The sequence below is a fragment of the Veillonella parvula genome (assembly GCF_945949885.1).
Classification (GTDB): domain Bacteria; phylum Bacillota; class Negativicutes; order Veillonellales; family Veillonellaceae; genus Veillonella; species Veillonella parvula_B.
This window is the reverse complement of sequence record NZ_CAMFFZ010000018.1, coordinates 1-45,724: the sequence shown is the minus strand read 5'-3', so window position 1 is coordinate 45,724 and position 45,724 is coordinate 1. Positions and strand designations below refer to the sequence as shown.

31 protein-coding genes and 1 riboswitch are annotated in these 45,724 nt (G+C 37.0%); of the genes, 28 read left to right on the top strand and 3 right to left on the bottom strand.

Annotated elements, in window-relative coordinates; genetic code table 11:
• Positions 1–169 precede the first annotated feature (169 nt).
• The 14 genes from Q7O55_RS06605 to trmFO all read left to right on the top strand — a co-directional run bounded on the left by Q7O55_RS06605 (position 170) and on the right by trmFO (position 22,913).
• A complete protein-coding gene (locus tag Q7O55_RS06605) occupies positions 170–2,035 on the top strand; it encodes a ShlB/FhaC/HecB family hemolysin secretion/activation protein (RefSeq protein WP_369691713.1) in 1,866 nt (621 codons plus the stop codon).
• 36 nt (positions 2,036–2,071) lie between these two features.
• On the top strand, positions 2,072–8,911 hold the full coding sequence (locus Q7O55_RS06600; protein WP_303929324.1) for a hemagglutinin repeat-containing protein: 6,840 nt from the start codon (positions 2,072–2,074) through the stop codon (positions 8,909–8,911).
• Positions 8,912–8,934: 23 nt separating this feature from the next.
• Positions 8,935–9,516 carry a hypothetical protein gene (locus Q7O55_RS06595; RefSeq protein WP_303929323.1) on the top strand — a complete coding sequence of 194 codons (582 nt, stop codon included), beginning with the start codon at positions 8,935–8,937 and terminating at the stop codon, positions 9,514–9,516.
• 355 nt (positions 9,517–9,871) lie between these two features.
• A complete protein-coding gene (glyQ, locus tag Q7O55_RS06590) occupies positions 9,872–10,747 on the top strand; it encodes a glycine--tRNA ligase subunit alpha (RefSeq protein WP_303929322.1) in 876 nt (291 codons plus the stop codon).
• 1 nt (position 10,748) lies between these two features.
• Positions 10,749–12,800 carry a glycine--tRNA ligase subunit beta gene (gene glyS / locus Q7O55_RS06585; RefSeq protein WP_303929321.1) on the top strand — a complete coding sequence of 684 codons (2,052 nt, stop codon included), beginning with the start codon at positions 10,749–10,751 and terminating at the stop codon, positions 12,798–12,800.
• A 166-nt stretch (positions 12,801–12,966) separates the two neighbouring features.
• Complete coding sequence (locus Q7O55_RS06580; protein ID WP_004697491.1) at positions 12,967–13,353, top strand: MarR family winged helix-turn-helix transcriptional regulator; 387 nt, start codon at positions 12,967–12,969, stop codon at positions 13,351–13,353.
• A 142-nt stretch (positions 13,354–13,495) separates the two neighbouring features.
• Complete coding sequence (gene rplS / locus Q7O55_RS06575; protein WP_004695921.1) at positions 13,496–13,837, top strand: 50S ribosomal protein L19; 342 nt, start codon at positions 13,496–13,498, stop codon at positions 13,835–13,837.
• A gap of 67 nt (positions 13,838–13,904) precedes the next feature.
• Positions 13,905–14,810, top strand: a complete 906-nt coding sequence (gene ylqF, locus Q7O55_RS06570) for a ribosome biogenesis GTPase YlqF (RefSeq protein ID WP_303929328.1) — start codon at positions 13,905–13,907, stop codon at positions 14,808–14,810.
• A complete protein-coding gene (locus tag Q7O55_RS06565) occupies positions 14,803–15,600 on the top strand; it encodes a ribonuclease HII (protein WP_303929320.1) in 798 nt (265 codons plus the stop codon). Before ylqF ends, Q7O55_RS06565 begins: the two co-directional genes overlap by 8 nt.
• Positions 15,601–15,794: 194 nt before the next feature.
• The gene (locus tag Q7O55_RS06560) at positions 15,795–16,193 is read left to right on the top strand and encodes a YraN family protein (RefSeq protein ID WP_295815886.1); all 399 of its coding nucleotides are present in this window, start codon (positions 15,795–15,797) and stop codon (positions 16,191–16,193) included.
• Between the two features lie 11 nt (positions 16,194–16,204).
• Positions 16,205–17,911: a YifB family Mg chelatase-like AAA ATPase gene (locus tag Q7O55_RS06555; protein WP_303929319.1), complete on the top strand. Its 1,707-nt coding sequence runs from the start codon at positions 16,205–16,207 to the stop codon at positions 17,909–17,911.
• Positions 17,912–18,015: 104 nt separating this feature from the next.
• Positions 18,016–19,242: a DNA-processing protein DprA gene (gene dprA / locus Q7O55_RS06550; RefSeq protein ID WP_303929318.1), complete on the top strand. Its 1,227-nt coding sequence runs from the start codon at positions 18,016–18,018 to the stop codon at positions 19,240–19,242.
• Positions 19,232–21,607 (top strand): type I DNA topoisomerase, encoded by a 2,376-nt coding sequence (gene topA / locus Q7O55_RS06545; protein WP_303929317.1) that lies wholly within the window; start codon positions 19,232–19,234, stop codon positions 21,605–21,607. The genes dprA and topA overlap by 11 nt, the downstream gene beginning before the upstream one ends.
• Positions 21,597–22,913: a methylenetetrahydrofolate--tRNA-(uracil(54)-C(5))-methyltransferase (FADH(2)-oxidizing) TrmFO gene (gene trmFO, locus Q7O55_RS06540; RefSeq protein WP_303929316.1), complete on the top strand. Its 1,317-nt coding sequence runs from the start codon at positions 21,597–21,599 to the stop codon at positions 22,911–22,913. The genes topA and trmFO overlap by 11 nt, the downstream gene beginning before the upstream one ends.
• A gap of 153 nt (positions 22,914–23,066) precedes the next feature.
• On the opposite strand, the gene lgt is transcribed toward trmFO, so the two are convergent.
• On the bottom strand, positions 23,067–23,891 hold the full coding sequence (gene lgt / locus Q7O55_RS06535) for a prolipoprotein diacylglyceryl transferase (protein WP_303929314.1): 825 nt from the start codon (positions 23,889–23,891) through the stop codon (positions 23,067–23,069).
• A gap of 156 nt (positions 23,892–24,047) precedes the next feature.
• Here lgt and Q7O55_RS06530 point away from each other — a divergent pair, with 156 nt between their 5' ends.
• The 3 genes from Q7O55_RS06530 (at position 24,048) to Q7O55_RS06520 (ending at position 28,852) form a co-directional block, all read left to right on the top strand.
• Positions 24,048–25,730 carry a glycosyl hydrolase family 18 protein gene (locus tag Q7O55_RS06530; RefSeq protein WP_303929313.1) on the top strand — a complete coding sequence of 561 codons (1,683 nt, stop codon included), beginning with the start codon at positions 24,048–24,050 and terminating at the stop codon, positions 25,728–25,730.
• Positions 25,731–25,820: 90 nt separating this feature from the next.
• Positions 25,821–28,289, top strand: a complete 2,469-nt coding sequence (gene leuS, locus Q7O55_RS06525; RefSeq protein ID WP_303929312.1) for a leucine--tRNA ligase — start codon at positions 25,821–25,823, stop codon at positions 28,287–28,289.
• 83 nt (positions 28,290–28,372) lie between these two features.
• On the top strand, positions 28,373–28,852 hold the full coding sequence (locus Q7O55_RS06520) for a dCMP deaminase family protein (protein ID WP_303929310.1): 480 nt from the start codon (positions 28,373–28,375) through the stop codon (positions 28,850–28,852).
• A 78-nt stretch (positions 28,853–28,930) separates the two neighbouring features.
• Here Q7O55_RS06520 and Q7O55_RS06515 read toward each other — a convergent pair whose 3' ends face one another.
• Positions 28,931–30,160 (bottom strand): aminopeptidase, encoded by a 1,230-nt coding sequence (locus Q7O55_RS06515; protein ID WP_303929309.1) that lies wholly within the window; start codon positions 30,158–30,160, stop codon positions 28,931–28,933.
• A gap of 111 nt (positions 30,161–30,271) precedes the next feature.
• Here Q7O55_RS06515 and Q7O55_RS06510 point away from each other — a divergent pair, with 111 nt between their 5' ends.
• The 6 genes from Q7O55_RS06510 (at position 30,272) to Q7O55_RS06485 (ending at position 38,632) form a co-directional block, all read left to right on the top strand.
• Positions 30,272–30,841, top strand: coding sequence for a ComEA family DNA-binding protein (locus Q7O55_RS06510; RefSeq protein WP_303929308.1), 570 nt, complete (start codon positions 30,272–30,274; stop codon positions 30,839–30,841).
• Positions 30,798–33,020: a ComEC/Rec2 family competence protein gene (locus tag Q7O55_RS06505; protein ID WP_303929326.1), complete on the top strand. Its 2,223-nt coding sequence runs from the start codon at positions 30,798–30,800 to the stop codon at positions 33,018–33,020. The genes Q7O55_RS06510 and Q7O55_RS06505 overlap by 44 nt, the downstream gene beginning before the upstream one ends.
• 11 nt (positions 33,021–33,031) lie before the next feature.
• Entirely contained in the window at positions 33,032–34,009 is a 978-nt protein-coding gene (gene holA / locus Q7O55_RS06500; RefSeq protein ID WP_303929307.1) for a DNA polymerase III subunit delta, read from the top strand.
• A gap of 2 nt (positions 34,010–34,011) precedes the next feature.
• A complete protein-coding gene (locus tag Q7O55_RS06495) occupies positions 34,012–37,791 on the top strand; it encodes a PolC-type DNA polymerase III (protein WP_303929306.1) in 3,780 nt (1,259 codons plus the stop codon).
• Between the two features lie 127 nt (positions 37,792–37,918).
• A complete protein-coding gene (locus tag Q7O55_RS06490; protein WP_008713956.1) occupies positions 37,919–38,128 on the top strand; it encodes a hypothetical protein in 210 nt (69 codons plus the stop codon).
• Positions 38,129–38,173: 45 nt separating this feature from the next.
• Complete coding sequence (locus Q7O55_RS06485; RefSeq protein ID WP_303929305.1) at positions 38,174–38,632, top strand: hypothetical protein; 459 nt, start codon at positions 38,174–38,176, stop codon at positions 38,630–38,632.
• Positions 38,633–38,728: 96 nt separating this feature from the next.
• On the opposite strand, the gene poxB is transcribed toward Q7O55_RS06485, so the two are convergent.
• Positions 38,729–40,474 (bottom strand): ubiquinone-dependent pyruvate dehydrogenase, encoded by a 1,746-nt coding sequence (gene poxB / locus Q7O55_RS06480; RefSeq protein ID WP_303929304.1) that lies wholly within the window; start codon positions 40,472–40,474, stop codon positions 38,729–38,731.
• 293 nt (positions 40,475–40,767) lie between these two features.
• Positions 40,768–40,883, top strand: a riboswitch (FMN riboswitch).
• A 67-nt stretch (positions 40,884–40,950) separates the two neighbouring features.
• Between poxB and ribD the strand changes: the two genes are divergently transcribed.
• The 5 genes from ribD to hslO all read left to right on the top strand — a co-directional run bounded on the left by ribD (position 40,951) and on the right by hslO (position 45,628).
• Positions 40,951–42,165, top strand: a complete 1,215-nt coding sequence (gene ribD / locus Q7O55_RS06475; RefSeq protein WP_303929303.1) for a bifunctional diaminohydroxyphosphoribosylaminopyrimidine deaminase/5-amino-6-(5-phosphoribosylamino)uracil reductase RibD — start codon at positions 40,951–40,953, stop codon at positions 42,163–42,165.
• Positions 42,146–42,802: a riboflavin synthase gene (locus tag Q7O55_RS06470; RefSeq protein ID WP_303929302.1), complete on the top strand. Its 657-nt coding sequence runs from the start codon at positions 42,146–42,148 to the stop codon at positions 42,800–42,802. The genes ribD and Q7O55_RS06470 overlap by 20 nt, the downstream gene beginning before the upstream one ends.
• 15 nt (positions 42,803–42,817) lie before the next feature.
• Positions 42,818–44,020 (top strand): bifunctional 3,4-dihydroxy-2-butanone-4-phosphate synthase/GTP cyclohydrolase II, encoded by a 1,203-nt coding sequence (locus tag Q7O55_RS06465; protein WP_303929301.1) that lies wholly within the window; start codon positions 42,818–42,820, stop codon positions 44,018–44,020.
• 69 nt (positions 44,021–44,089) lie between these two features.
• On the top strand, positions 44,090–44,551 hold the full coding sequence (gene ribE, locus Q7O55_RS06460) for a 6,7-dimethyl-8-ribityllumazine synthase (protein ID WP_303929300.1): 462 nt from the start codon (positions 44,090–44,092) through the stop codon (positions 44,549–44,551).
• Between the two features lie 198 nt (positions 44,552–44,749).
• The gene (hslO, locus tag Q7O55_RS06455) at positions 44,750–45,628 is read left to right on the top strand and encodes an Hsp33 family molecular chaperone HslO (protein WP_303929299.1); all 879 of its coding nucleotides are present in this window, start codon (positions 44,750–44,752) and stop codon (positions 45,626–45,628) included.
• The last annotated feature ends 96 nt before the right edge of the window (positions 45,629–45,724 follow it).

Here is a 45,724-nt window from a genome sequence, read left to right as displayed (position 1 = left end):
CTCATTCCCAAAAAGTAGCTTAATTATATCTGTCCAAGAAAATGGGTGCAGATCATGAATTGATTATCTTTAGTAGGTGGTTTTACAGTTTAAACTCTCTATTGACTATTAAAATAAAAACATAATAATATATAAAAATAGGCTTATATTTTATTACAAAAGGAGAAATATGAAAAAGAGAGAGTTATTATTCTGTCTAAGTTTAGTGTGTATGGTACCAATACATATTTTGGGTGCTAAACCTATTGATACTCAAGAACAACTAGATAGAGCGAGAGAACAACAACTAGCGAGAGAGGCGCGGCTTGGAGAGGGACGAATTACAGTACAAACAGGTGGAATAGATTTTCCATCTGGTTCTTTAACATCACAAGATGGTTATACAGTACCGGCACAACAGCTAGTACATGTAGAGCCATCTTTTTTTGTATCTCACATCCGTGTTGTTGAAGAACCTATTAGTCAGTCTGCAGAATTAACATATAGTAATATGATGGATACTACTATGGATCAGACGATATTTGTGGATAATAGTTCTGCAGCAAGTGTACGATTAATTAAAGGTCCATTATATTATGAAACACAAAAAAAGAAGATACAATTAGATGTGCCTAACGAGTTTACATTTCTACGAAAAACAATTAAACCATTTATGAATCGTAAACTTACAGTTGAAGATGTAAATAAATTATCTACTAGATTAAATAATGCACTTATTGAGCATGGTTATGTTACTTCTAGAATTGGTATTCCACCTCAATCTTTGGCTTCAGGTAATTTACAATTCAATTTACAACTAGGTCGAGTAGAGTCTGTACTATATAAAACGTATGTACAACCATTGCCATGGGAAAATGCATTTCCTATTCGTGAAGGGGATATCTTAAATATTCGTAATATAGAACAAGGTATAGAGCAAATGAAGCGTCTAGGCTCTCAAAATGTGTCTGTTGAGCTTGAACCTGGTTCAAAACCATTGGCTACCAATATTGTACTTGAAACTACTAAAAAACCACCTATTCATGGCATGGTATCTATAGATGATTCTGGACTAAAAGAAACGGGAAAGCTACAGTGGACTGCAGCAGTTGGTATTGATCGAGTCTTTAATGCTAATGATTCCTTGAACTTAAGTGTTAATCGAGATGCAGTTCAAGACGGTGAGCATAAAGGTACCAGAAATCATAGTATTTCGTATTCCATTCCTAGAGGAAAGGATACCTTTAGTATCTCCTATAGTGATATGAAATATCACCAAACGATTAATTCTATGGCTACTCCGTTTATTAGTTCTAGCCATGCTAAGACAGTTAGAGGTTCTTGGAATCATGTGTTCCATCGAGATCGAACGACTAAACGTAGCTGGGATATTGTTATTAGCAAACGTAATGCCAAAAATTATATAAATGATGTAGAGGTTGCTGTACAACGTGCAAATACAGCCTCTGTAGAACTTGGTATATCAGAACGAAGATATATCAAACAAAATACCTTATATTCTAGAGCGGCTATTAAACAAGGTGTTGGTTGGTTTGGTTCACAACCTGAATATGGTAATGGATCACCAAGTACTCGATTTACACAACTATTATTAGATGTGGATTATCAAATACCTCGGACATGGGGGCATAGACCAGCAAGTATTACTACATCATTCCATGGACAATGGACATTAGGGGATAAACGTTTATTCTCTAGAGATATGATTAGCCTTGGCAATCGATATACAGTACAAGGGTTTGATGGTGAGAATACATTAATGGCTGAAAGCGGTTGGTATATGCGTAATGAAGTCGCTAGCTATATTCCTAAATGGCGATCAAGTATTTATGCTAATGTAGATTTTGGCGCTGTATATGGTCCAAGTACAGATGTATTAATAGGTAAATTTATCGCTGGTACTAGTTTAGGGATGAAAGGGCAGTTTAAATCTGGATTGTTCTATGATGTATTTGTTGGTGTCCCATTATATAAACCAAGTGGTTATAGAACAGACTCTGTAACTACAGGGTTCCAAGCTGGTATTCGATTCTAAATAGTTTGAGTATATGTATTAATAGAGAGAGTAATTATGAAAGAAAAACGATTACAATATAAAATAGCAGTATGGCTTACTATGGGTTTAATGATCGTTGATCCTTTAGTCGTACCGTTTGTATATGCAGAAAATCCTATAGAGGTAGATCGAAATGCGCCACATGAAAGACAAGCCACGGTTGGACAAGCTGCTAATGGCGTTACATTAGTAAATGTTGCAGGACCTTCTGCTGGTGGAGTATCTAGAAATGATTATACTAACTTTAATGTACCGCAAAATGGTGTAATACTTAATAATTCCTACCAAATGGCTAATACAAAATTAGGAGGATATGTACCTGGTAACGCTAATATGATGCGCGGTTCTGCGAATGTTATTGTTAATGAGGTTACATCACATAATCCAACTGAGATGAAAGGATTTATTGAGGTAGCAGGTCGTAAAGCTTCAGTAGTGGTAGCCAATCCAAATGGTATTACTGTAGATGGTGGTGGATTTATCAATACAGATCGAGCAGTATTAACTACAGGTAAACCTGAATATGACTCAGCAGGAAATCTAAACTCATATCGTGTAGAGCGAGGAACTGTTGCTATTAACAGAAACGGTCTAAATGCCAAAGATGCTAACTCGCTACAAATTTTAACAGAAGCGACAAATGTAAATGCCGGAGTGTGGGCTAATACAATTGAAACCCGTACTGGCAAAAATACAATAGATGCTAATACATTAGACACGCAAAAAATAGGTGATTCTAGCAATGTTGGTTTAGATGTTTCTGCTATTGGTGGTATGTATGCTAATTCTATTACCATGAAAGGTACCAATACTGGCCTTGGTGTAAATGTTAAAGGTGTAGTAAGTTCTACACAAGCCTCTAGTATTACTAGTGATGGTCAAATTATAGTTGATGGTGGTGTTACGAGTAATGGCAACACTACGTTAGCTGGTCAAAGCATTGCCATTCATAATAATGGTGTGGTTCAAGGTGATGTATCTACGAAGATAAATAGTAAAGAAAGAGTCAATAATAGTGGGCTTATTAACTCTGGAAAAACTACTGCTATAAAAGCTAAATCCGTAGATAATCATGAAGGTGGACGCATTTATGGTGATACTGTAGCTATTGATGCAAATACAGTTATAAACCATACAAATTCTGAAATAGAAGAACGCTACCATAAAGCTGGTAAGGATTTAGAAAAGGCTAAAAATGAGCTTGATGCTGAATGGAATGCTGATATCACAAAATATAAAACTAAAACAGAGTTAGAAGCACATCGTCAACGTATTAAAGAGTTAACAAAGACTTATGATGAAGCACAGGAGAATGTTACTGCTATTAAAAAAGAATTAGATACGCATAAGTCTGGTGTCATTGCAGGTCGTAATCACGTTGATATTCATACAGACACAATAAATAATACAGGTAAAGGTTTCATCTATAGTGGTGGCACTATGGACCTTACTGCTAAACAAGGTATACATAATACGGGAGCGACTATTAAAGCCGTTAAGGATATTGAACTAGATACACCTGTAGTAAATAATAAAAATGTTGCATTAGGTGTAAAGCGTGTTTCAGATGGTATTACTAAAAATCCTGATAAGTTAAAAGTTACTGACCCACACCATAAGTTAGAAGGCCAAGTCTTTGATAAGTCAGAATTCCCTTATGCTGATGATTCCAGTGGTTATGGAACACCTCATGTAAAACCTGTTAAGACTGCTGAAGATGAAGCCTATAACAAAGAGATGGATAAGGATGAAAATCGTGTACATAAATTTACGATTATTCGAACTGAAACAGAACATACCCATAAAGAGGTTACTAATGATGACCCTGGTGTTATAAGTAGTGGCGGTGATGTTGTAACAACAGGTATTCTCCATAATGATAATAGTAAAGTGATTTCTGGGGGGACGGTTCAAACTAAGGGCCGAATAGAAAATATATCTGATTCGATCAGTGATAAAAGCTTTATTACTGGAACCACCCAAGAGAGTAAAACAATAAGAAAACGGAAAAGTCATGGTATAAGACATAAACGTCGCAGAGTTTGGGATCAAGAAGTCTATATGACTCCAACTACTAATGAAGCAAATGTAAAGCCAATTGGTACAGTTCAAGAGCATGCTGAAGATACATTGTCTAAAGCTACTATTGCAAAGGTTAATGATAGTTTAGATCCTTATGGTTTAGGTGGTGGCAAGGGTAAAGAAAGTCATACTATAGATGGTTTATCCTTACCAACAGAGGCACTATATCAAATTCATCCAGATATTACAGCTAATGCTTTGATAGAGACTGATTCTGCTTTTACCAATAGAAAGAATTTTCTATCTTCTCAATATATGATTGATGCCTTAGCAAATGATCCAGAACGAAGATTAAAACGTTTAGGTGATGGATTCTATGAGCAACAACTTATTAATGAGCAAATTGTATCAGTTACGGGCAAACAATACTTAGAAGGATATACAGATAATGAGGCTGAATATAAAGCGTTATTAGAGGCCGGTATAGCCTTTGGTAAAGCTTTTAAATTAGCTCCAGGAATTGCTTTATCAAAAGAACAAATGGAATCTATAACAACTGATATGGTATGGTTAGAAACTAAAACAGTTGTAGTAGATGGAAAAGCTCAACAAGTTCTATACCCTAAAGTATATTTAGCGAAACAACCTGCAAAATCTGTTGATGCAATGGGTGGAATCATAAGTGGTAAAGCCATTGTTAGCAATACTAATACAGATATTTTAAATCAAGGCATTATGGCTGCAGATACAATTGTATTAGGAGCTCATGATGTACAAAATACAGGCCATATAGATGGACGTAAAGTGACTATTAAGGCATCTCAAGATGTAATAAACACAGGCAATATTCATGGTGATAAACAGGTTATTATTAATGCAGGGCGTGATATAAATGTAGGTACCCATGTAGATAAATTAGAACACTATGATATTATCGGTCGCCAAGGTACTATAGGTGTAGGAGAAAAAGGCGATTTAGTTTTATCTGCTAAACGAGATGTTAATCTTAAAAGTGCTATTGTTCATGCTGGAGAAAATTCTAAAACAACGATTGAGGCTGGTCAGAATATTAATTTAACAACTGAGGCATTATCTGCTAAAAAGGATATGACTGTTAATAGTGATAATTATAATCGTACTGACCGCCGTACAGAATTAGGTACTGCTATTTTAAGTGATAGCAATGTTACTTTACGAGCAGGAAATGATGTAAATATTCGTAATGGTATTGTTAATAGTGAACATGGTGTCACATCTGTTGAAGCAGGAAATGATGTTACTATCACTAATGGGAAAAGTTATAGCCGTGATGAATATGGTCTAAAATACAAAGAAAAGAGTTTACTATCTCGCACAACTAATATCGTACGTACAGATCACGAACATACAGGTGTGTTATCTTCTACAATTGGTGGCGATACGATTAATGTGAAAGCTAATCGTAATGTTTCGGTAACAGGTTCCAATATTTTAGGAACAAAAGATGTATCAGTATCTGCAGGTAATGACGTGCGTACAGATTCAGGTGAAGAAACTCAACGTGATGATGTATATCAATATAGTAAAAAATCTGGCTTAATGGGCGCTGGTATAGGATTTACTATTGGTAGTAAAAAAGTGACTGATACAACAGATGGAAGGTATATAAATCAAGTTTCAAGTAACATTGCTTCCTCAGATGGTGAGATTAATGTTAAGGCTGGTAATGCCATTCATAGTACTACGACAAACTATTTTAGCAATCAACCTGCAGACTTATCTGCTAAAGATGTAACTGTTGATGGAAAGCATAATACTGCACATGTAGTTCAAAGTCATGAGGAGAAGCGTTCTGGTCTTACTGTAAGTGTTGGTGGTCAGATTGTTAATGAATTAAATAATGCTCAGCAACTGGGGAAACGTGCTAACTCTAGAAAAAATAGCAACTTATCTACATTAGAGTATCTTGAAGCTGCCAATTCTTTAAAACATGCTTATAATGATGGGACTTCTTATAAAAATGCTAAGATAGAAAAACTTGTAGAAAAAGAAAAAGATATACTTGCTAAGGCGGATGAACTCAATAAAGCATATCAGGCAGAACATCCTGACGAGAAAAATGCTATGCATCCAGATGTAAGAACTGCAATTAATAATGTAAATAATAGAGCTAAAAAAGATCGTTTACTCAATATACAAGTTGGTATTGGTTCGAGCAAATTTAAACAGCTTAGTGAACTTAAGCAAGAGAATTATATAGGTAGTTCTATAGGTAGCAAAAATAAAGTAAACATTACTGCAGATAGTGACAATAGTGATAAAGGCAATATTCAGATTACAGGTAGTGTTATAGAGGCTCCAGAGGTTAATTTAAATGCAACAAATAACCTAAGTTTAGATGCAGGAACAAACTCTTCGGTACAACGTGATACATATACAAGTTCTGGATGGTCTGTTGGTGCTACAGTTAGTCCTCATGGTAATGGTGTTATTGGTTTAGATGCTAATGTGTATAAAGGTAAAGAAAATGCATTAGAGACAACTAAGACACATACTGGAACCGTTATTCGTGGTAACCAAGTTAATACTGTCTCTGGAAATGATACAGAAATTATAGGCTCTAAGGTCATCGGTAACAGTGTGACCACAAAAGTTGGACATGATTTGAAAATTGAAAGTTTACAAGATACGAATGACTACCATAAAATAAGTAAAAATAAAGGTATATCTGTATCCTATGGTATGAGTGGACCTGCGAGAGTTGGATTTGATAATTCGAGAGGTACTACAGACAGTCACTATGCAAGTGTTACAGAGCAGGCTGGCATATATGCAGGTGATGGTGGATATAATGTACAGGTAAATAATGCAACTACAATTACAGGTGGTATAATCAAAGGTAGTACTGATAAATCCAAGAATAAATTATCTTCTAACTCTTTAACAATGAATGATATTCAAAATGAAGCATCCTATTCCGCTAAGACCTCTGGATATAGTTTATCTACGACTAAACGCTCTAAAAATAATCCAATAGGTATTACCGGCAGCCCTAAAATGGGGATTCCTGTAAAAGGTAATTCTAAATCAACTACTCATTCTGCTATCAGTGAAGGTATCATTGAAATTGCAGAGAAAGAATCTTTAGAAAAGATTAATCATGATACAGAACAAGCACTTAATAAATTAGCACCAATTTTTGATAAGAAATCAGTAGAAGAAAAACAAATTCTATTAACAAAAATTTCAAATCATGGATATAAATTAATTGGTGATATTTCAACACACCAGCAGACACAATTATTGAATCAAATTATAGATGCAAAACGAAAAAATGATAAAGCTAAAGCAGAAAGCCTTTTAAAAGAATATAATAAATGGAATGAAAATGGCATTTATAGATTGCTTTTACATTCGGGGTTTGGTGCTTTTATTTCAAAGGCATCTGGTAATGGAGGTTTTGATGGTTTTAATGCTGCAAGTGCTAATATCCTTTTAAATAATACAAAGAATAAAGATTTAGGGAAGATATTTAGTTTAGTAATAGGTAAGGCAGTTGGAAATGATGCTGGAGCAGCAGTTTCTTCAATTGCAAGAGAGAATAATTGGTTGGAGCATAAGGATAGGCAAAATCTCAACAATGATTTTGCAATTTTAATTGCGAATGTCGATAATTTATCTGAGCCTGAAAAATTACATCAACTTAGAAAAAAAGCTGCTTATTATTATGCATTAATGCGATATGAGAGAGATTATCATGAATATTATTTTACTGCAGATAATGAGGTACATCCTACAGACGGAGGAATTCATTTAGATCAACCATATTATACAACCGAATCATATGAAAAGTTTGTTAATAATTTATTTGCTTATATGATGGGGGATAATCAAGCTAATATTGACTATTATAGTGCTTTATCAGATGAGTATTATAATGAATTTGTGAGTAATGAGAAGTATCTTAAGGATTATGAAGCCAAGGGATATATGATTATTGAACATAATAGTGGATGGCAGAAAGAAGATGGACAATATTATGACCAGCTTTTAAATGGTAATCGTGTACCCAATGGAACTTATAGAGGTAAAGTTCTTGAGTCACAAGGATATCCTACGGTTTTGGGAGATGATGGTTCTACTTTTTATACTTTGGATGAGGATGGAACACCTTGGTATAATCCTAATCCATCTGAAAGCTCTAGAAATAGAATAGTGTGGCAAGGTTATCAAGATACTGATGGGCAATTTTTTAATGTGCTTGCCGATGGTCGTAAAGTGTTAACTGGTGAATATAAAGGAAATTATAATGCTAAAGCTGGTTTAGCTATAGAGTTTGATCGAGATACAAGAACATTTAGTAGTGGAGGATTTCCGATATTTCCTGATGGTGATAAAGAATTAATACGTTTAACCAGTATGGTTGAATTTGAAGCAGATTTAAATTATGCCGGTGAAAATGGTATGATAATTAACTCAGGAAATTCACTAGGACGAGGTGTATTGGCTAAAGATATTAAATCTGGAAACTCTAGACAAAACTCAGGAAATACTGTTAGATATGTACGAGAATATCCTAAAACAGAAAATGGGTATTATGGAACATCTAGTAAAGGAAGTGGCAAGTCTTTTGTTCGTGAGATTCCTGGAGGGGAACAAGAAGCTAGAAGATTTTTTGAAACTATTAGTAAGGGTGGTAAAATTAAGCCGACTAATAATCCGGATAACATAATGAAGGAGATGCCTGATGGTCGAATAATACAATTTCGACCTAAGTCAAAATCGGGAGATGCTGCAGTAGATATTTCTGCATCAGAAGCTGGTCCAAGACAAAAAATTCATTTTCCTGAATAATTTTATATAGGAGCTATAACATTATGAAGAGTTTGATTAATACTGAATATTTAAAATATATATATAATTGTATAGGTAAAAATATAAATAATGTATTTGTACTTCGAAATAATTCGTTTAATGAACGTGAGATAGAATTTATATCGGATGGCTGTGTATACCTACAATTTGATAATCAGATTATTAAATTTACAAATAAATCAATTGAGGGCCCCGATTTAGATGATTATCCTAATTTGGATTTTGAGATATGTGACGGTTTAAGTGATAACAATTTAATGAGTAAATTTTCATTGTATTCATTAAATATAAGCGGTGTTATAAATGACATTGAGATTGTAAATGATGAATTTTCGTCGTGGTGGGGTAATGATATTATTTGTGTAGATATAGCTTTGAAGTTTATTATTTTAGATGCTATTTATTATCTTATTTTGTGGGATTCCATCCCAGATACAATAAGTTGGATTGATAGTAGAAATATTACCGCTGAAAATAATTATAATCTTCGTGATAGAGTTAGTAATTTTTGGATTGGTAAATCTCCTGATTTTAGGTATTTTTACAGAAAAGAAATACCTATTAGCGATAGATTAAATAATTAATATATTTAGTAACTTATAGATGTTAATAGAACCAATGAGTTAACAATATATTTAATTTGACATTCATCTACCTGTATTGCTACAATGTTATGTATAATATATGCGATGAAGCAGAGTAGTAAACCTCTCTAGCGAGTGAGGATGGTGTAAGCTCACATTTGGTTGAAGGCGCTGTAGAGCATTGGCAGGAACGCAGGTATCTGTTAGTAAAGGCCAACATAGAAAAAAGAGGGCGCAAGCCAAATAGGGTGGAACCGCGGGTATACTCGTCCCTGTAACGTTTTTCGTTACAGGGACTTTTTTGTTTGTAACGAAATGGTTGATTTTATGTCGGTTGTGTAAAGTGGAGGCAGCAATGACATTTCAAGAGATTATTTTAAATCTACAAAAATTCTGGAGCGATCAAGGTTGTATCGTTCAAAATCCATACGATATCGAAAAGGGTGCAGGCACAATGAATCCTGCTACATTCTTGCATGCTATTGGTCCTGAACCATGGGCTGTATGTTATGTAGAGCCTTCTCGTCGTCCAGCCGACGGTCGTTATGGTGATAACCCTAACCGTCTGTTCCAACATCATCAATTCCAAGTTATCGTGAAACCATCTCCAGATAACATCCAAGAATTGTACTTACAATCTTTGGCTGCATTAGGCATTCACGCTGAAGATCATGATATCCGCTTCGTAGAGGATAACTGGGAATCTCCAACATTGGGCGCTTGGGGCCTTGGCTGGGAAGTATGGCTCGATGGTATGGAAGTAACTCAATTCACATATTTCCAACAAGTTGGTTCCATCGACTGTAAACCAGTTTCCGTTGAAATTACATACGGTTTAGAACGTTTGGCTATGTACATTCAAGGTGTAGAAAATGTATATGATCTTAAATGGAATGAAAATGTTACATATGGTGACGTTTGGCATACTAACGAAGTTGAACAATCCGTATATAACTTTGAATTAGCAGATACAGATATGCTTTTCAAATTGTTTGATATGTACGAAGCAGAAGCAAAACGCGTTTGCGAAGCCGGCTATGTATTACCTGCTTACGACTATGTATTGAAATGTTCCCACACATTTAACTTGCTTGATTCCCGTGGTGCTATTTCTATCAGCGAACGTACAGCTTTCATCGGACGCGTACGTGCATTAGCTCGTATTTGTGCACAACAATACCTTGCTAAACGCGAAGAATTAGGTTTCCCACTTTTGAAAGGAGATAAATAAGATGGCAAAAGATTTATTATTTGAAATCGGTGCAGAAGAAATTCCTGCCGGCTTTATGCCAAATATCTTAGGTCAATTGAAACAATTGGCTGAAACAAAATTAAATGATGCCCATCTTCCTTTTGAAAGCATCGCAACATACGGCACACCACGTCGTTTGGCTCTTATCGTGAAAGGTCTTGCTGACACATCTGCTGAAATTAGTGAACGTCATAAAGGTCCTTCTGCGTCCATCGCATACGATGCAGACGGCAATGCTACAAAAGCGGCTATCGGCTTTGCTCGTGGTAAAGGTCTAGATGTAGCTGATCTCGTTGTAGAAGACGGCTATATTTACGCTGAAACTAAAACTGCAGGCGTACCTGCAAAAGATATCGTTACAGAATTGTTACCACAATTGATTACAGGCCTTAACTTTCCTAAATCCATGCATTGGGGCAACTTAGATGCTAAGTTCGTACGTCCAGTACGTTGGCTAGTAGCATTACTTGATGAAGAGGTAATTCCTGTAGAGTTTGCTACGGTTCAATCTGTTAATGTATCTCGTGGTCATCGTTTCTTAGGTGCTGATGAAATCACTATTAAGAATGCAGCATCTTATGTAGAAACATTAAAAGAAAACTTTGTTATGGTCGATCAAGATGCTCGTCGTGAATTGATTTCCAAACAATTACATGATATGGCAGCTTCTAAAAATGCATCCATTGTTTGGGATGATGATTTGTTAGAAGAAATCAACTATCTTGTTGAATGGCCTACAGCATTGTGCGGTGGCTTTGAAGAGTCTTACTTGGCACTTCCTGATGCAGCTATCATTACACCAATGAAAGACCATCAACGTTACTTCCCATTGGTTGGTCAAGACGGTAAATTATTGCCAATGTTCTTAACAGTGCGCAATGGTTCTGACCATTCCATCGAGGTAGTTCAAGCTGGTAATGAACGCGTATTGCGTGCTCGTCTAGATGATGCTAAATTCTTCTTTAACGAAGACCGCAAGAAACCTCTTATCGACCGCCAAGATGGTTTAACAAAAATCGTATTCCAAGAAGGTCTTGGCAACTTAGCAGATAAAACTGAACGCTTGCTTAAATTAGGCCGTGTGTTTGGCGAAGAATGTGGCTTGCACGAAGATGCAGCTGTTGTATTGGAACGCACTACAGAGCTTGCTAAAACTGACCTTACTACAGGTATGGTTACAGAGTTCACTGAATTACAAGGTGTAATGGGGAAAGAGTACGCTTTACTTGATGGTGAATCTCCTGAGGTAGCAGAAGCTATTTTTGAACAATATTTACCACGCTTTGCAGGCGATGTATTGCCTCAAACAGAAGCAGGTAAAGTATTGTCCATAATCGATAAAGTAGATAATATTGTAGCTACTTTCAGCCGTGGCTTAATACCTACAGGATCTCAAGATCCATATGCATTGCGTCGTCAAACAATTGGTATCTTGAACATCTTGCTTGGTAGCGAATGGAATATCAGCCTGCGTCCAATCTTCAAAGCATCTATGGAATTGCTTAATGTACCAGCTGAAAAACAAGACGAATTGCTGGGCCAAGTAGAAGCGTTCTTTACGCTTCGTTTGAAAAATATCTTCCTTGATCGCGAAGTTCCTCATCATGTAATCGACTTGTTGTTGTCCAACAATGAATTATCCGTTGCTGATGCTGAAGGTCTTGTAAATGCATTGTTAGCTAACCGCATTGATGAAAACGTTGAACTTGTTCAAGCTTATACTCGTATGTACAATCTTGTAAAAGATGTGGAATATACTGGTGTTAATAGCGATTTGTTGAAAGAAGATGCTGAAAAAGAATTGTTTGAAGCTGCTTCTAAAGCATCTGAAACAAGTAGTGCTGCTTGGGAAGCTGGCGATTATGATGCAGTCGTGGCAGTTCCAGCTACTTTAGTTCCAGCCATCAACAAATTCTTTGAAGATGTAATGGTTATGGATAAAGATGAAGCTATTAAAGCTAACCGTTTACAACTCGTTCGTTTAGCATACAGTGTAATGGCTATTATTGGCGATATTAGCGCATTAAAATAATATATTATAGTAAAAGTTTAAATTTTTACAATGATATACAAGAGAAGAGGTACCATGCGTACCTCTTTTTTGCTTTTACGAAGAATATGCAAATTTTATGCAGGATTTTTAGAGACTATAGCGAATACTTTATAATATACAAAGTTGTATGAGGAGATAGATGATTATGAATCATGATGAATTATATAAAGCCTTATGTAAGGTGCCAAGCGGCAAAGAAAAGTCTCGTGATAGAATTATTATTGAATTATATATGCGTTCTCAAGGAGCATCACAAAAGCAGTTAGTAGATGCTCTAAATATGCGTCCTGCTACTGTGTCGGAGCAGACAGACATTCTCATTGAATTGGGATATGTTACAAAACATATTGATTATATGGACAAACGTATATCTGTAGTTACTTTAACAGATGAAGGGAAACGGTTAGGCAAATCTCTTTTACATACATATAACGAATTTCTTAATGTAATGTTCTCTGATTTATCGGATGAAGATCAGGAGAATTTATACCGCTTATTAGGTAAGTTAAAACGACCAATTATACGTAAATAATACGTAAATATTTGGATTATTAAAATAATATAGAAAATACTTGCTAACAGTACGTGATTTATGATACTATATTGCTGTTAATTTGAGACAGTCCGCTGCCTATAAGGTGTAGGTATTGAATGTCTGCAAACAGGAGGAAACAATGAACATTATTAACGTACTTGAACAAGAACAACTTCGTACAGACATCCCTACATTCCGTGCTGGTGACACAGTTCGTGTACACGTAAAAGTAGTGGAAGGTACTCGTGAACGTATCCAAGTGTTCGAAGGTTTGGTAATTAAACGTCAAAACGGTGGCGTACGCGAAACTTTTACAGTTCGTCGTATTGCATCCGGTGTAGGTGTAGAACGTACATTCCCACTTCATAGCCCACGTTTAGCTAAAATCGAAGTTATGCGCCGTGGTGTTGTTCGTCGTGCTAAATTGTACTACTTACGTAACCTTACTGGTAAAGCTGCTCGTATTCGCGAAAAACGCTAATGTTCATAAAAGGCTGCCGTTGGCAGCCTTTTATTTTTGCTAAAATTTAGATATGAAAGGAAATACTATGGCAGATTCACCTATCGTACATTGGTTCCCCGGGCATATGGCGAAAGCTACTCGTATGATTATGGAGTATATAAAAAAGGTAGACGTAGTTATCGAGTTATTAGATGCCCGTATTCCACATTCTAGTGCGAACCCTGTAATCACTGAACTCATTGGTCAGAAACCTCATATCATACTGTTAAATAAAGTAGATTTAGCAGATCCTAAAGCCACAAAGGAATGGACTGAATTTTTTACTAAACAAGGTATCACTGTATTGGCTATTGATTCTAAGTCTGGTAAGGGTAATAAGAAGTTAATATCTACGGTAGAGCGTTTAAGCAAGCCTATCATAGACCGTTGGGTAGCTAAAGGTATTCGCAGTCGTTCTGTACGTACCATCATCTTAGGGATTCCTAACGTTGGTAAATCTACGTTGATTAACTCCTTAGCTGGCTCCGCTGCAACGCGTACAGCTAATAAAGCTGGTCATACCCGTGGTCAACAATGGGTTAAAATCGGCAAAAACCTTGAATTACTGGATACACCAGGTGTATTATGGCCTAAATTAGAGGACCAACGCGCGGCGGCTCGTCTCGCTATGACGGGGGCTGTTTCTGATGATGTTTACGATTTAGAGCATGTAATGAAACAGTTATTAAATCATTTATTGACGAATACACCAAATATTTTGGTGGAACGTTATAAATTAAAAGAAGAAGAAATGACAGATGTGGATACAATTCTTGAAAGTATCGGTCGTCGTCGAGGCTGTCTTGTTAGTGGTGGCATAGTAGACTTTGATAAAGCACGTCGCATTATCTTGCAAGATTACCGCAATACTAAATTAGGTACAATTACCTTGGATAAGGTAGACGAAGAGCCATATTATCCTGAAGATGGTGAGGAGCGTCATAATGGATAAGGATGTATTTTCTAAGTTAAAAGTAGCGGAAATTAAAGCTCTATTTGATACTGAACAAGCCTTAGAGATTTTGTCTTTTGCTCAAGAGGATGATCGCAGTTCTGTACAAAAGTTAGCTGCTTCTTATATTAAGCGCCAAGAAAAAGAGTTAAAAGAGCAGCAACGCCTTATGGGCATGTATGACTATGAAGGCATGTTCTACGATCAAGGTATGTATCATGTGGCTGGTGTAGATGAAGTGGGGCGCGGTCCTATTGCAGGTCCTGTAACAGTAGCGGCTGTTATCTTACCGCCTATGACATTAATTCCAGGTTTGAATGACTCTAAAAAGCTAACAGAAGAAAAGCGTGAAGCTTTGTACGATATCATCATGGACGAAGCTGTAGCCGTGAGCTGTATCTCCTACGGACCAGAGAAAATTGATGAACTTAATATCTACGAAGCAACACGACAAGCTATGTATGAGGCTATTCGTACTTTAAGTGTACCTGCTGAAGCAGTAGTAGCCGATGCCATGAAGTTGCCAGACTTAACGATTCCTGTAGAATCTATTGTTAAGGGTGATAGCAAAAGTGCGAATATTGCAGCTGCATCCATCATTGCAAAAGTTACGCGAGATCGCTATATGAAACAGCTCGATGAGGAATACCCTGGTTATGGTTTTGGTATTCATAAGGGGTACTATACTGAACTCCATAAAGAAGCTGTGGAGCAACAAGGGGTAACACCGCTTCATCGTAAGAGCTTTGAGCCTATTAAATCTATCGTGCGTTGGGTTAAGCCTGAGTAATTGCATATAGTTCATAACCGTAAAGAGGTTCCTATTGGTCACCTATGTGACTATTAGGAACCTTTTTTGTATTTACTTTTACATCTTACGTATTTTACTCTACAAGTAAGTATTACCTGTTGAAAGATTAATATAGTGTAGATATTAAAATTCTATGAGTTATTGTCACAGATACACCTTATTAGGAGGTATATATGAAAACAATCAGTACTGGGAAAGCATTTAATGAGCTAGATTCAAAAGAATTGGGCAAATGGGGTGAACGGGTAGCCACCAATTATATTGAAAAACTAGGACTTACAGTAGTAGATACAAATTATCGAACGCGGTTAGGAGAAATTGACATCATTGCTAAACGGGATTTAGTATATCATTTTATTGAAATTAAAGCTCGCCGAGGCATGCAACATGGTTTAGCACGTGAGGCAGTCACTAAGAAAAAACAAAAGCATATTAAAAGAGCCGCAATGTTGTTTCTATATGATCTTAATCAAAAAAAGCGGCGTTGGAAGGAAATATCCTTTGATGTTATAGAGGTGTATTTACATGAGGACTTTCAAAGTTCTATTCATTATTTGCCGCAGTGTTTTTAGTGAGGTTTCTTATGTATGCAAAACTATATGGAGCCACCTTACACGGCATTGATGGATGTATCATTACTGTAGAGGTTGATATATCGCAAGGGTTGCCGGTTTTTGATATCGTTGGTCTACCGAATCAATCGGTTAAAGAGGCACGTGAACGAGTGCGAGCGGCCATTAAAAATAGTGGCTACGAATTCCCAATGAGACGTATCGTAGTCAATTTAGCACCTGCCACAATTCGTAAAAGTAGCGCTGGACTCGACTTAGCGATTGCTTTAGGGGTTCTACTTGCATCAGGGCAGATAAAGGGGCGTAAAGCTAAAATTTCGGCTTTATTTGATAAGAGTCTGTTTATGGGAGAATTAGCGTTAGATGGTTCGCTATTACCAACCTTTGGGACTTTAGCGATGTCGCTAGCAGGATTAGATGCTAACTATTCAAAAATTTATACGAGTATTGAAAATGGTAAAGTGTTGCAGGCTATTCCTAGTTTAATTATATATGGTGGATCTTCACTACAAGAAATTATTACTATTCTAGAGGAGCAAGTTAAGCTAAAGGCAGTTGATAAAAATAAACAAATAAGTATCAAAACAGAACATGTAGATAATCATAATATAAATGAATCAATTCTAGAGTCTCTAGAATCTATGCCATTAACTGAAACCAATGAAAATCTATATACAATCAGTAAACAGCACGTAAGCACAATTAGTAATAGTTGTGTTGATACGTCTGTTACGGATGAAAGTAGAACTATAAAATCTAATCAAACATATACAGTTGACTTTGGCGATGTACAAGGTCAAGAGTTAGGAAAACGAGCCATGCTCATCAGTGCTGCAGGTCATCATCATTGTATTATGATAGGACCTCCAGGTGGGGGTAAAACGATGATGGCCGAACGATTGCCGACCATATTGCCTTCTATGACTTGGAATGAAATCGTAGAAGTGAGTCGCATACAAGATGTAATAGGTTTACTCGGTGATAATGGGCTAGTTACATCTAGGCCTTTTAGACATCCTCATCATACGGCAACTTTGGCTAGTATGGTCGGTGGAGGGATACAGGGGCGCCCTGGAGAGGTAACACTAGCTCATGGAGGCGTATTGTTCATGGATGAGGCACCTGAGTTTCAACGCCAAGTAATCGATGCATTACGACAGCCACTAGAGTCTAGAACTATTACTATAAATCGATCTCAAGGAAATTATATATATCCAGCTAATTTTATTTGTATTCTTGCGGCAAATCCTTGTCCTTGTGGTTATTACCATGATCCCCATAAGGAATGTGTCTGTACAGAAACGATGGTTAAAAACTACCAGCAACGGTTATCAGGGCCGATTATGGATCGTATTGATTTACATATTCCCGTTGAGAGACCGACCCTTGAACAGCTGTTAGATACATCATCTTCAAATATGACGAGTGAAAGTATGAGACAACAAGTCATCATGGCTACTGCTATGCAACAGAAACGATTTGAAGGTTTTGATTTTAATTCGAATGGAGCAGTTCCTCATAAGGCAATTAGTGAACTATGCAATATTACAGATAAGGCTTGGAGTGTTTTAGGAAATATATTTGACCATTTTCATTTAAGTGGACGAGCTTTTGATCGCATATTAAAGGTGGCTCGTACAATTGCTGATTTAGAAGAAAATCCAAAAGTAGAACCACATCATATTTCTGAAGCAATGTTATTTAGAACTGGCAAATAAAGTAAGTGTTTTATAAATTATTTGTTTCTTATTTGAAAAAGTAGTTGTTTAGTTTTATATAAAATTATGGCTTATATACATAGAAAGAATTATCAGGTGTTTATATGACTAGATACGATGACAATATTTATATTGCAGGCTTGCAAAGTCTATACAATGTTGGAGCCACACATGTACGACGTTTTATTGAGGATTTTGGGTCGTCCTATGATGCTTGGCAAGCCGTTAAGAAGGTTGAAAATTTAAAACCCTATACACATATTTCTACAGCTGATAAACGTGCTATAGCATCATCGGCTAAGGATGAAAAGTTAGATTATATAATTCATAAAATAGACGAATATAAGATGGATTTTACTACCTTTTTAGACAAAGACTTTCCATCTGTTTTAAATCATATATATAATCCGCCAGCTATTTTGTTTATGAGAGGTAATAGAGCACTCTTAGATGGACGATTAAATCGTATTGCTATAGTTGGGGCACGGAGTTGCTCCTTATATGGTCGGAATGTGGCGAGAATGCTCGGCAAGGAATTAGGTAAATATAGCACCATTATTGTCAGCGGTGGGGCTCGTGGTATAGACTCACATGGTCATGAAGGCCTTTTAACTAGTCAGGGGTACGGAATCGTTGTTATGGGATGTGGTTTAGATATCACCTATCCTAGAGAAAATGCAAAACTATTTGATCGTATATTACAAAATAATGGGTTACTCCTATCTGAATACCCGCCAGGTACACCGCCGTCCGCAAAACATTTTCCTGCACGGAACCGTATCATTAGTGGATTATGCAGAGGTGTTATTGTAGTAGAGGCCAAGTCCAGTAGTGGTTCTTTGATTACGGCAGATATGGCGGTTAGTGAAGGTCGAGATGTTTTTGTAGTTCCTTGTAATTTATTAGACCATACGGCAGATGGAAATAAATTTCTAATGAGAAATGGTGCATATGTACTTACTGGGTATGAGGATATAGTTGAACAATATCATTTAACATTGCGGGACTATTTTTCTAGTGAACAGAAACTTTTACCAACAAAGAATAATGAAAATAAAGGTGTAAAAGATAGTGTTCAAATAGGGAATCATAGTCAAAGTGTTGATAGAAAAGGGTGCTCTATGTTAAGCTTTAATGTGGATAGGAGTGTAATACTGAGTGAAATACCTCATGATCGATGTATTACGGTTGGTGATATTTTGAAAGCGACTCGTATTCCATTACAACAACTACAGCCCTTATTACTAGAGTTAGAAATGGAAGGGGCTATAGAGAATCATCCGCCGAGAGGCTATATTAATATGACTAGGAGTGATATACTTGTCCATTAAACGATCTATCGTTATTGGCGAGCCGAAAGCAGCTAGTACTAGTAAAGACACAAAAAAGAAAAATACTAAGAAAGAAAGTACTACGATAAAGCGTAAGGTAGCTAAGGAAGCCCTTACTCCAATGGGGATTGTACGAGATAAATCTGTATTACAAACTTCAGTGCCACCGGAGCAACGCGAACCTCGCGTATATAATCCGGATGGTAAAGTATTGGTAATCGTAGAGTCTCCTGCTAAATCTAAAACAATTGAAAAATTCTTAGGTCCCAATTATGTTGTAAAAGCGAGTATGGGACATTTACGAGATTTGCCTAAATCTCAAATGGGCATCGATATAGAGCATGATTTCACGCCGCGCTATAGTAATTTGGTAACACGTAAAAAAGTTATTGATGAATTAGTTTCTTATGCCGATGAAAGCAGTGCCGTATTGCTCGCAACTGACCCTGACCGCGAAGGGGAAGCTATTTCTTGGCATTTAGCGTACATTCTTAATGTGGATCCTGAGTCTACATGCCGTATTACGTTCAATGAGATTACTAAAAATGCGGTAGCAGAGGCTTTAGAATCTCCACGTACTATCGATATGAACATGGTAGATGCCCAACAAGCACGCCGTGTATTAGACCGTATCGTAGGCTATAAATTGAGTCCTTTATTATGGAAAAAGGTTTGTAAAGGCCTCAGTGCAGGTCGTGTGCAATCCGTTGCAGTTCGACTTATCTGTGAAAGAGAGCGAGAAATCCAAGCTTTCGTGCCACAAGAATATTGGACTATTGAAGGCAATTTTGAAACGCCTAAAAAAGAGGCTTTCACAGCGGAATTAACCCATATTAAAGGTGAAAAAATCGATATTACTACTGAAAGTGATGCACAAGCCGTAGTTGATGCTATTGGCAATGAAGATGCAGTAGTGACTAATATTGAAAAGCGCAAGCGTTCTCGTAAAGCGGCACCTCCATTTACAACATCTACCTTGCAACAAGATGGTGTGCGTAAATTGAACTTTGGTGCTAAGCGTACGATGATGATTGCTCAACATTTATACGAAGGTTTAGAAATTGGCTCCTATGGCCACGTAGGTTTGATTACGTACATGCGTACAGACTCTACTCGTATCTCTAAAGAGATGCAAGCCATGGCTAAGGACTTTATTCTTCGCAATTATGGGGAAGACTATTATCCATCTAAGCCAAATGTGTACGGCTCTAAGGGTTCTGCACAAGATGCGCATGAAGCGATTCGTCCTACATCTCTCGAGTTAACGCCTAAAATGGTGGAACCATTCTTGAGTCGTGATGAACTTAAGCTATATACATTGATTTGGAATCGCTTTATGGCAAGCCAAATGGCGCCTCAACAAAATGAGTCCACAACGATTGAGTTGAATGTTAAAGATGACTACACATTTAAAGCGACTGGCTCTCGTGTTATCTTCCCAGGTTTCAGTGCCGTTTATGAAGATGCAAAAAAAGAGGACGTACCTCAATTACCTGCTTTAAAAAAGAATGATGTTGCCCATACGGTAGAGGTGTTGCCAGAACAACATTTTACGCAACCACCCCCACGTTACTCCGAGGCGAGTCTCATCAAAACATTAGAAGAACTTGGTATTGGTCGTCCTAGTACATACGCACCAATTCTAGATACTATCGTAAGCCGTAACTATGTAGAGAATACGAATAAACAATTCGTGCCTACAGAGCTAGGCTTTGTGGTGGTAGACTTCTTGATTGCATACTTTGAAAAAATCATCAATACTGGCTTTACTCGTGATCTAGAAGAAGAACTAGATGCTATCGCATCTGGTAAGGATACATATGTAAAAGTATTATCTGATTTCTACGAGGTCTTTGCGCAAGAGCTAGAAGATGCAAGTGATGTAGACCGCATTGAAATTGCATCTATGGAAAGTGATGAAATCTGTGAACTTTGCAATAGTCCAATGGTATATAAATTTGGTCGCTATGGTAAGTTTTTAGCATGTTCTAATTTCCCGGAATGTAAAAATACAAAACCTATTACAGTAGGGACTGGTGTAGCTTGTCCTAAATGTAAAGAAGGGGAAATCGTAGAACGCAAGTCTCGTCGTGGACGTATTTTCTATGGCTGTAATCGATACCCACAATGCGACTTTACATTATGGGATAAGCCAACTCATGATTTCTGTGAAACATGTGGTTCTATAATGGTTGAAAAGACATATAAAAATGGTACAGTTAAAAAGTTCTGTTCCAATGAAACTTGTCCTACTAGGCCACCAAAGAAAACAAGAAAGAAAAAGAGCGAAGCTAGTGAAGAAACTGTAAAAGAATCTAAAAAGTCTAGCAAATCTAAAAAAGAGGAAACTACAATTGAATCATAAAAATGTTATCGTTATTGGTGCAGGCTTTGCAGGATCCGAAGCAGCTTGGCAACTCGCTAACCGAGGCATTCATGTAGACTTATATGAAATGCGTCCTGTTAAGAGTTCTCCTGCGCATCAAACAGATCAATTTGCAGAGCTCGTATGTAGTAACTCGTTGCGTGCTGGTAATATTGAAAATGCGGTAGGTCTTTTGAAAGAAGAAATGCGTCGTCTCGGTTCCATCATTATGGAATGTGCCGATTCAACTGCTGTTCCTGCAGGTGGTGCTTTAGCCGTTGATCGTCATTTATTTAGTGAAATGGTGACGGAAAAAGTAAAAGGTCATCCTAATATTACAGTTCATCTAGAAGAGGTCACTGAAATTCCTACAGAAGGAACTGTTATTTTTGCATCTGGTCCGCTTACATCTGAAGCATTAGGTGATAAGATTAAAGCCTTAACAGGTGAAACAGGCTTTTACTTCTACGATGCTGCTGCACCTATTGTAACGGCTGAATCCTTAAACTATGATAAAGTTTTTGCTGCCTCACGTTATGATAAGGGCGATGCGGATTATCTTAACTGTCCTATGACCGAAGAAGAATATAAATCGTTCTGGCATGAGCTTACAACGGCTGAAGCCGTACAACCAAAAGATTTTGAAAAGGAAATTTACTTTGAAGGCTGTATGCCCGTAGAAATTATGGCGAGCCGTGGGGAAGATACATTGCGTTATGGTCCCTTAAAGCCTGTGGGCTTAGTGGATAAACGCACCAATGAGGAATCTTATGCAGTTGTGCAATTGCGTAAGGAGAATAAAGAAGGTACCATGTTTAATTTGGTAGGCTTTCAAACTCATTTAAAATGGGGCGAGCAAAAGCGTGTATTCGGTATGATTCCAGGCCTTGAAAAGGCCGATTTCATTCGTTATGGTGTTATGCATCGCAATACGTATATCAATTCTCCTGAGTTATTGAATCATGCATTCCAGCTTAAAAAGGAACCGCGTCTATTCTTTGCTGGTCAAATGACTGGCGTTGAAGGTTATTTGGAATCTGCTGCTAGTGGTCTAATGGTAGGCCTACAAGTAGCCCGTTACTTAGAGAAACAATCATTTATTGAATTCCCTAAGACGACGGCTATCGGCTCCCTTAGCCACTATATTTCTAACTACGAAGGTTCAAATTTCCAACCAATGAACGTCAACTTTGGTATCATGGAGTCCTGGCCTCAAAAAGTACGTAAGAAGAAAGAGAAAAATGCACTGATTGCAAATCGTGCATTAGAAGATTTAGATGCTTTAAAAGCAAAAGAAAGTTTGTAAGAAATTGTATTTAAGTATAATCTTAAAAATTTAGTGATTAAATAATTTGCTATTTACTACATTAGTTAGTAGATTAAGGTTTATATAGAAAAAGTCCTACATTCAATGGTAAAACCAATGAATGCAGGACCTTTTTTGCTTCAAGATGTATTTCTATTTACGTTTTTTAGTTTTTGTAGTTGGTTCTGTAGCCACTATTACAGCTTGATTTTTCTTTTCTAGATAGTTTAGATAGATGAATACACAGATACCGACAATAATAGCTATTAAACTCGTCATTTGAGCAGATTTTAAACCTAGCGTTAAGTTTACGTAGTCGCCACGTAAGAACTCTAAGAAGAAACGAGCCGTAGAATAGAGAATGGCATATAGTACGAATACTTGACCCTTCGCATGTTTGAAAGATCCAAATAACAGAAGGGCTACAAAGATAAGAACATCGATTTGTCCTTCCCATACTTCGGCAGGCCAAAGCGGTTGATTTCCGTAGGTGCGGTAGGCAAGGGTACTTTCAGGATAGATAATACCATAATTACCGCCCGTAGGATGACCGAAAGCATCACCGTTTAAAAGGTTTGCCATACGACCTACCGATTGAGCCAAAATCAATGCAGGAGCAAATAAATCAGCAAAAGCCCAAAAGTCAATTTTGTTTTTACGAAGATACCAATAGCCAGCAATTGTGCCTAGTATTACGCCACCTTGAATGGCCATGCCACCTTGCCAAACAAAGGGAATTTCCAATAAATGATTACCGTAATAATCCCAATCAAAGAAGAATACGTCCCATAGGCGGGAACCGATGAGACCAGCTACGGCTACAGTAATGGAAAAGTCGATGATGTGTTCATGCCAACCGCGGCCATCCTTTTTCAAAAGTACATAGGCAACAGAGGCACCACAAATGATAGCCAAAGCTAACATGGTACCATAGGCTCTAATAGGGAAGTCCCCTATGAAAAATAAATATTGATGCATATAAAACTCCTTATGTGATAATTTTTATTAGTACATAAATTAAATTATAAATTACATATATCCTTCATGCAAGAAAAGAGATGAACTATATATAATATGGTATAATATAAAGATTGGTATTGTATCCCAGTATGGGACCTAGAATTAGGAGAGTACATGATTCGTAAATCTACTATTATAAAATCATTAACAGCTTTAGTAATGTCTGCATTATCTAGTACAATCGTACAAGCAGAGGTATTGGTACCATTAGATCAATTTTTAGCCACTACTACACGTCATTACGAAACAAATCAATATAAAACAGCATATACAGTATATGTTCCACAAAGTGAATTACAAGGTGATACGGTTATTTTAAATCCTGCAGCCGTAGGTGAACCTGTTAAATTGCCCATTACCAAAAAAGATGGTATATCCTATGTAGATATTGAGTCTGAGCCAACTATGCTGGGTGTTAGCTATACAAAAAATAATGGTCAACTTATTTTAGGACCTGCACCAGAAGCATCTACGGTGAAAGCACCTTATACATTGCAAACACCATTGGCTTGGGCTTTTGATCCATGGACAACAGAGGGAATTCCGTATCAGGCAAAACTCAATACGAGTGGTGATAATATTATTTCTCCAAGTTGGTTTAAATTGCATAGCTTAGGTTTAGAAGCAAGTTCAAATGTAAATATTGATTATGTGAAAGCGTATAAGGATAAAGGCTATCATATTTGGCCGTTAATTACTAATCGGTTTGACTCTAATTTTACAAGTGGTATTTTGTCGGATCAATCGGTATGGAAGAAATTTGCTCATAACCTTGTTCAATATGCCTATATATATGGGTTTGATGGTTATAACTTTGATTTTGAAAACATTGATTATGCTGATCGTGATCGTTTAACAACATTTGTAGCATATTTGTCTAATCATTTACATCAGTATAATATTAAAACTTCTATCGATGTGACTGGCTATTCTGATAGTCCAGAATGGTCATTAGTGTATAACCGTAAAGCTTTGGCAGATACAGTAGATTATGTAGTTCTTATGGCGTATGACGAAACTTGGGCTAAGAGTACTACTGCAGGTCCTGTTGCAAGTTATCCTTGGGTTCGTAGCCATACAGAAAGAATGCTATCTGAAGTTCCTTCTCAAAAGTTAATATTAGGCGTACCATTCTATATGCGCTTATGGCATGACACGAATGGTTATGCTAAAAGCGAAACATTGGCTATGAAGAATATAAGTAATTACTTTGCTAATTACAGGAATAAAATGACTTGGGACGATCGATTAAAGTTATACTATTTATCTATTCCAACAGCTTCTGGTTCAGATCGTATTTGGTTTGAAGATAATACATCGTTAGGATTAAAACTTGATCTGGTAAAAGAATTACACCTTGGTGGGTTTGCTGCATGGCGTAAAGGGTTTGAAGATATTTCTACGATTACTATGATTCAAGAAAAAGATTTAGGTCGTGGTATGCCTAAATCTGCTAACCTTGTTGTTTCAGAACCTAAATTAGAAGAAGCTAAGCCGTTGTCTAAACTTGATGCTTATAAATTGCGCTTAGAAGAAAAACAAAAAGAAAAAGCAGCTAAAGCGGAAGCAAAACAGAAAGCTAAAGAAGAGAAAGAAGCTGCTAAACGCAAAACAAAAGAAGAAGTTGAAAAAGTAAAAGCTGAAAAAAAACGCTTAGAAGAAGAGGCTAAAGCTAAAAAAGAACACAATAAACAAACTTTTAAAGAGCAAAATGATTTATATACTAGTCATAGTTCTGGTCAAAATACAAGCCCTAATAATGATTTAACAAAAACTATTCAAGTCGTAAAACGCTAGTGTTTGACTGCTTTTACAGTACGTAGTAAAATAAAAACATTAATTATAAAATGGCAACCTATGAGGTTGACCATATGAGGAGGCCCCTACATGAACGAAAAATATGTAGCCCAAGATATTGAAAAAAAGTGGCAACAGTATTGGGAAGATAACCATACATTTAAAACAGAATATGATGAATCTAAAGAAAAATACTATGTATTAGAAATGTTCCCGTACCCATCTGGTAACTTACACATGGGTCACGTGCGTAACTATTCCATCGGTGACGTAGTAGCTCGTTTCAAAAAAATGAAGGGCTTCAACGTGTTGCATCCAATGGGCTGGGACTCCTTTGGTATGCCTGCTGAAAATGCGGCTATCAAACATGGTATTGCGCCTAAAACATGGACTCTTGATAATATCGAGAACATGAAATTGCAACAAAAAGCACTTGGCTTGTCCTATGATTGGGACCGTGAAGTTGCAACATGTAAAGAAGATTATTACAAATGGACGCAATGGTTCTTCCAACAATTTTATAAAAAAGGCTTAGCGTACAAAAAAGAAGCTAAAGTAAACTGGTGTGAAACTTGTCATACTGTATTGGCAAACGAACAAGTCATCGATGGTGCTTGCTGGCGCTGTGATAACCCAGTTGAGAAAAAAGATTTGTCTCAATGGTTCTTGCGTATTACAGAATATGCTGATCGCTTGTTAACTGATTTAGATACTCTTGATCACTGGCCACAACGCGTTAAATTGATGCAAAAGAACTGGATTGGCCGCTCTGAAGGTACAGAATTTTCCTTTGAAGTACCTTCTATTAATGAACGTGTATCTGTGTATACGACCCGTGTAGATACAATTTATGGCGTAAGCTATGTAGTACTGGCTCCTGAACATCCATATGTAGAACATCTCATTGAAAACGCTCCTAATAAAGCTGAATTAGAAGCTTTTATTACACGTATGCGGAATATGAGCGATATCGACCGTACATCTACAGAGGCACCTAAAGAAGGTATGTTCACAGGCTCTTATGCAGTAAACCCTATGTCTGGCGAACAAGTTCCGGTTTGGATTGCTAACTATGTATTAGTAGACTACGGTACAGGCGCTGTAATGGGTTCCCCTGCACATGATGAACGTGACTGGGAATTTGCTCATAAATACGATTTGCCAATTAAACAGGTTGTAGCTTGTGAAGACGAAGAATATAGCCTTGAAAAATGGCAAGAATGGTACCATGAAGATGGCATTCTAGTTAACTCTGGCGATTATAACGGACAAACATCTGCAGAGGCTCGTAAAAATATTACAGCTGCTCTTAATGAACATGGCATTGGTGAAGGTAAAGTAAACTTCCGTCTTCGTGACTGGTTGATTTCTCGTCAACGTTACTGGGGCGTGCCAATTCCTGTAGTATATTGTGAAACATGTGGTGAACAACTCGTTCCTGAAGAACAGTTGCCAGTACGCTTGCCAGAGGATGTTAAATTTGAATCTGGTGCCGTATCTCCATTAGCTACATCTGAAAGCTTCTTAAATACTACATGTCCTAAGTGTGGTGGCCCTGCACGTCGTGAAACAGATACAATGGATACATTTATCGATTCCTCTTGGTACTTCTTACGCTATACAGATGCTAAAAATGACCAAGCTCCATTCGATAAAAAGATCGCTAATTACTGGATGAATGTTGATCAATATATCGGTGGTATTGAACATGCTATCTTGCACTTGTTGTACTCTCGATTTTTTGTGAAAGTTATTCACGACTTAGGTCTTATCGAAGCTAACGAACCATTCCGAGGCTTATTGACGCAAGGTATGGTTCTTAAAGAAGGCAGCAAAATGTCTAAATCTAAAGGTAATGTAGTTTCTCCAGAAGAAATCATCAATACCTATGGTGCAGATACTGCTCGTTTGTTTATTCTATTCGCGGCTCCTGTCGATCGTGACCTTGATTGGTCTGATCAAGGTGTTGAAGGCTCTTACCGCTTCTTAGGTCGTGTATGGCGTATCGTTGATGCGTACAACGAAGAAGCTAAGAAAAATGTTACCGGTGAACTTACAAAAGACGAATTCAGATTACGTCGTGAGTTACACCGTGTCATCAAAAAGGTTACGGAAGACTTAGATAATAATTTCAACTTTAATACTGCAATTTCTGCAATCATGGAACTTGTAAATGCTATGTACGCTCATAAGGACAAAGCAGAGACTATCAATAGCGCATTAGCAAATGAATTGACTCGTTCGTTATTGCTTCTTTTAGCGCCATTCGTTCCTCATATTACAGAAGAGTTATGGCATGAATTGGGTGAAACTACATCCATTCATACTGAAAATTGGCCTGTATACGAAGAAGCTGCGCTTGTAGTAGATGAAGTAGAAGTAGTATTGCAAGTAAATGGTAAAGTTCGCGATAAACTTACTGTTTCCGTAAATATTACGAAAGAAGAATTAGAAACAATGGCTAAAGAGTCTAGTCGTGTTCAAGAGTTTACAGAAGGTAAAAACATTGTAAAAGTTATTTATGTACCAGGTAAACTTGTAAATATCGTTGTTAAATAAATATAAATGATGATATTTTTGGTTAATAATGTAAGCCCCCAACTACATAGGTAGATGGGGGCTTATTTTTAAGAGAGGTAACTATGGCAAAACGTAACGATTATATTTCCTGGGATGAATACTTCATGGGTGTTGCCATTTTAGCGGCACAGCGTTCTAAAGATCCAAACACACAAGTAGGTGCATGCATAGTTAGTAATGACAATAAAATTTTATCTATTGGTTATAACGGTATGCCTTTAAAATGTAGTGATGATGATTTCACATGGGAACGCGATACGGCGGATGATAATAAATACTTTTATACCGTTCATAGTGAACTGAATGCCATACTTAATTATCGGGGCGGTTCTTTAGAAGGTTCAAAAATATATGTAACACTTTTCCCTTGTAATGAATGTGCGAAAGCCATTATTCAAAGTGGTATTAAGGCCGTTATCTATCGTGATGACCTATATAAGGATACGAAAGAGGTAAAAGCTTCTAAACGAATGTTGAAAACCGCAGGTGTAGAAATTATTGAATACAAGCCTACAGGCCGCACTTTGAATATCACATTGTAATGTAATAAAAATTTAATTGCTTTTAAAATCCCCTATATACAGTTGTATATGGGGGATTTCGTTATCTTTTATTTATGTTTATACTTGTAAGCGACCATCGATCATGATGTCTACTTCTTGACCATTACGTGTATAGCCTTTGATATTCATATGTTCATGACCAATCATAAAGTCTACATGTGTTAAAGAGTGGTTCAAACCACGTTCTTTTAATTCGTCGTCAGATAAACCATCACTGTTTTTGAGGCATGTAGGGTAAGAGGCTCCAATTGCTAGATGGCATGATGCATTTTCATCAAATAATGTTTCATAGAAGATTTGATTAGATTGGCTGATTGGACTAAAATGATCAACTAATGCAACTTCGCCAAGGTAGTGTGAGCCTTCATCTGTCTCAACTAATTCTTTTAGTACTTCATAACCTTCTTTTGCAGTGTATTCTACAATTTTACCTTCTTTGAACGTGAAGGAAAAATCTGAAATCGTATTGCCATGGTAAATTAAAGGTTTTGTGCTATATACAATGCCGTTTACACCATTGTACTGTGGTGCAGAGAAAATTTCTTCGGTAGGAATATTAGCATTGAAGATAGTACCATCTTTAGACGTTTCTTCACCGCCTTGCCAAATATGACTTTCTGGTAATTCTAGTAAGAGGTCAGTACCATTTTCACAAGTGTAACGTAATGCTTTTAAGCCTAGTTTATTAATTGCTTCGCGACGACGGCGTAATTTAGCCATGTGGTGACGGTATGTATCCTTTGCCTCAATGCTTTCGATGCGACAAAGTTTAAGCAAAGTTGCCCACAATTGGTCGATTTTTTCTTCATCGGTACCTTCATAACCGAGTAAATCTGCCCATAAAACAGTTGGCACAGAAGCAACGCACCAAGTAACAGAAGAATTCATAATGGCTGTGTGATAGAAGGATAAGGCTTTGTTTAAGTTACGAGATTGTAAAGAAATACGTTCTGTCGGGATGCCAGCAAGGGCTTTAGGGTTGGCACTAATTAAAGATAAGAATGCTGCTTTATCATCGATATATTGCTTATAGAATTCAGGAATCCAGTTAGCAGGTTTTTCTAAGACTGTTTCTTTGGCATGCATTAAATGTTGACGTGCAATAGGTGAACAGCGCCAGTTGAGGACAACCTCTTTAGCCCCAAATTGATAGGCTTCTTCTGTAACGATAACTGCAAAGTCTTTATTTTCCACATCAACAGAAATAACTAAAGTTTGATCTTGTTGTAAATTTACGCCGTATTGTAATAATGTACGGGCGTATTTTTTTAATGTTTCTTGATTCATAAATTCTCCTCTTATTCGACATCAATTGTTAAACTCCTGCTAGTGTGACTAATAGAGTCAGTGGTAGGAGTTTTATTTTTCATAGGGAAATCCTTCAGTAGGAGGTGCACTATGAAATATAAATTGAAGCCGTATATGATAATTATATTAATCCTATGTATTTTAGTAGGAATTTATTTCCTATGGCCTATTATAACAGATGAAAGCGATTCTGTCCTTGTTGAAGGGGGAGTAGATGGAAATTCTTCTATATCAAATGTAGCAGAAATATCTAATAAACCGATTGCTTATATTACAGGTGCCGTAGTTTCCCCTGGTCTATATGAGCTTGAAAGCTCTGCAACAATAGGAGATGTTATCAAGCTAGCAGGAGGACTGTTACCGTATGCAGACGTAGAGTCTATTAATATGGCTAAATCAGTTACTGGAGGAGATCATATCCACGTAGTTTTTAACTTTCACGGAAATCCTGAAGCGTTATTACGTGGTAATAAGATAAATATTAATACCGCCACTGCTAAAGAACTAGATGCGTTGCCCGGCATTGGCCCTGCTATGGCAAAGAGAATTGAAGAATATCGTTCGCAAAAGGGTCCCTTTACATCCGTTGAAGGTATTAAGGGGGTGAAAGGTATTGGTGACGGAGTATTTAAGAAGATTAAAGACAAAATTACAATTTAGTCATCAAGATAGCAAGAATGATGAACCCTTCTTTGATGCAAATGATGTTAATTGGAACACTAAGGTTTTAACCCATAGTCAATGGGCACATACTATATTGGGTTCTATAATTATGGGTACAATATTAGGCTATGGTCAGTATTATCCTGTACTTATGCAGATGCACTACATCTTTGCTATTGGGTTAGCTATTATAGTTGTGGGTATTTTCAAAGCATTACAATCGTCTGAAAGATGGCATTCACTTAGCAAATTAATCATCTTAGTCTTTGTTTTAGTTGGTTTATCTTATTATCAAACAGATTTACAAATTATTAATTATAATAGCTATACATCATACTATTTACAGCAAGAAGGAGAATATCTAGGTACTGTTGTATCATCCCCTGAAATAGTAAATCTAGATGGACAGGAATATTACAAATATAATGTTACTCTTCATGGATTATATCCTTATAAAGATACCGCAAAAAACTCCTATATAAAGGCTCAAGGATGTTTACAAGTATACTCTAAGGTATCAGCTACAAATAACAAAATAAGATTGGGAGAACAAGCCATTATTGAAGGAACTCCAAAATCTTTATTTTTCATCGAAGAGGAAGGTCGGATCAATCTTCGAGGCAGATATATGGGTTCTAACACAAGAGGACGAATCTACGATGGAGTTTATCGACCTGCCAGTGCTAAAGATTTAAAAACATTTTCATATAAAGAGAGTATTTATGAAGAAATATATAGGAGAAGTTTATATCTATGTGGTCAAATACGAGAATCTATAGAAAAGAATATTGCTAGTAATCTAGATGGCCCACAAAAGGTATTAGCTCAAGCGTTAGCTTTAGGTGGTCATTATAGTGAACTAGGAGAAGAACGGATGAAAGATTTTGCCTATACTGGCCTCATCCACATTCTATCTATATCTGGCTCGCATATTGCTTTACTATTAGCTTTAATTTATAGTCTAGGAAGGCTTGTTAAATTACGGAAGCGTACATGTTTAATTTGGGGTATATTAGTAGCTTGTATATATTGCTGTATCGTTGGTGGAGATGCACCAGTTGTACGTGCAACGATGATGAGTATACTCATGTGTATCGCCTATATAAAGGGACGACTATATCAGGCCAAACAAGCATTATGTATATGTGCTATTTTATGTGTCATATATGATCCGTTCTCCTTATTTGATGTAAGCTTTCAACTATCCTTCGGGGCGACTTATGGTTTACTCATATGGGGAAAAGTATTATATGAACGGATACAGTGGTTACCAAGATGGATAAAAACACCTTTTGTATTATGTGTATCCGCACAGTTACTCATATTGCCATTACAACTCTATTACTTTCACTATATTAGCATTGCTAGTTTGCTAGCAGCCTGTATAGTAGCACCCCTATTAGATATATCCATAGTTTTAATTTTTGTAAGTACTTTAGTCAGTTACGTATTCCCTATATCGTTAATATGGTCTTTAGTAGATCTACTATTGCGAATATCTTTATATTTAAATCATGTGTTAGGTCGTAGTGATAGTCTACTTTGGCTTGGTATGATGCATCTTTATTGTGTTTATATATATTATGCTCTATTAGGTTTGTTTACGTATTTTTTGACACATAAGAATAAGTATACTGTATATATAGTGATGTCCTTATTATGTATGGTTGCAACCTTTGGTGCTTCATACTATGTGACTCAGCATCACAAGGATACAATAATCCATTATATTCCTATGAAACAGTGTAATGTTTTACTTTGCATAGACCCAAACCATAGAGGAGCATATCTATTAATCGATGCACCAGATTATATTAAAACTATACCTAATGAAAGACTTATTAATCAGGCTATAAGGGCATATGGTGTAAATCCTAAAGATATAAAAGTTGAGTACTTTCACAGTAACGGTTCTGCACAGGTGGTATATAAAAATGGTATGAACCAAATCGTCGTATATAATGGACAAAGTAGAGAAAAAAATCTAAAATTAAATGATAAGACTAATGTGTTATATATAACGAGTCGATCCAGTGTAATGAATGAAATAGGGCGTATTTCACCTCATAGTACAATTCTATTTGGCAGTCCCCACGGTGCGTTACGCGATGTGGATCCATCAACAGAACATATGTATATAATGGGATACGGCTATATCAAAGATATCTATTTGTGAAAGGAGGAAACATGGTACATATTCAACTCATTTATGGCGATGAGCCACAATTAATTGAAGAAGAGAAACGCAAATTTTTAAGTGCCTATCCAGACCTTCCAGTGACCGTATTAGACGATGAGGCGGGCCCACAGAAGATTAGTGAAAAGCTCTGTGAAGATTCACTCTTTGGGGATCAAAAAGTGTTTTGCTTAGTTAACTTGCCCATTATTCGTAAAAGCGGCAAAAATAGTGATGCTTGGGTCCCATTATATGAGCTCATCATGGAATATAATGGGGATAATCCAATTGTTTTGATTTATCATGACATGATAGATAAACGAATCAAGCAGAATAAAGAGCTTTTAAATAAAATACCGAATCGTGAATGCAAGCGCCTTGAAGGGGCTGACCTTGTGATGTGGATTCGTCAATATTGTACATCTAATGGATTTAAAATGACTCCTGATGCACAAGAATATGTAGCTCATCTCATCGATTTGTGGCAAGATGTACCGGTTTCATTTATGAAAACCGAATTTGACCGTTATTTTTTACAGATAACAGGTGATAAAGTCATTACGAAAGAGTTCCTTGAAGAGAATGGTAGTGACTATGGTGCTAAAAATATTTTCACCTTTAAAGAGGCTTTGTTGAAACGAGATATTGATACATTACTTGAATTATTTCCGTTTATGTTCGGCTATAAAGAATTAGATCGTGCTATGAGCTATATTGAGGGGCAGTTACGTTTGCAGCTACTGGTTAGCGAATGTCGCCAAGCGGGAATGTCTGTTCAAGCCATACAAAACTTATGTAAGGATCATGATTCGTCATTTAAACCATATCCGATTAAGTTGGCTTACGAAGCAAGTACTAGAATTTCAGTTAAGGCCTTGCGAGCTTTATTAAAAGGGCTCTATGAGATTATTTTAGATAGTCGTAGCAGTAAGGGCGATATTTGGCGATTTAGAGATTTATGTATTACCTATTGTGGGTATAAAGGATAAAAATGAAAGTACGTTATCGTGTTGTACCAAAACAGAATAAGAAATCATCTTTCTATGTGAACTGTCATAGCCAACATGTGACGATACAAGCTGCAGACTCTGCCTTTTCTACGTTGCTCAGTCTACGTGACAGATTATCTGCTTGGTATAAGGAGAAGAATATATCCTTTGATGATATTCCGACAAATACCGATACAGCTTGCTGTTTTGCTTGGAAAGTAGATACTGAAACTGGGGAAGGTTTAGATACCTATTATTATGGCGGTGGCTGTGGTGCTGGAGAATGGATTGAGGCTGCAGAGGCACAACGGGAGGCTGAAGAGGCTAAAAGCCAAGCACCTAAAGGAAAATCTTTTGCAGGTTATGATCAAGAAGACGATTTTGACGATGATTTTGTACCATTTGTAGATGCCGTAGAGCTTGGCTATTTTAATAATAGTCCAATCGTTGTTTCTCGTCCTAGTCAAACAGCGGCAGCATTTTATGATGGTGATACTGTAGCATCTGTAAGTAGCACAGCTAAAAGAAGTAAAGGTTTTGCTCCTAAAAGCGTTACCAAATCCACATCTAAAGGTAGTGAAGGGGATGGAAAATATCCACGTCGTGCGCCAAAGGATGCACCTACTGATGAAGGTATGATTTTAGGTCCTAAAATTGAAGGGATTACTTCTAAAATCATGGGGACCTTGGATACACCTAGTGTAATCTTTGAAGGGGTATTAGTGGGCTTAGATAAACGTGATACTAAGACTGGTAAAAGTATTGTTAACGGTAGCATCGTAGATGATACGAATAGTATTAAGTTCATCAAATTTACGAATAGCCCTGAAGAAGGGGATGCGCTACTTAAACAATTAAAAGGCTTACAACGCGTTCGTGTACAAGGTAGTGTCAACTTTGACGATCGTTTTGATAAAGATTATATCTTATCGATTCGCAGTATTGAAGCAGTGGAAACTACAAGTGTAGAGCGAACTGAAAACCGTCCAGATTCTCGTGTAGAGCTTCATTTACATACTAAGATGAGTGATAAAGATGCTCTCGTATCTGTTAAGGATTTATTTAAAACAGTTAAAAAATGGGGTCATCCTGCGGTTGCTATTACTGATCATGGTGTTGTACAAGCCTTCCCAGAAGCACAAGCCCTTGGTAAAGAGTTAGGTGTTAAGGTTATCTATGGTGTAGAAGGCTATCTCATTGAAGACGAAACGGTAGCTCGTGACGAAGAACCTATAGTAGATAAGAAAAAGAAGAAGGAAAAAGATAAACGATATCATATTATCTTACTTGCAAAAAATATGGTAGGCTTGCGTAATTTGTACAAGATGATTTCCATTTCTCATCTTGAACACTACAAGGTTCGACCTCGTTTACCGCGTTCTGTTATTGAAGAACATAGAGAAGGCATTATCATTGGTTCCGCTTGTGAAGCTGGGGAGCTTATGCAATCCATCGTTCGCGGCGCTACGAAAGAAGAGCTTTTAGAAGTGGCATCCTTCTATGATTATCTCGAAATTCAGCCACATACGAATAATATGTTCTTAGTTCGTAAAGGCCTCATGCCGGACGAACAAGCCCTTATCGATATGAATAAAACCGTTATCGAATTAGGGGAAGCCTTGAATAAACCTGTATGTGCTACTTGTGACGTTCATTATTTGACACCAGAAGAGAAAATATATCGTGAAATCATGCTAACTGCATGTGGATATCCAGATGCAGACGAACAACCAGATTTACATTTACGTACTACAGATGAAATGCTTGCGTCATTCCCTTACTTAAGCGAAGAGAAGGCGTACGAAGTAGTTATCACAAATACGCGTGCAATTAATGATAGCATTGAAGATATTAAGCCAGTTCCAGATGGTACATATTCACCTAAGATTGAAGGCGCTGACGAAGCTTTCACGGAGATGTGCTATAAAAATGCGAAGGCTATTTATGGTGATCCATTGCCAAGGGTTGTACAAGAACGTCTTGATTATGAATTGGATTGTATTATTTCCAATGGTTATGGCGTATTGTATTACATCGCTCATAAGCTGGTAAAAAAATCTCTAGATGATGGGTATCTCGTAGGTTCTCGTGGTTCCGTAGGATCTTCCTTTGCAGCAACCATGTCTGAGATTACAGAGGTAAATCCATTACCGCCACATTATGTATGTCCTAATTGTAAATATTCAGAGTTCTTTGAAAAGGGTGAATATGCAGGGGGCTTTGACTTGCCTCGTAAAGATTGTCCTAAGTGTGGTCATGCGTTACAAACAAATGGTCACGATATTCCATTTGCTATCTTTCTTGGTTTTGAAGGTGACAAGGTTCCAGATATTGACCTTAACTTCTCCGGTGATTACCAAGCAAAAGCTCACAAATATACGGAAGAATTATTTGGCCGTGACAATGTATTTAAAGCAGGCACAATCGGTACAATTGCTGATAAAACTGCTTTTGGTTATGTTAAAAAATACGCCGAAATTCGAGATATACAAGCCCGCAATGGATTCTTTGAACATTTAGCGAAAGGCTTTACAAATGTAAAGAATACTACGGGACAACATCCTGGTGGTATTATGGTATGTCCTCGAGATATGGATGTGCATCACTTTACGCCCATACAACATCCAGCGAATAAAAAGGAAAGTGGCGTATTAACGACACACTTTGATTATCACTCCATCGAAGGTCGTATGACTAAGCTTGATATTCTGGGCCATGATGATCCCACAATTATTCGTATGCTAGAGGATTTGACAGGTATCGATGCTAAGACAATACCATTTGATGATCCAAAGACATTGAGTTTGTTTTCCTCTACGGAGGGGATTGGTTTAACACCTGAACAATTGCAAGGTGACCAGGTAGCCAGCTTGGCCGTACCAGAATGTGGTACGAAGTTTGTACGAGGCATGTTGGAAGACTCTCGTCCGCAAACCTTCTCTGACTTAGTACGTATCTCTGGTTTCTCTCATGGTACGAATGTATGGCTCGATAATGCGCAAGACCTTATTAAAAATGGAACTTGTAAGTTGAACGAAGCTATTTCTACCCGTGACGACGTAATGAATTTCTTAATCCATCGTGGTATGGATAGAAAGCACAGCTTCTTCGTTATGGAAAACGTACGTAAAGGGAAGGGGATTGAAAAACGAAATAAACAAGGTCAAGCTACAACGGAATTTGAAGCAGAAATGCGCGAAAATAATATTCCTGAATGGTTTATTGAGTCTTGTAAAAAGATTTCCTATTTATTCCCAAGGGCCCATGCGGTAGCTTATGTAATGATGGCCTTCCGTATAGCCTGGTTTAAGGTATACCATCCATTGGCATTCTATGCAGCATATTTCTCTATTCGCGCAAAGGCTTTCGACTTACGAATCATGACAGGAGACCTTAAAACACAATTGACCGAGTTTAACCGTATCAAGGCTCTTGATCGTGCTGCCAGCCCTAAAGACAAGGACCTTATGAGTGCCTTGGAAGTATCTATGGAAATGTATCAACGGGGCTATCGTTTTATTAATGTAGATATTCAACATTCTGAAGCTAGACGCTTTAACATTAAGGATGGAGCTTTATTGCCACCATTCTTAGCTATTGATTCACTTGGTGAAACAGTGGCTGATGCTATCGTCGAGGAAAGAAATGAACGTCCATTTACATCTCTAAAAGACTTACAACGCCGTTGTAAAGTATCAAATACCATCATTGATCTTATGAAAGACCTCAAATGCTGTGGTGAACTTCCTGAAGACGAACAAATGTCACTATTTGGAGCATAATAAAATACAAGATAAGATTTAAATACAAAGTAAGCACTATATCTCAAATGTGGATATAGTGCTTATTTTTATGTAATTTGCTACAATATATTTAAGATATGTCTTTGATATTAGGGAGTGTTGAAATATGATTGAGCAACTTCAAAATCATGCTGATGAGATAGAATTTTGGGAGATTGAACCTGAAGATACTATTGAATTAGAAGAATCAGATATTCCAGGTGTATACATTAACGAATTCATGGAATATGTAGATGAAGAGGGGAATGTACTATCTCCATCAGAGGTCGATGCGATACGATATAAAGACGATTACGAGGACGATTATTATAGATAGAAATAGTTAATGTGTTATATGTATATTGAATCGAGTTGGTGAATTATGAGAGTTCCAATATATGAAGCTTTAGCACACTATAAAAAGAATGAAGAGCTACCTTATACAGAATATTTTAGCTTGAGATTTTTTTCTGATATATCATTAGCTGAAGAGGCTCTAGTTGAATCTAAAATATTGTCTGGATTTTCTAAGTTAAATGATGATTCCTTTTCCATAAAAACTCACTATTTAAATGATTGTTCTCATATAAGTAATCAAGTTAGTTATGAAATAATAAATAATAAAATTTATGGTGTTTGGTATGATTACGATATAAATCCATATTATTCCAGTTCTGGATACATAGGTTTATTTAGCACTTTAGAATATGCAGAGAAAGCATTAAAGTGGTATAAGACCTGGGATATATTTAAAGTATATGGTTTAGATTGTTTAGGAATTGATACAATTACTCTCAATTTAAGGGGCTGGACTGAAGGTTTTATAACAGTATATGATTAAAATTATGCAATAAAAGAGGTATCATCGAATGATGACACCTCTTTTTGAAAGTTTTGCAGTTTATTTATTTTGGCAGATTTTGCAAATTTTGCAATATTAGTATAGGGATTTATATTTCATCCAGTTTGTTTTGGCCATTTCTTTAAGTTCTGTACCACGGCCATCAAGGATTGCATTGATTAAATATTTGCTGAAGCCTTTAGCTTGTTGGTAAGCAATCTTCGGAGGCATTGCAAGTTCTTGTTTGTCCACGCGAACATTAACGATGACTGGACCATTATGGTTAAGGGCTTCCGTGATTTTTTCATCAACTTCGCTAGAGTTATGAATGCTAACCCCTTTGATACCAGCAGCTTCGGCAAGTTTACCGAAATCTGGATTTACAAAGTCTGTAGCGTAGTCTAGATAGCCGGAAGCTTTCATTTCCATAGCGATAAAGCTAAGTTCTTCGTTATTGAATACAAAGATTTTAATAGGTAAATTAAGTTGTTTTAATGTTAACATTTCGCCCATCATCATTGTAAAGCCACCATCACCAGAGAGGGAGATGACTTGACGGTTAGGACATGCATTTTGAGCGCCAATAGCATGCATCATAGCATTCGCCATAGACCCATGGTTATAGGAACCTAAGATGCGACGTTTACCATTTGTTTTTAAGTGACGAGCCGTCCAAATTACAGGAGTACCTACATCAAAGGTAAAGATAGCATCTTCACTTGCTAACTTATTCAAACGATTAACAAAGTATTGAGGGTGAATTGCTACACCATCTGGTTCAGCTACGGCATAACTATCTAAGTCAGCTCTAAATTTTGTATATGCTTTACGTACAGTATCAATAAATTCAGTATCACCACGTTGGACTACAAGAGGTAATAATTCTTTTAACGTATCTTTTACAGTACCAATGATACCTTGTATAAGAGGTACGCGACGACCTAAAGCACTAGGATCTCTATCTACTTGTATTACTTTCGCATTTTCTGGATAGAATGGACGGTAAGGGAAGTCTGTACCAAGCATTACCAATGTATCACATTGTTCAATAGCACGGTAGCCAGATGTATAGCCTAATAGGCCAGTCATACCTACATCATATGGATTATCCCATTCAACCCATTCTTTACCTCTGAAAGCATGTACAACCGGTGCTTGTAAGCGTTTTGCTAATTCTACCACTTCGTCATGAGCACCTTCACAGCCGGCACCACAGAATAGGGTAATACGTTTGCCTGTTTCTAAATGAGCCGCCATTTCTTCAATATCTTCTCGTTGTGGAACGATATGAGGTAAACGAGGTGGGTTCCACACAGGTAATTCATCAATTTCCATTTCCATAACTGCAACGTCCCCAGGAAGAACGATAACAGCAACATCTTGGTTACCAACAGCAGCGTTCATAGCACGGAATAGAATTTCCGGCATTTGTTTAGGACTAGAAATAAGTTCACAGAAACAAGAACACTCTTTGAATAGATTTTCTGGATGTGTTTCTTGGAAATAGTTCAAACCCACTTCAGATTGAGGAATGTGAGAAGCAATGGCCAATACTGGAACACGATTGCGATGACAGTCGAAGAGACCATTAATCAAGTGTAAGTTGCCAGGACCAGAGCTACCAGCACATACAGTTAGTTTATGAGTTAGGGATGCTTCTGCACCGGCAGCAAAGGCTGCTGTTTCTTCATGTCGTACATGTTCAAAAGCAATTTTACCATTGCGGCGTAAACTATCATTTACAGAGTTTAGACTATCTCCAGTGATACCGTAAATGCGTTCGATGCCCGCATTGGCTAAGACTTCTATAAGTACATCAGAAATTCGTTTTTTTTTTGCCATATTATCACCTATATTTAATAATTACTATCATTAAAATATGGTTATTCAAACCATATATACTATATTAGACTTGTTTAACTTGTAATTATGTGATAAAAGTTACTATTTACTGTATACATAGTTTATATATGTTTATATTAAAAGTAAATATATATTATTATTTATATTGTTCTAGTATTTGTGTTCTAAAAATTATATTTTAATTAAATTATTTAATATTCTTTCTCAATACAAAACTATTATTCTTGCATAACATTAATAAAAGTGTTACTATTAATTCATAAACAAAATAGATAAGTCTTTGGGGATAGGTGAAATTCCTTACCGGCGGTAAAGTCCGCGAACCTTTTTGGTATGAATCGGTGCAATTCCGATACCGACAGTAGAGTCTGGATGAGAAAAGACGAGGCACATTTTTTGTGCGCATTTATAATGACCCAAGGACTATATAATAGTCCTTTTTTTATTGAGGTGATATGGTGGATGACGTAGTATATATGAAGCGCGCCATTGAACTGGCAAAATTAGCCACAGGTCACACCTCACCAAATCCTTTGGTTGGTGCTGTTGTGGTAAAAGATAATACAATAATCGGTGAAGGTTATCACCATAAAGCTGGTACAGCTCATGCTGAGGTGCATGCACTAAATCAAGCAGGTGATAATGCCAAAGGTGCTACTTTATACGTAACATTAGAGCCATGCTCCCATTATGGTAAAACTCCACCTTGTGTGCTTCGTATCATTGAGGCTGGCATAGCTAAAGTAATAGTAGGTAGTACAGATCCAAATCCACTAGTTTCTGGAAAGGGAATGGAGTTACTTCGTGAAGCAGGTATTGAGGTTGTTTGCCCCGTATGTAGTGATGAATGTGCTGAACTAAATGAGCATTTCTTTACCTATATACAGACAGGTAAGCCTTTTGTCACTATAAAAAGTGCTATGTCACTAGATGGGAAAATTGCTACATCTACTGGACAATCTCAATGGATTACAAATGAGTCCTCTCGTCGCGATGGACATGTGTTTCGTGCCACGCATGATGCCATGCTCGTTGGAATTGGTACAATTTTGGCAGATAATCCACAGTTAAATTGTCGCCTAAATGATACGGAACTATGTGAGGCTGTATTGGATACAGCTGTCCTAAAGAAACCTATTCCAGTTCATCAGCCAGATGTAATCATATTGGATAGTCTAGGTAGAATGCCTACTAACAGTCAGGTTTTTGACGTAGAAAATCGCAAGGTGCATATCTTTGTATCTAAAGGTTGTCCAAAAGAGCGAATTCAGGCTTTAGAAAACGTAGGTGCCATTGTTACCGTAGTAGAATCTATTTCTACTCGTAAAAGCAAGAGCACAGACATTGTGATTGATATTAAGAAATTATCTATTGATGATATTCTTACAAAACTAGGTGAACTAGGTTACACATCTATTCTTGTTGAAGGTGGATCTGCAATTATCAGTTCCTTTGTGGAAATGAAGAACTTTGATAAGGTCGTAACATATATTGGAAATACCATTATTGGTGGTAACGATGCAACACCAGCTGTAGGAGGTCGAGGTTTTGAAAGTTTAAAGGCTTCGCCACAACTAACTTTCACCAAGATTAAAGTATTAGATAATAACATTCGCATTGAAGCGTATCGTCAAGGAAGGAGGGGCGCTTATGTTCACGGGAATCGTTGAAGAAATTGGCCGCGTCGAGAACATTAAAAAGGGCCCTAAATCCTTAACCATAACAATTCGAGGAGAAAAAATTTTTAGCGATTTAAAAGTTGGTGATTCCGTAGCTGTTAATGGGGTGTGCTTAACGGCCACAACGATTGGCAATAGTATATTTACAGCGGATGTGATGCCAGAATCCATTAAGATGACTACGTTTACTAATTTGAAAGTCCATCAACCAGTCAACTTAGAGCGAGCTATGCTTGCTAATGGTAGATTTGGTGGTCACATTGTGGCAGGCCATGTAGATGGTACAGGTCGTATTATTAACCGTGAACAAACCGATAATGCTATTATCTTTACTATCGAGGCTTTAAAATCCGTTATGGATTATGTGATCTATAAAGGATCAATTACCATCGACGGAATTAGTCTAACAATAATGCGCAGGACGGACAGCAGTTTTTCCGTTTCTATTATTCCTCATACATTGGGTGAAACGATTTTAGGTTCGGCTCATATTGGTACAGAGGTTAATTTAGAGACCGATATCGCTGGTCGATATATTCGTCATTTTATGAATCTTGGTAGTGAACCTATCGAAGAAAAGCCAAAAAAATCTATGCAATCCCTCTTAGTAGATAATGGATTTATATAAGTAAGGAGCGTTCCTATGAGCGAACAATTACATTCTATTAATGAAGTCTTACAAGACCTTAAAGCTGGTAAACCTGTTATTATTGTTGATGATGAAAGCCGTGAAAACGAAGGCGATCTTATCATTGCTGCAGAGTTTGCGACGCAAGAAAACATTAACTTCATGGTTAAATACGCTCGCGGTATCGTATGTACGCCTATGCGCCGCGAAGCGTTAGAAAAACTTGGCATTCCTGTAATGGTTGCCAAAAATACTGATAACCATGAAACTGCTTTTACTGTGACTGTGGATCATGTAGATACTACAACAGGCGTATCTCCTGCAGAGCGTGCTTATACAATTCAAAAACTATTAGATCCTAATGCGAAACCTCAAGATTTCCGTCGTCCAGGTCACGTATTTCCACTTGTATATAAAGAGGGCGGCGTATTGGTACGTCAAGGTCATACTGAGGCATCTATCGACCTTTGTCGCCTAGCAGGGTTACAAGAGGCTGCCGTTATTTGTGAAATTACTAAAGACGATGGTGATATGGCCCGTTTGCCAGATCTTATGAAATTTGCTAAGGAGCATGACTTGAAAATTGCTTCTGTAGCAGAACTTATAGAATATCGTAAACAACATGAAGATATGGTTGAGCTTGGTGCTTGTTCTAAGTTGCCTACTAAATTTGGTGATTTTAATATCTTTGTATTTAAAAATGAATTAGATCATAAAGAGCATTTAGCTATCGTAAAGGGCAATGTTCAAGATTGTAGCGATGTGCTTGTACGTATTCATTCTGAATGTTTAACAGGCGATGTATTTGGTTCTAAGCGCTGTGATTGTGGCGAACAATTAGACAATGCGTTGCGCGCTATTGAAAAAGAAGGCAAAGGCGTTGTAGTATACATGCGTCAAGAGGGCCGTGGCATTGGTTTGACCAATAAAATTAAAGCCTATGCATTACAAGAACAGGGCCTTGATACGGTAGAAGCAAATGAACAATTAGGCTTCCCTGCAGATATGCGTGAATATTCCTTAGCGGCTCAAATTATTCGTTTCTTGGGTATTAAAAGCATCCGCTTATTAACTAACAATCCCGAAAAGCGTCATGGCTTAGAACATTGGGGAATCAATGTAACTAGCCGTGTACCACTTATTATTGCTGCAAATAAATTTAATGCAGGCTATTTAAAAACAAAAGAAGAAAAAATGGGTCATATGTTAGAAGACTAATTAACTTTCACCATATAACTCGGTCGTTACATATATATTTCCCTAGATGGAATAGAGGAGGTCAACATAATGATGGTTCAAGAAGGCAACTTATTAGGATCTGGTAAAAAATTTGCTATTATCGGTTCTCGTTTCAACGAGTTCATCACATCTAAATTAATCGGTGGCGCTGAAGATTGCTTACTTCGTCACGATGTAAAAAAAGAGGATATTACTGTGATCTGGGTACCAGGAGCTTATGAAATTCCTTTGATTGCTAAAAAAGCAGCTTTATCTGGTCGTTATGATGCAGTTATTTGTGTAGGTGCAGTTATCCGTGGTGCCACTACTCATTATGATTATGTATGTAACGAAGTAGCTAAAGGGATTGCTCATGTATCTTTGGAAACCGGTATTCCTGTTATGTTTGGTGTAGTGACTACTGAAAACATCGAGCAAGCTATCGAACGCGCTGGTACAAAAGCGGGTAATAAAGGTTACGATTGTGCTATGGGCGCTATTGAGATGGTTAACCTTATCGATCAAATCTAAGAATTGTATATATAACACTCAGTATCTCATGGTACTGGGTGTTTTTATATCATCGAAAATATGTTCTTTTAAATTTAAATCAGACTAGACGAACATATATTCTTTATTATTGAAAGTCAAATATTTGACGTGATATACTATATAAGCAATATAAATGTAATATCTTATATAAAATAAGTAGAAATAAGGAATGATAGAATGGATTATATAAAACGTTTTACAACCCGAGAAGGGGTTCGTATGTCTTTAGCTGTAACAACCGATACAGTTGAAACAGCTCGTGTACGTCATGATTTATGGCCTGTAGCAACAGCTGCTTTAGGTCGTGCTATGACGGGAGGTATTTTATTAGCTGGTGATTTTAAAAACCATGAAAACGTAAGTCTTCGTATCAAAGGTGATGGTCCACTAGGTGTAGTTCATGTAGATGCATTCTCTGATAATACGGTTCGAGGCTATGTAGACGAGCCACATGTTGATGTACCTTTAAAGCATGCTGGTAAGCTTGATGTTGGTGCTGCCGTAGGTCATAATGGGGAAGTACAAGTTACGCGATTTACACAATTGGCGCAAGACTATACTTCTACAAGCCCGATTCAAAGTGGTGAAGTAGCAGAGGATTTGGCATATTATTTATATGCATCTGAACAAGTACCGTCAACGATTAGTTTAGGTGTATTAGTAGATCCAGATTACCATACAGTTGTAGCTGGAGGTTTTATCGTACAAGCCTTGCCAGATGCTACAGATGAAGCATTAGCACAAGTAGAAAAGAATATTAATGAACTTGGTCCTATTACAGAATATTTGAAAGCAAATCCAGATGGTAAAGGTCTTATGGAACGCGTTCTCGATGGTTTAACTGTGAATGAAGTATATAATGAACCAATTCATTTCCAATGTCGTTGTGGTCGTGATCGCTTTGCCAGTGTGCTAATGACATTACGTGAAGAAGATAAGAATGCTATTTTGGAAGATGACGTAACAGAGCTTGTTTGCCATTATTGTAATGAAAAATATCATTTCACACGTGAAGAGTTACAAAATATGTTCACCTCAAAAGGTCCAATTCAATAAAAACTTTATAATATGTAGAAAAAATACAGGCTACTAGGTTTTTTGTTCGAGTATAATACATTTGTGACAAAAGAATAAAAAATAAGAAGATTCTCT

What these genes read in the sequence shown, in the direction of transcription:
- Q7O55_RS06605 (WP_369691713.1), top strand. Translation starts at nt 170, where the DNA reads ATGAAAAAGAGAGAGTTATTATTCTGTCTAAGTTTAGTGTGTATGGTA.
- Q7O55_RS06600 (WP_303929324.1), top strand. Translation starts at nt 2,072, where the DNA reads ATGAAAGAAAAACGATTACAATATAAAATAGCAGTATGGCTTACTATG.
- Q7O55_RS06595 (WP_303929323.1), top strand. Translation starts at nt 8,935, where the DNA reads ATGAAGAGTTTGATTAATACTGAATATTTAAAATATATATATAATTGT.
- glyQ (WP_303929322.1), top strand. Translation starts at nt 9,872, where the DNA reads ATGACATTTCAAGAGATTATTTTAAATCTACAAAAATTCTGGAGCGAT.
- glyS (WP_303929321.1), top strand. Translation starts at nt 10,749, where the DNA reads ATGGCAAAAGATTTATTATTTGAAATCGGTGCAGAAGAAATTCCTGCC.
- Q7O55_RS06580 (WP_004697491.1), top strand. Translation starts at nt 12,967, where the DNA reads ATGAATCATGATGAATTATATAAAGCCTTATGTAAGGTGCCAAGCGGC.
- rplS (WP_004695921.1), top strand. Translation starts at nt 13,496, where the DNA reads ATGAACATTATTAACGTACTTGAACAAGAACAACTTCGTACAGACATC.
- ylqF (WP_303929328.1), top strand. Translation starts at nt 13,905, where the DNA reads ATGGCAGATTCACCTATCGTACATTGGTTCCCCGGGCATATGGCGAAA.
- Q7O55_RS06565 (WP_303929320.1), top strand. Translation starts at nt 14,803, where the DNA reads ATGGATAAGGATGTATTTTCTAAGTTAAAAGTAGCGGAAATTAAAGCT.
- Q7O55_RS06560 (WP_295815886.1), top strand. Translation starts at nt 15,795, where the DNA reads ATGAAAACAATCAGTACTGGGAAAGCATTTAATGAGCTAGATTCAAAA.
- Q7O55_RS06555 (WP_303929319.1), top strand. Translation starts at nt 16,205, where the DNA reads ATGTATGCAAAACTATATGGAGCCACCTTACACGGCATTGATGGATGT.
- dprA (WP_303929318.1), top strand. Translation starts at nt 18,016, where the DNA reads ATGACTAGATACGATGACAATATTTATATTGCAGGCTTGCAAAGTCTA.
- lgt (WP_303929314.1), bottom strand. Translation starts at nt 23,891, where the DNA reads ATGCATCAATATTTATTTTTCATAGGGGACTTCCCTATTAGAGCCTAT.
- Q7O55_RS06530 (WP_303929313.1), top strand. Translation starts at nt 24,048, where the DNA reads ATGATTCGTAAATCTACTATTATAAAATCATTAACAGCTTTAGTAATG.
- leuS (WP_303929312.1), top strand. Translation starts at nt 25,821, where the DNA reads ATGAACGAAAAATATGTAGCCCAAGATATTGAAAAAAAGTGGCAACAG.
- Q7O55_RS06520 (WP_303929310.1), top strand. Translation starts at nt 28,373, where the DNA reads ATGGCAAAACGTAACGATTATATTTCCTGGGATGAATACTTCATGGGT.
- Q7O55_RS06515 (WP_303929309.1), bottom strand. Translation starts at nt 30,160, where the DNA reads ATGAATCAAGAAACATTAAAAAAATACGCCCGTACATTATTACAATAC.
- Q7O55_RS06510 (WP_303929308.1), top strand. Translation starts at nt 30,272, where the DNA reads ATGAAATATAAATTGAAGCCGTATATGATAATTATATTAATCCTATGT.
- holA (WP_303929307.1), top strand. Translation starts at nt 33,032, where the DNA reads ATGGTACATATTCAACTCATTTATGGCGATGAGCCACAATTAATTGAA.
- Q7O55_RS06495 (WP_303929306.1), top strand. Translation starts at nt 34,012, where the DNA reads ATGAAAGTACGTTATCGTGTTGTACCAAAACAGAATAAGAAATCATCT.
- Q7O55_RS06490 (WP_008713956.1), top strand. Translation starts at nt 37,919, where the DNA reads ATGATTGAGCAACTTCAAAATCATGCTGATGAGATAGAATTTTGGGAG.
- Q7O55_RS06485 (WP_303929305.1), top strand. Translation starts at nt 38,174, where the DNA reads ATGAGAGTTCCAATATATGAAGCTTTAGCACACTATAAAAAGAATGAA.
- poxB (WP_303929304.1), bottom strand. Translation starts at nt 40,474, where the DNA reads ATGGCAAAAAAAAAACGAATTTCTGATGTACTTATAGAAGTCTTAGCC.
- ribD (WP_303929303.1), top strand. Translation starts at nt 40,951, where the DNA reads ATGGTGGATGACGTAGTATATATGAAGCGCGCCATTGAACTGGCAAAA.
- Q7O55_RS06470 (WP_303929302.1), top strand. Translation starts at nt 42,146, where the DNA reads ATGTTCACGGGAATCGTTGAAGAAATTGGCCGCGTCGAGAACATTAAA.
- Q7O55_RS06465 (WP_303929301.1), top strand. Translation starts at nt 42,818, where the DNA reads ATGAGCGAACAATTACATTCTATTAATGAAGTCTTACAAGACCTTAAA.
- ribE (WP_303929300.1), top strand. Translation starts at nt 44,090, where the DNA reads ATGATGGTTCAAGAAGGCAACTTATTAGGATCTGGTAAAAAATTTGCT.
- hslO (WP_303929299.1), top strand. Translation starts at nt 44,750, where the DNA reads ATGGATTATATAAAACGTTTTACAACCCGAGAAGGGGTTCGTATGTCT.